Source organism: Desulfosporosinus metallidurans (genome assembly GCF_001936615.1).
Classification (GTDB): Bacteria; Bacillota; Desulfitobacteriia; order Desulfitobacteriales; family Desulfitobacteriaceae; genus Desulfosporosinus; species Desulfosporosinus metallidurans.
Window position 1 is genome coordinate 1 of sequence record NZ_MLBF01000029.1, and the last position, 56224, is coordinate 56224.

The following is a 56224-nucleotide window of genomic DNA, read 5'->3' on the forward strand; positions in this document are numbered from 1 at the left end:
CTTCTTCCATCTTAACGGGCATTGATACCTTCTTTTCACTCATGGTTTAGAACCCCCTCTCGAGAATACTACAGGTAATGTAAGTCCCCGTCCCAGCATGGCTGTGAATCAAACCTCGTTTGGCGTTTTTGATTTGCAGAGTATCATCCCCGCCGAAATGTTCTCCGATGGTCCCCTGCAACTGCCAGAGGGCAAAGACGGATTGCATCAAGCCCGTTGCTCCCACCGGATGACCACAGGCTAATAGTCCGCCTGAAGGATTCACCGGCATCTTTCCGTTGACATTGGCTGCTCCCGATTCTACGAATTTTCCACCGTCTCCATATTTGCACAAACCTAAATCTTCATAGGTTTGAATTTCCGAAGAGGTAAAAGCGTCATGAAGCTCCACGAAATCAAGCTGCTCCAGCGGGTTTTCGATCCCAGCCATTTTATAAGCTTCTTTCGCTGCAACTCGGCCACCCCTGAAGGAATGGACCCCTGGGTATTTCAGGTCTTTATAATCCTCTGCACGTTCGTGGTTAAGAAGGATGACTTCACGCGAGGGCCGATCCGACAAACGCATAGCATCTGTTCCCGTGCCCACGCCGCTGATCAGAATGGGTTTATCCGTTAACTTAAAAGCCATTTCTTCTGAAGCTAAGATGGCCGTAGCCGCCCCATCCGACATGACACATATATCTAACCGTTTCAAGGGATCGGCTACCATTTCGGAGTTGAGGACATCTTCGATCGTTAGTTCCGCTGGGAACTGGGCATAGGGATTATGCAGTGCGTTGCCATGATTCTTAACTGAGACCGCCGCAAGTTGCCGCTCCGTGGTACCGAATTCATGCATATGCCGTTTGACCATCATTGCGTAATAGCCCGTGTAAAACCCACCGACGGGGTAATCAAAGTTGACATCTGACGCTAGGGCGATAAACTCATTTCCCTTCCAGGTATTCACATGGGACATGGTTTCAAAGCCAACCGCGGCACAGACGTTCATCCGTCCACTGGCAATAGCCTCCCAGGCTGTTTGAAAGCACATTCCTCCCGTAGCTCCTCCAGACTCGACTCGTTTGGAAGGCTTTGGGGTAAGTCCCAAATAATCTTGGACCATAATCCCTGCCATCAATTGACGGGTAAAGTGATCCGAAAAATAAGCGACGACTGAGCCGTCAATCTGTTCTAGGTTCAAGTTTGGTATATCGTCCATAGCCTGATCAAACGACTCTTTGGCCATATAACGGAAGTCCTTTTTTGGTGTGGACTTGGCGAATTTTGTGATGCCGCCGGACACCATATACACTGGTCTCATAGTTCTCCTCCTCATACCTATTGGATTTGTGAGTTCAATTAAGCCTTTGCTTTATTTAGTTTTCAACCACCATCTAAAACAGGTTCATCAGGCCCTTGCTCTTGAAGAAGCTGAGTTTACCTTCGAGATGTCAAAGATGACATGAAATAACACCAGAATAAAAATATGGCACCCCCTTCCTGCTTCTAAGGGTTATATAGAGCAAGAGTTGTGCCACATTAATGAATATTCTGAAATGTTGTCTGAGCCTACAAGTATCAGGTCGGAGACTAATTGCTATCGCATTTCGGCTGAGGACCTAGGCAATTTAGCCCAGGCAAAGTTACCTATTCAGCGCATTTCTGCCGACGCTGCAGCCCGCGTAATCCCCAGCTTTTTGCATTTGCGCAGAAGGGTTGAGATGTCGATACTGAGAGCTTGAGCGGCCGAACCAAGGTTAATATTTTGCTGGAGAGCGCGCTCAATCGATTGCCGTTCAGTTGCTGCCACCGCCGCTTTCAGCGGGATTATTTTCCGTTCTTTACGACGTATAAGATCGATTTCCGGCAGAACAACAGCCTGATTTGCCCGCCGGATCTTCTCAGGCAAATCTGCTTTCTCAATTAAACCGGTCTGACTAAGTACGACTAATCGTTCCACGACATTTTCCAGTTCTCGCACATTGCCAGGCCAAGAGTATTCGTATAGGCTGTCCATCGCTTCCGGGACAAAACTCAGACTACGATGATACTTTTGACAAAACTTATCCAAAAAAGACAACGTAAGCATAAAAATATCCTCTTTTCGTTCCCGCAGAGGCGGAATAACGACAGGTATCACATTAAGCCTGTAAAAGAGATCCTTACGAAAAGTCCCCTCATCCACCATCTTCTCTAGGTCTCGGTTGGTTGCACACACGAACCGAATGTCCATCGATAGAGGCGTGTTTCCTCCGACGCGCAGTATTTTATGGTCCTGTAAAACACTCAGCAGTTTTACCTGGAGAAACAGGGGTAACTCGCCGATCTCGTCCAAGAAGGCTGTACCGTGGTTGGCTTTATCCAACAACCCTGCCTTGCCCTCTCGTCTTGCCCCTGTGAATGCCCCCCCCTCATAGCCGAATAATTCAGATTCGATCAATGATGAAGGAATGGCACTGCAGTCCACCTTTATGAACTTTCCTTTAATACTACGGTTACTATGCTCGTGAAGCAGTGAGGCAATTAAGCCTTTTCCAACCCCAGACTCACCATGAATTAGCACTGTTGCGTCAGAATCCCCGATCCTGGGCAGCTCATCCAAGATGCTTCGCATTTTGGGGTCGCGAGTGGTTATTTTCTGGGAGGAATTGACTGAAGTAGGATCATAGTTTTTTAGGATCTCTCGGTATTGCTTGTTAAGCTGGTTAGAATATTTTAATTCATCCTTCAAGGTACTCAGCTCGCTTAAGTCACGCACCTCGCACACCACGTTGATCAAATTGCCCTCTTCATCGAAAGACGGATTACCGGTTACCAAGGCCTCGCAACCACTAGGATAAGAAATTACTTTAGACACACGCTGTCCACTGCGTATAACTTCAAGAGTTGCGGAATCCGATATCAAGTTATCGTCTATGAGCGTTTTTACGTGCCGCCCCACGACATCTATAGGGATACCCGTGATACGCAGGAAAGCGTCATTATGAGCAATACAGTATCCTTGGGAATTGCATATATAGATGCCATCGCTAATTGAGTTTATCATAACCCGAAACGTTATCCCCATATTTCCGCTCATCTCTTTATACCCCCTACTCCATCAAACCTGCAGTGCCAAAATCGTTTTATTTGAATCTGAACTCTTAAATTTTGATGGTATTGACTCACTTTGCTTCACTTCATAATTCTATATATGTTCATACTATCTTATTATTTACTTAATTGGAAGAATATTCTGATCTTTTTGGCCATTATGCTCTTCCTCCAAGCAAAGTCTTGCTGAACACCCTTTTTTTCCGTCAATATATCCACGAAATAACTTATTAAATGATTATAGGCATAAGAAAAGCCCATACCATTTTATAGTACAGGCATAATATCTAAAATCAAACAACTTTTGATTGAAATCAGTTAACTAGGGATGATCCTTGATTTAAGCCATAGCTTCAATAATGGCAGTCGCCATCTCCTGGGTTCCAGCCTCCCCGCCTAAATCCGGAGTAATATAATCCCTTTGCCTCAAAACATGTTCGATCCCTTTTTCAACTCTCTTGGCTTCTTCCACAAAGCCGAGATATTTAAGCATTTCCACACCAGAAAGAATCATGGCAAGTGGATTAGCTAGATTCTTGCCTGCTATCTGAGGTGCACTACCATGAACAGCCTCAAAAACCGCTCCTATTTCCCCGATATTCGCCCCCGGAGCTACACCAAGCCCGCCAACTAATCCGGCGACGAGATCTGAAACAATATCCCCATAAAGATTAGGTAGGACTAAAACATCAAACTGCTCGGGTATTTGCACTAGATTCATACACATGGCATCGACAATCTTGTCATCACACTCGATCTCCGGGTAATCCCGAGCCACAGATCTCACACTTTCAAGAAAAAGACCATCACTTAATTTCATGATATTAGCTTTATGGACAATCGTCACTCGTTTACGCTCTTCCCTACGGGCTAATTCAAAGGCATATCGCCCGATGCGCTCTGTCGCTTCACGGGTGATAATTTTGATACTTTCGGCGGCATTCCGGCCAACCATGTGCTCTATCCCTGCGTAGAGATCCTCAGTATTTTCCCGAACAACTACAATATCAACATCAAGGTACCGAGAAGGAACATTCGGCAAGTTTCTCAAGTGACGTACATTGGCATATAGTTGTAATTGTTGTCGCAGGGCAACATTAACACTGCGAAAGCCTTTCCCCACAGGAGTTGTGATGGGTCCTTTTAGAGCTACCTTGTTGCGTCGAATGGTTTCAAGAACATACTCCGGCAAGGGAGTGCCATACTCGGCAATACACGCTTCTCCTGCTTCTACGACTTCCCAATCAATCGGAGCGCGACTAGCGGTGATCACATTCTGTGCAGCGGTACTGACTTCTGGGCCAATCCCGTCTCCCGGGATCAAGGTTACTTTAATAGGCATTAACTGTACTCCCCTTCGTTAACAAAAAGACGGCTCTTGCCGCCTTTTTAGTTACTTAACTATTTCTCCACTAACTAACCCCGCTGCTTCAACATGTCGCCATAAATGTAAACGAGTTCCTTGTCAAAGAGCGAGCGCTTCATGTCCACGGCTAACGCTCTGACCCGTGCCAACATTTCTTCAGCATCTTCATCCGACATTTCTTTACCATACTCAAGTAGAAATTTAGCCTTAATAGATGCTGTTCCTGAGTGTTTTCCAATCACAATTTGCCGTTCGAGTCCTACATCTTCTGGGCTAAATGCTTCATACGTTTTAGGATTTTTTAATGCTCCATCAGCATGGATCCCAGATTCATGCGCAAACATATTACTTCCAACAATTGATTTCCAAGGGGGTAGCATCCGACCCGAAGCCCGGGCGACATATTCAGAAACTTCTACAAAGCGTTCCGTCGCAAAGCTTAAATCTGTATCTAATAAGTGTTTTAAGGCCATTACGACTTCCTCTAAAGCTGCATTACCGGCCCGTTCACCCAATCCATTCACGGTTACCCCTACATGTGTCGCTCCGGCCTTCACTCCCGCTAGAGCATTAGCTGTTGCCATGCCAAAATCATCATGAGTATGCATTTCGACATCTATTCCCGCTTTTTCAATCAGAGTTTTAATACGATCATACGTTGTGAAGGGGTCCAAAATCCCCACGGTATCACAATAACGTATCCGACTGGCGCCCGCTATTTTAGCTTCTTTGGCAAATTGCACGAGAAAATCCATATCGGATCGAGAAGCATCTTCCGCATTAACCGAAATATACATTCCTTCTCGTTTTGCAAAGGTCGTTGCCTTAATCATCCGTTCTAGAACATCATCACGAGTGGTCATGAGTTTATGCTCAATATGAATATCTGAGGTGGAAATAGAAATTGCCACCGCATCCACACCACAAGCCAAGGATGATTCAATATCCGATATTACCGCGCGATTCCAGCCCATAATACTCGCTTTTAAACCTAATTTAACAATATCGCTAATGGCTTGCTTTTCATCTCCGCCCATGACCGGAACCCCAGCTTCAATCTGTTGGACGCCAAGTTCATCGAGCAAACGAGCGATGCGCAATTTTTCTTGATTGGAAAAGACAACACCGGCCGTTTGTTCCCCATCACGCAACGTAGTATCTACAATCGTTAAATGTCTCAATCAGACACACCCCTCTTCTTTCAAAAAATTACTCTACAATATGAAGTAACATTTACTATCTATAGTAGCACAATCCTCCTCAGGTTTGAAGGATGTCCGTTTGCTTATACTGTATACTTCTAATAGTTCAGTATAATTATGCATTACTTTTACTGCGTCACAGACTTCGCGATCTAACCGAACATAACCAAGTTACTATATCCACTTCTTCTAGCTGGCACTCTGGATGGGTGCTGGAATAACTATAAAATGGCCTAACCTTCGGCAGAATTAACCCAAAGGTTAGGCCATCTTTACGCTTCTCAATGTATTACGTTAATTTCTGTTTTAACAACTGATTGACGAGACCCGGATTAGCCTGTCCCTTGGTGGCTTTCATGATCTGGCCAACAAGAAACCCGATCGCTCGATCTTTTCCTGCTCGGTAGTCCTCCACGGATTGTGGATTAGCGGCAATCACGCCGTCAATAATCCCCAGCAATGCTCCTTCATCACTAATCTGAGCAAGCCCTTTTTCCTTCACAATAGTGCCTGCATCCTTACCCGTGCTATACATTTCTTCCAGCACGCCTTTAGCGATCTTGCCGCTGAGAGTACCTTTGTCCATGAGTCCAAGGAGGTCTGCCAATTGTTTGGCCGAAATTGGAGAATCGGCCACACTACATTGATTTGTGTTAAGCAGGCGCGTGACATCTCCCATAACCCAATTTGCCAACGTCTTGGCATCTCCGTAGTAAGACAAGGCTTCATCAAAGAAGTTCGCCATGGCTTTACCTTGCGTGATGACGGCAGCATCATAGGCCGAGAGCCCCAACCCCTGCAACCGAGCTCGGCGGGCGATCGGAAGCTCGGGGAGAGTTTTACGGATTTTTTCCACCCATTCACGATCAATAACTAGGGAAGCCAGGTCGGGTTCTGGAAAATACCGATAATCATGCGCTTCCTCTTTGGAGCGTAGGGTTAAGGTCATCCCCCTACCCTCATCCCAAGTACGTGTTTCCTGAACCACGGCTTCTCCCGCATCTAAAACTCGGGCTTGGCGAGCCACTTCATACTCCATGCACCGCCGGACGGAGCTAAAGGAATTTAGATTTTTCGTCTCAGTTCGAGTTCCCAAGGTCGTCGCTCCGATCGGCCGAAGTGAAACATTGACATCAAAGCGTACTGAACCTTGTTCCAACCGACAATCTGATACTTCCGTATAGTCCAGAATCTGAACTAATTGTTCGAGATAAGCAAGGACTTCCGGAATCGAGCGCAGATCAGGTTCTGAAACGATCTCCAAAAGCGGCACCCCAGCTCGGTTATAGTCTACTGAAGACTCTATCGAGGTTGAGATGGTATCTCCGCTATGCACGAGCTTACCGGCATCTTCTTCCATATGCGCCCGAGTGATCCCGATCCACTTCTTCTCCCCGTCGACTTCAATCTCCAACCCGCCCTTGCCACAGATCGGCAAATCAAATTGGGATGTCTGATAATTCTTCGACAAATCTGGGTAAAAGTAGTTTTTACGATCGAATTTCGAAAACTCCGCGATTTCACAGTTCAACGCTAGACCCGCTTTAATCGCGTAGTTGACCACTTCGCGGTTAACAACTGGGAGCGCACCGGGCATTCCAAGGCACACAGGGCAAACATGCGTGTTTTGTTCTCCCCCAAACTCGGTTGTACAACCACAGAAAATCTTCGTCTTGGTTTGGAGTTCAACATGAACCTCTAGACCACAGACCATTTCGTATTTATCAGCGACTACCACGCGCAAGCACCTCCCCGGAAAGATTCGGTTTTAACGTGTGATAATTTGTAGTTTGCTCAAAGGTATAAGCTGCTCGATACAACGTCCCTTCATCAAACGCTTTGCCCATTAGCTGCATACCAATCGGCAAACCCTTGACAAATCCTGCTGGAATGGAAATGGCGGGAATACCTGCTAGGTTAATTGGAACAGTCGTAATATCCGATAAATACATCGCTAAAGGATTCGCTGATTTTTCTCCAAACTTAAAGGCCGGAGTCGGAGCCGTCGGGGAGAGCAAAATATCAAACTTTTCAAACGCTTGATCAAAATCCTGTTTAATCAAAGTTCGGACCTTCTGAGCTTTCAAATAATAAGCATCATAGTACCCTGAACTTAGAGCATAAGTTCCGAGCATAATCCTTCGTTTCACTTCCGGCCCAAATCCTTCAGCTCGGGTAGTTTTAAACATACCCAATACATCAGCCGCTTCCGCCCGATAGCCATAGCGCACGCCATCATAACGAGCCAGATTGGAGCTTGCTTCGGCCGTGGCAATCAGATAATACGCAGGTATGGCGTACTCCGTATGAGGTAATGAGCATTCAGCCACTTCTGCGCCAAGATCAATAAGGGTTCGAATCCCTGACTGAATCCCTTTCGCAACGTCTGGATCTATGCCTTCACCATAATATTCACGGGGAATCCCGATCTTCAAGCCTTTGATGTCATTGACGAGGAACTTTGTATAATCCGGTTTTTCGTAGGGAACAGACGTTGAATCCCTGGGATCATATCCGGCTATGGCATTCATCACCAAGGCATTGTCACGTACGGTTTTAGTCAACGGACCAATCTGATCGAGTGAGGACGCATACGCAATGAGACCATACCGTGAGACTGCTCCGTAGGTTGGTTTCATTCCGACCACACCACAGAACGCAGCCGGTTGGCGGATGGAACCCCCTGTATCTGACCCCAAGGCAAAAGCAGCCTCGTCCGCCGCAACAGCTACTGCAGCTCCCCCAGATGATCCTCCAGGAACATACTCCATATCCCAGGGATTCCGTGTCTTTGCAAAATAAGAATTCTCAGTTGACGAACCCATGGCAAACTCATCCATATTTAGCTTACCGAGTAGAATCGTTCCGGCAGCCCGCAAGCGGTCTGTTACGGTGGCATTATAGGGAGGAATAAAATTTTCCAACATCTTTGAAGCGCAGCTTGTGCGAACGCCCTCCGTGCACATGTTATCTTTCATGGCCATTGGAATTCCCTCTAATGAACTGAGAACTTCGCCCTGAGCAATCTTGCTATCAACCTCTGCTGCTTGGGCTAACGCCTGATCTTCTAAAACCGTCAAATACGCTTGTAAGTCTGGATCAACATTATGAATGCGATCTATGTAGGCATTCGTCAACTCAGTGGAGCTGACATCTTTATGAACGAGAAGCTCGTGTAGTTCGCTGATTGATTTTTCTATATCCCTTGTTGCCATTTCTGCAACCTCCTTTCTAGGCTAGACTATTTTAGGTACCCTAAAGAAACCCTCTTCCCCATCTGGGGCATTTCTTAAAGCTTTTTCATGATTAATCGAGGGTCTCACTTGATCCTGGCGCAATACATTGTGCAAAGGAACAGCATGAGCCGTAGGCACCACATTATCCGTGTCTAAGCGCTCTAACATGGCCGCATAATCTAAAATGGAGTTAAGTTGTTCTGTATATTCTTGAGTTTCCTGTTCAGTCAACTCTAGGCGTGCCAATGCTGCTACGTATTCAACGTCTTCACGTGAAATTGTCAACTTATTCACCTTCCTTTGGGTAGTTTGTTGCTTTACCTTCTATCATAGCAAATATGGGAGATCGGGGCAATAGATGCAAGTCCACGCGTAAAAATGCTCAACCGCCAAGTATCCTGACTGTTGAGCATTACACATGATTAGAGGAAGCACGAGAACCGTCCCTCTGCTTCCTTAAAGCAACTGTTCAAATTCCTCTTCGGTCAAAATCGGTATTCCCAGACCTTGTGCTTTCACGAGCTTTGATCCGGCTTTCTCTCCCGCAACGACGAAAGCCGTTTTTTTACTGACGCTGCTGGCCGCTTTGCCCCCGCACTCTTCGATGAGCGTTTCAATCTCCCGCCGCTCCCAGTGCTCTAAAGACCCAGTGACAACAATGCTTTTCCCAGCAAAAATTTGAGGCTTAGACGATTCTGCAGCTGTCATGTTCACGCCAGCTTCACGCAATTTAGCCAGAAAACGCGCCGTACTTTCCAGACCAAAAAACTGCATCAGACTTGCCGCCATGGTCGGTCCGACGTCCGGAATCGCTTGCAGTTCTTCCAACGTCGCCATTAACAGTTGATCCATCGAGCCAAATGTCTGGGCTAAGACCTTCCCTGCCTTTTCCCCGACGTGATGGATACCCAAGGAAAAGATTAACGGAGCCAACCCACGTTCTTTGCTCTCTTGGATCGCTTTAAGTAGATTCTCCGCGGATTTTTTCCCCATCCGCTCTATAGGAGTAAGCTCTTCAAACGTTAAAGAGTATAAATCCGCAGCATCCTTAATCAACCCGGCATCAAGGAGTTGTTGAATGACAGCAGGACCTAACCCGTCGATGGCCATGGCATCTCGCGAGACAAAGTGTATAATCCCCTCTCGTTGTCGTGCTGGACAGGTGATACTCTGACAGCGATACGCAACTTCCCCTTCTTCCTGATTAACTGGACTCTGACATTCCGGGCAAAGGTTAGGCATTTCAAAAACCTTTTCCTCTCCGGTGCGTTTCTCAGGCAGCACTCGGACAACCTCCGGAATCACATCCCCAGCCTTATGTAAGAGCACATGATCTCCGATGTGGATATCCTTTTCCCGGATGTTATCCAGATTATGTAGTGTCGCACGGCTCACAGTGGAACCTGCCACTAACACAGGTTGTAGGACGGCAGTAGGCGTCAAGACACCTGTACGTCCCACCCGAATGATGATGTCCTCGACGACTGTTTCAACCTGTTCCGCTGGAAATTTATAAGAAATCGCCCAACGAGGACTCTTCGCTGTAAAACCTAATTCCTCTTGAAGAGCGAACTCATTCACTTTAATTACCAGACCGTCAATATCATACGAAAAACGGTGACGCTCTGAAGCCATTCCTTCACAATAAGCGATGATTTCTTCAATATCACTAAAAACCTTATACTCAGGATTTACGACAAATCCCTGCTGTTTCAAATATGTGAGAACCTCTGTTTGATTATGTAGGCCCAGTTCTTTTGCTGCCAACACTTGGTAGGCGAAATATTCCAACTTCCGTTCGGCCGTGATGCGGGAGTTCAATTGACGCAAAGAACCAGCCGCTGCATTACGAGGATTGGCAAACGTAGGCATCCCATCTTCTTCCCTTTCTCGATTCAAACGAGCAAACGAGGCTTTGGGCATATACCCTTCTCCCCGGACACTTAACTTCGGAACCGTATGGTTTAAGCGCAAAGGAATAGAGCCCACCGTTTTGACATTAGCGGTGATATCTTCTCCTACAGAACCATCTCCCCGAGTTGCCCCACGTACCATAAGTCCCTCTTCATAGGTTAAGGCGACCGTCAAGCCGTCGATTTTGAGTTCGACGACATAATCAACCGAGGCGGCCACCTGGCGTACGCGTCGGTCAAACTCTCGTAAATCACCTGGGGAAAACGCATTATCCAAACTAAGGAGAGGTTCCAAATGCCGTACTTTAGTGTACTCTTTGGCCACCTCTCCCCCAACCCGTTGAGTCGGAGAATCCGGAGTAACCCAGCTTGGATGCTTGGCTTCCAAGTCCAGAAGCTCACGCATGAAAGCATCGTATTCCGCATCCGTGATGCGTGGCTGGTCAAGTACATAATACTGCTTATTAGCGTCTTCTAGTTCCTTACGAAGCGTTGCTATGCGCTCGAATTCATCCTGCACTGAAATCCCTCCGTTCCCCGTCTTTTCCCTGGCTCATGAGCCTTATCAAATTTAATCATCAATACTATGATTCCCATGATACTACTTATTAAATCGTTTGTTCATTACTAGGTACGAAATTAACCTTGGAAATATGTCGTCATTTGTGGTACGACTTGCTTTTTACGGGAAAGAACGCCCGGCAGATCAACGCTTCCATTGACAATTTCTTTGCCAAAGGCCTTAGCTACTTCTTCTGGGTTATCCCCTTTTACGATCAGCTCTGTGGTGTCTGTTAAAATGTCCGTTATCATCAAGCAGAGATAACGCATATCTTGAGCAACTCGATGTGCCTCAATTGCTGCTGTTAAGTTTGCCCGAACGTCTTCAAATCCATCCATACCCATCAAACTTACTTGTCCAACACCGATTTTGTGAGGACCCATGGTGAAGGCCTTAAGATCTTCTTCAATCATGCTTTGTGGGGTACGCTCTGCAATGTTGGAAGATGCTTTGAACATGTCGATACCGAAGGTTTTCGGCTCAACTCCAGCAATAGCGGCGAGTTCAGCAGCGATCGTCTTATCCAACTCAGTGCAAGTTGGAGATTTAAAGATGACAGTATCGGAGAGAATAGCTGCGAGTAAAATTCCCGCGATTGGTTTTTCAGGAACTAAGCCGGCTTCCTTGTATGCTTGCGCCACGATGGTACATGTAGAACCAACAGGCTCAATACGAACATATAGGGGTTCTGCAGTTTGAAATCCACCCACTTTGTGATGGTCAACAATTTGCACGAGTTGAGCTTGATCTGCGCCAGCAACCGCTTGTCCATACTCATTGTGGTCGACGAGAATCAATTTTTGTTTAGCCTCTACAGACGCCAATACCTCAGGAATAGCAACTCCATAATAATTGAGCACATATTCAGTCTCTTTATTGAGCTTCCCTGCTGAGCATGGAACAACATTGGCAGTCCCCGTAAGTTCTTTTAAACGAGCCAATGCAATCGCTGAGCAAACTGAATCTGTATCTGGGCTTTTGTGACCAACAACATAAATTTTATCTGACATAATTACACCTAAACCTTTCTTTTCCTAAATTTCAAAATGCACCATGGATAAAAAATGTCACAGTTTCGTTAACTTGGCATACTCCGCAATTAATTTCTTGATTCCACCGTCAAAAACAATTGTCAGTTCCGCTTGATTTCCCTCTCCCTTAATGGAGACAATAATCCCTCGACCAAACGTCGCGTGTTCCACTTTTTCTCCTATATGATGCGCCTCACCCCCTTTAATGACCAGAGTACTCCCAAAATCTTTTTCCCACGACCCTGAACCCAACGGAATCGTGCGGTCAGAAGACGCGTTCCGTTGTCGGGCTGGCTTGAGTGAAGTATTTGGCCGACGTTTTGGTGGATCAAGAGGGTCAATCTCCGTCATTAACTCTGACGGAATTTCCTCTAAAAAGCGCGAGGGTTGATTATACTGCGTCTTACCATAAAGCATTCGCATTTCTGCATTACACAGGTAGAGTTTCTCCCTCGCCCGAGTGATAGCAACATAACAAAGTCGGCGTTCTTCCTCTAAAACGGTCGGCTCCATGAGTGAACGGCTACTGGGAAAAATCCCATCTTCCATCCCAACCACAAAAACGACCGGGAATTCTAAACCCTTCGCACTATGCATCGTCATCAAAGCCACGGCTTCCTCCGCTTGGTCTAATTCATCAATATCGGCAACCAAAGAAACCTGTTCTAAGAATCCGCTCAAGCCCGGAACAAACTCTTCCTCTTCAGACCCATCGTTTAAGGCATTTTGCGCGGCTTGAGCTGCTTTAGCATCATACTCAGCGGTTACGGATAGGAACTCCAACAGGTTTTCCAGACGCGTCTCCGCTTCCGGTGTGTTTTCCGCCCCAAGGATCGCTTTGTACCCCGTCTTGTTCAGAATCTCTTCCACCAGGTCTGAAACACTTGCCTCTCGTGCAAAGTTTACCAAGCCATGCATCGTTTGGGCAAAGCCTATTAACGGTTTCTTAGCTCGTGTCGACAATTCAGGAATATACTCAGCCTCCAGAATGGCGTCTAGTACAGGCATTCCTTGTTCATCGGCATATTCTAAAATCTTTTGCAGGGTGCTGTCCCCTAGGCCGCGTTTCGGCACATTAAGCACACGGGCAAAACTCACTTGATCCGCTGGATTATACAAGACTCTTAAATAGGCTAGGATGTCTTTGATTTCCAAGCGCTGGTAGAACTTCAATCCTGAGAAAACACGATACGGCGTAGCAGCCTTCATAAGACGCTCCTCAAGAGCCCGCGACTGAGCATTCGTCCGATAAAGAATGGCAAAATCATTAAAGGGGCGTCCTTCCAGCTCGTGCAACCGTTGAATTCGTTCGACGACATAGCCAGCCTCATCTCGCTCATCAGACCCTACATAACACACGACAGACTGTCCCTCCGAGTTTTCAGTCCAGAGCGACTTCTCTTTACGTGATTCGTTATTCCTGACCACTGCATTAGCCGCATTGAGGATCTTTTGTGTCGAACGATAATTTTGTTCGAGTTTGATGACTTTCGCTTCCGGATAATCCCGCTCAAAATCAAGAATATTTTGGATATCAGCCCCGCGCCATCCATAGACCGATTGATCATCATCGCCAACCACGCAGAGATTCCGATATTCACTTGCTAAAAGTTTAATCAGCATATACTGCGCATGGTTCGTATCTTGGTACTCATCCACCATAATATAGCGGAATTTATCCTGATAATATCGATAGACATGGTCGCTTTGCTGAAAGAGCTGAACCGTGAGCATGATAATATCATCAAAATCAAGAGCATTATTGCTCTTGAGTCGTTTCTGGTAAGAACGATAAATATCCACAATCTTTTGTTCAAAATAACTAGAAGCCTTATAGGAAAATTCTTCAGGATCTTGAAGTTTGTTTTTGGCATCACTAATGACGGCCGCCACACTGCGCACTGGGAATTTCTTTTCATCATAATTGTATTCTTTTAAACACGCTTTGAGTAACGACTGTTGATCCCCAGTATCATAAATGACGAAATTCTTAGTATACCCTGGTAAATTATCAATTTCACGTCTCAGAATACGGACACATGCCGAGTGAAAAGTAGTGACCCAGAGTCCATACCCCTCACTGCCCAGCAAGGTGGCCACTCGCTCCCGCATCTCTTTCGCCGCTTTATTCGTAAAGGTAATCGCTAATATCTCACTGGGTTCTATTCCCTGAGCAATTAAATGGGCAATTCTATAGGTGAGAACCCGTGTCTTTCCAGATCCTGCACCGGCAAGAATTAGAAGCGGCCCTTCTTTATGCTCAGCAGCCTCCCGCTGTACTGGATTCAAATCGTCCAACCGATACATTAAACCACTCCACCTCACTTCTTGTACATATTATAACATACACTACGCCCTACTGTTGCTCGATTTGCAAGCGCCCCCCTTAGCTTCGAGGGGTCACAATAATGATTAACTATACCTAATAGCGACGGTTACTATAGTGTAACCCCTATTATACGGTCATTTTACCGATTTCTTCAACAATAACTCAAGCTGCATTGGAAAGAAACCTATTTATTCCTGTCTTCAGGAGAAAAAGCGGGGAGATATACCCAAAAGGGGATGAATTCAGCCGAAGTTGGATCAAATATAGCAAGATCACTCTCAGAAATATTATCGAAGTAATATAAATAAGGTTAATGGAGACATTCCCTTCTCCATTAACCTTATTTGTTTGTTTCAGCCGTTCATCCAGACCTCATATGACTATAACTAAGTCTGATACCATGCAAAATTTAAGTTTAACTTAGTTGTCCCCCTTAAAATCCAGTCCTTTAATAAATTCTTGCTGAAATTCATTCCTATTAGAAAGTTCAATGTGCTCCGCCATCTTAGCTAGAATGTCTGCCCTTGCTCTCTCTTCCATCGACAGTAAGGCCATTTTCGCCCCATCTCCGGCGGCGTTGCCAATCGTGTGAATCCGTTCCAGCGGTAGAGCCGGTAATAAACCAATAACAACGGCACTTTCCTTCTTAATATAATTGCCAAAGGCCCCTGCTAAGAGTACCCTGTCAATCTCCTGGGGAACGATTCCCATTTCCTGTACGAGAATCATAATCCCTGCCATGATGGCTCCTTTAGCCAGTTGCATCTCCCGGATATCCTTTTGCGAGAGTACAATGTCCTCGCCTGTCGCCGAATTTTCAGCCCATACCAGCACAAACTCGTTTGCCCGCTCGGTTTTTCGCACTCTATCGCGCACCAGGGGAGGTAGCTTTTCTAATTGATTCGGTTCAAAAGCGTACCGACCAGAAGGACTAATAACTCCGACCTTGAACATTTCTGCGATTGCATCGATGAGACCCGAGCCACAAATCCCCCGTGCCTTGCCCCCTCCGATGACCTCCAATTCGACGTCCGTGGTTATACGCACTCCTTCAATAGCACCTTCTGCAGCCCGCATGCCATATTTGATCTCAGCACCCTCAAAGGCCGGCCCAGCTGCTGTCGAACAAGTGAGAAGGCGATCCTTGCCCGTCAAAATCATCTCGCCGTTCGTTCCAATATCAACAATGAGACTAACCCCTGGTAAGCGATCCGCTTCCGTTGCTAACATGACCCCAACCGTGTCTGAACCGACATAACCCGCCACATTGGGAAGCACTACTACCATTCCAATTCCGAGAATATTCAGTCCCAACTCTCTAGCCTCAACTCCAACTGCTTGTCGAAAAACCGGAATGAACGGCGCTGGAGCCAAATAAGTAGGATCAATTCCCAAAAATAAGTGAGCCATTGTCGTGTTACCTACTACCACAGCTTGATAGATTTCCTCAGTCCTTATCCCTCTTTCTTGGCACAATTGAGAGATAATTCCATTGAGGCCACCGATCACTTTCTCTTGCAACTCTCTCAATTTATCAGAACCGCTCGACGCATGAGTGATCCGAGAAATTACGTCAGCACCAAAGGCCTGCTGAGGATTTGTCACCGCACCACTAGTGACGACCGTACCTTTATTCAGGTCCATAAGATAGACAACCACAGTCGTCGTTCCGATATCGATGGCCACACCAAAACAACGCCCCACTGTATCGCCGGGTTCCACTGCCAACAGTCTGTTCCCATCCAAGACCGCCGTTAGCTGAAATTCTCCCTGTCGTAACACCTTTGGTAACGTTGCCGCCACAGAGCGGCTAAAGCCAATAGCCTGCGGAGCTGGTAAAGAGGAAACCAACCGATCCCAATCTGGAGTCTGATCCTCTACCGTTGGTCGAGTTAGTGTTACGAAATACTTTCGTACACTGGGAGCTAAAGCCGTATGAACCACCCCAGCAAAATCAGTCTTCCGTTGATGAACATCCTTCTGTTCCTGAAGTCTAATTGTCATGTCTTGAGTCAAGGTGTGTTGACAAGTCAAAACCCAGCCAGCCTCTAATTCGGAAGCATTCAGAAACTTCTTTTCAGTTGGTGAAGTCAAGTATGGAATTTCTGTCATAACTTGTGCTTTACATTTACCACAGGTTCCTTTGCCACCACAAGTACTTTCAACTTGCACTCCAGCCGATATAGCGGCTTGCAAGATAGTAGTCCCAACCTCAAGCTGGACAACCTTATTGGAGGGTAAAAAGGTAATATCAACCATCTCTGTCACTCCTTTACTTTGAAACTAGTTTGTAAAGCCCTTAACGTTGACTGACCGAAGTAGCCTCTCCAAAGCCGAGGTGTATGGGTACGCCCGCCGGAACTTTTAGGAAGTCCTCGTCCCACTCCTCTTGCAATGCCTTGGTGATTAATCTTAAAGTGCCAGGCACAATAGCTTGCTCAAGGTTTAAATTCAAAGCTAAGTCGGCGGTTCTTTTCATGACAGGCGTCAAATCATAACTCCCAGTGTCAATGAAATTGAGCGTAGAGTAATGCGCGAACATGGCTTTAAAAATACGCAGGGCTCTAGCCTCACCATATTTTTTAAGACACTGTTCGTACTCCCAATAAATATTGCTCTCGTAGCGAAGCCAGCCATCCGTCAAATAAAAGGCAGGAACCTCGCGGCTGAGATCACGACGAATCTGATTCCCCCCCAAAAGCAAGGATATACAGTCTTCCACCTTGGGCACCACCAACTGAGCCTGGAGTGTCACGAGACCTTCAATGCTATTACCACAGTATCCATACAGGAGAAGGATGTTCTCTACCCCACTACTAACTTTGTCAATCTCCTGTTGAATTCTTTCCTTAAGCTTTGCAGGGAAATTATGCAGGCCGGATTCCACCCAAACGATGGGGAGCGGGTCAGACAAAGTCCTGGAGACCACATTGATTTCATCTTCTATAGTACGACAGGCTATGGCAACAGTTTTCATGTGAGCAACCCCTTCCACTCGTTCAGTTGCTGATAAATGTTAAAGTATCATTGGACAATCATGAGTAAGCACTTATTATTCGCAAGAGACTTTCTGAACAAACGATTTTTTGGAGATCAGACTCCAAAGCCCTAAACTTGCCAAGGCAAGAACCATATACATTAGCCCCATGACCCTAATTCGGTTTGCCCAATTCAAGGAAATTATGATCATCCCTATGCTACCAAAGACAGTAAATGTGCAAGACATGAGGGACACAGCAGCTCCCGTGTCTCCCTTCTGCTGCTCTAGCATCAGATTAGCACTTGGGGGACGAGTTATACTACCGGCCAGTGTGGCGGGCAATAAAGACAGGGCGAAAATCCAGGGACTGTGATTTCCAATAGTACTGATCAGAAGCCCGCTTATACAGGAGATAACATAGCTGGCACTTATGATCGAATTTGCCTTAAAATATTGGGATAGTTTCATATAAAGCATCGGACCTATCACCATAAAAAACGCATTGGCCGCAAAAAAATAACTGTATACCTGTTCACTTAAACCAAATTGACTCACATAAATATAGGATGATGATGAAATATACGACATCATCGGAATCCCCATTAATGAAAATGTAAACAATAGGGTGACAAATCCCGGGTTTTTAGCCACGATTCCTAATCGCCCAATCGATTGGATAATAGTCCCTTCATAACGTTCATCAATAGTTTCTTCCATGGCGATACCCGCTATTGTAATCAAAAGACCGACAACCGTTAACACCATGAATACCCCTCGCCATGAGGTAAATCTTAGTATCAAGGCGCCTACTACTGGAGCAACGATCGGAGAAATCATAGCCATTGATGAAACCAGTGCCAAAACCGATACTCGTTTGCGACCGAAATAGCTGTCCTTCACCACCGCTTGGGCCACAGATGTAGCTGCGCCACTAGCAATGGCCTGTATAACACGAAAAATGATAAGTTGGTAGACGTTACCCGAAAAGGCACACAGGGGCACTTGCTACCGTGTAAAGTACAAGTCCTATCACCAAGATGCGTTTGCGCCCATATTTATCACTAAGAGGCCCCCAAACAAGAGTACCAGCAGCGTAAAAAAGAAAGAACAATATTAAGGTAAGATTTATTAAACTTGGAGCGGCCTTAAAATTCTCAGCCATCCGGGGTAATGCGGGAAGATATAGATCAGTTGATAAAGGGATAAAAGCACTTAGAAAGGCTATTAAGACGATGAGTCCTTTTTCTCCTAAGTATCTTTGGGGTTTTCGAATTCCATCTCTTAAATTAGTTTTGGTTGTCATTGTTTCTATAAGACTCCATTCTATAGCCTTTGCCCCCGAAAGTGCTAATGTTAAACGTATTGATTAGGAGGCACCTACACTTAAGGCGCCTCCTAATTTTTTAGACGGATTGTGCAGAGGTTTTCCCAACCTGTGCCCGTGCTTTAGATCCAAGTTCAGGTAGGAATAAGGACACAACGCCTAGCAATAAGAAGAATAAGCTGCTTAGGCCGAATAACATGCTGAAGTTCGAGCCAGCCAACGGGGTGATAATAAAGGCAGGGATGATGAAAGCACCGAGTAGTTGAAGGGTAGCGATCATTCCACCAGCAGTACCAGCATAGGCGGGGCCTATTTCCGGCAGTAGCATTGGGAAGGTCATTAACAACGGTGAACTGATTCCCATGAAGATTCCTAGAACGAAGAGGGTCACCCACATGACCGCCCCAGTCGGTACAATCCAAGCCGCATACATGGTGAGAGCTCCCAGAATGCATATAGGGGCCAAGAAAGGCTTGATTCTACCAACACGGTCTGACATGGCTGGGCCAACAATGGCGCCTAGCATGGTCCCAATCGTCACGATCGAAGCCATCAATCCGGCAGTGACTGGGTCCACCCCACGTACAGCGTTCAGGGCATTGGGGAGAAATCCGCTGAAGGCCATATTAGCGCCCATGAAAAACATCATTCCCAAACCGACGAGCCAAACGTTTTTGCTCTGGGCAACAACACCAATGTATTTCGTCACAGGCATCACCGGCATTTCAGGTGCACCTTTGGGCTTGGCCTTAATCAAGGCCATCCAGGCAATCCAGACGATGAGCATGAAAACACCTGCTGCAATGTAGGCACTTTTAATGGTTGGAAACATCGCGGACGTTGCTAAAGCGACTGTTATGCCAGTGGCAGCGGACGAGAAGTAGAGACCCATAGCTGTCCCCATCTTCTCCATGGGGAACCACGCTCCTAACAGCTTTGCAGCATTAGCATTGAGCAAGGCTGAGCTGAGCCCAGCTAAAACCATCATGATAAAGAGTGTCGTGAAGTCAGTGGCAACATAGCGGAAGTACACTCCCACTACAGAAAAGGCAAATCCCACTGTGACAACGGTTTTCACGCCGAACCGATCTGCCAGTGAACCTGCTACGAGACTAAGGAGCACTGCAGGCAACATGGGCGCGGACATGATCAGCGCAAACTGAGACGATGTGAGATGTAAATCAGGGATAATCTTAAAGGCCAGAGCTGCAACTTGAAATTGAGCAAGGCAGCCGATAAACGTTGCCAACCACATGACCAGAAGAATCACCCAACGATACGACGAAGGCTTTGAATTATCTTGCGCGATATTCATGATTATAGTCTCTCCCCTCTTTTATAGCAAGCTATAATTACTCAAGAGTAGAGGCTCGAGAGGCCTGAAAGGCCTCTCTAAACCATTCGTTAGATCTAAGCGATTTCCAGCCGCCAACTAGAGAGTCCTCTTACGCAACGCTAAAAATCTCATCCGCGATCTTAACTCCATCAGTAGCTGCCTGAGCACTGTAATCCGCACCCACATAGTCCTTGACAACATCGTCGATATAGTTACCGCCTATCAAAACCTTAGTATCCAAGCCAGCCGCTCGAATGGCTTCAATTGTTTCTTTCATGGATTCCTGGCAGCCAGTAAGGAGAACACTCATACCCACAAGAGGTGCCTTTGATTCCTGAATGGCCTCAATAAACTTTTCTTTCGGGACATCCACTCCTAGGTCTATGACATTATAGCCCGACCCTTTAAGAAGCATAACGACGATGTTCTTCCCTAAATCATGGATATCTCCCTTCACTGTGCCCATGACAATATTTCCTTTGTATTCAGCATTACTTCCGCTCAAGAGTGGTTCTAAAACCACCATGGAATCTTGCATAATTTCCCCACACATAATCAGTTCGCCTAAGAAATATTCACCTGATTCAAATCGACCACCAGCCTCTGCCATACCTTGTTGCAACGAATTTACAATTTCTAAGGGAGTTACTCCGTTGTCTAAGCGCTCCTTGACCAACTCCGCCACTTGCTGTTCTTCTAATTCCGCAATTGCCTTAGATAAAGAATCTGTTAGCATAATTATTCCACTCCTTCTGAATTAACTTCAAACGTCTCAGTCTCGGTTTGCTAGCGCTGCGCCCAAAACCAAATAAAATTATAAGCAAAGTCATCTAACTTTTCCCATTCTTTTTTAACAATTTCCTCATTCCCCGGAAAATTTTCAAATTCCTCCAGTTTGACTTCCCACGGCACACAAACACCAGGATTAGGATTTAAAAGTTTTTCTTTTTCAGACATTGATTTTCCCTCCTATCCTTCTAATAAGCACCGAATTCTCGGCCTGCCTCGATCATGGCAATAACATTCTCCTGTTTTGCATCCCCCATGACGACTCCACCAGAATCCAAGATAAACCCACCATCACCGGCCAATTCATCAATGGATCTCTTAACCTGCTCTCTGACCTTTTCCGGTGTACCGTAAGTTAACAGTGTCGTCGGCACACCACCTTGAAGACAGAACCTACCACCCAGAATTTCTTTAGCCTTTTTAGGATCAGTGGTATCAATTTGAAAGATAATACTTTTATCAGGTAATTCAGCAATTTTCTCAAGATACGGAGTCCAGTCTCCTTCAGCATAAAATAACATTCGTTTCCCTTTAGCCCACAGACCTTCGATCGTCGCTTTTAATGAGGGCCAGTAGAAGGTATCCCATTGATGAGGATTGAGGAAAGGATAGGCTCCGCGGTGAAGGGGGGCAAAACAAGGGAAGCGCGTATCTGCTCCGGCCCCAGCCACACCACAATTGATATTATGAGGGGTAATGGCGTCACAAGCGGCTAAAACTTTCTCCGGTCGTCGACGAAGATCCAAGAGAACCCCTTTCATTCCCCGCAGAGCATCACCTAAAGTATCAAACGGTGCTTTGGTAAACCCTGTTCCTTGCCCAACTATCCCATGATCCACGGTCCATTTTCCCCATGCCGCTCCCATCATACCACCAGAGATGGCAAAGGCTGCTGCCCCTTTGATCAGGGCCACAGTTGCTCTATACGATCCAGGATTGGCCAATTCACTGCTGATATTGGGTAAATAGTGATTAACGAGCCACTCGGTCGGGCTGGCAATGAACTCGTCGTAGTCGTCCGCTTTCATATATTCTTGTTCATTGAATTGAAACGTTGAGTTTTCGTCCACCCCAATACCTGGGAACTTATATAGTTTTGACCCCATCGCATCAAACATCGGCGGCCACCATAATGAAGGACCACCCTTGAAAAGATCGAAATCCAAACCCGGTAACATTTCACTTACAATACTGTTACTTTTATCGAGATCATAATAGATCTCTTGGAGAGTAGTACCTGTATACTTAACTACCCATTCCCCGATTCCGAAAGCAACGGGAACCATATCCGGTTTTCCACAATCCATGGCAGTAGTGTAGCGTTCTAATCTCTTCTGATAAAGCATTTCCTTTTCATTCATACTTGCTTTCCCCTTCCTACCTTCTCAAATATCAAATTTTAAACACTGAGCTAAAAAATAAAACTCTTAGTCTTCTAACGCATCGCTGCGATAGGCTTTTAAAAACTTCTTGCCAAAGCGATCCTTGCCCATCAGGAAATCATTCGTGATGACTGAGGTCATAATTTTTCGATCTAGAGGATCAAGAATTGCAGCGTCCATCTCAAACGCCATGCAAATAGTCAAAAAGTGACGATTTACGATTTTCCGTTTAGGAGAATTAAAGGATATATTGCTTAATCCTGAGACTGTCTTGACATTAAATAGGCGCTTGATATCCGTAAGGCACTTGAAAAACATCGTTGCATTGGTGTGGCTGACAGCCTGCGGAAGGACCAGTGGGTCTATATATAGACGGGTTAAATCATAATTGTTCTTCGTTAATATCTCGACAAGTCGTTCAGAAAGTACAATTCTTTCTTCAGCCGTTTTCGGAATGCCATTGTCATCCAAAGTTAGACCAATTACCGAGCATTGGTATTCAAGCACCAGTGGCAGTACTTCTTCAATACGATTTCTTTCCAACGATATGGAGTTAACTAAAACCCTACTCTTATCCCCTTTAACCGTTTCTAAGCCTTTTTTAATGGCCACAGCCGAAGTGCTGTCAATGCATAATGGAACATCGGTTACCTCTTGAACTGTTTGCACAAGCCACTCCATGTTAGGCACTTCGTCCCCTTGTGCTGTATTCAGATCTAAGTAGTCGGCACCAGCAGCCGCTTGTCTGAGCGCCAGATCCTGAATAGCAGCGGTGTCTTTGTCATTAATGAACTGGCGAACACTAGGTATCGAGCTATTAAGCTTTTCGCCTATAATCAACATCTTTTGTACCCTCCTTGAGCCAAAATTTTGGTTTATGCAATCAATCCAAACTTGTTATACCTCGCCCGCCATCACCTCCCTTTCTGAAGATGCTTATATTGTTCATTCAACGGCATTGAACAATATAAGCCCTACATACGAAACTGTATTTTTACCATTGTAATAGGGTATTCCGCTGCTTTTCTCAAGGGCCATCACGTCAATTCCACTCGCTTCTACAGAAGACAAAGCTTTTTCAGGAAACCTGCAAGGCTCATTGTCAAGAAATGTACACCTTGAACAAAAAGTGCAGGGACCTACATTTAATGGCAAGATTTCCAAGGAACCATATATCGAACTTGTCCAGAATAGTTCTAAAGATCTCCGTATGCTTATGACCTGACGCCATCATACCTTTCCAGTCAAAGGAACTTTTTAGCTCATGCACAGTCTGAATTAGTAAACCCTGTTTAAATCCCAACACTTTTTCTTTCAATTCAGCGATTTGCCCCACCGCTGGTGGGCACATCCAGTTTTTATTATAAGTACCGCATGCATTTTGTTCACATTGGGTTCTGAAATCCTCATTGAATTTTATATCTGCAACTGTTGCTATTGCTGCATGGGTTACACCTAAGGCCAATGCATCCCTAACTAGATCGTCTATATCTACGTTCATTTCATAAGCCTCCATAGAAGTTGATCAGCTTGTGATTTATTTTATATGTATAGATGTATATACAAATCTTGAAGTAAAAAAATTAAATTCCTTTACATTCTTATTTGCAAATTTTAAAATTGACTCTTATATGAATGTATAGACAATTTAATTTATCTAAATATTATCACTACTTATCCGCGCAGTCAATAGCGTACTACAATTATATTCTGGGACGCTAAGAGGGTTCAGTCTCACCTCTCTGAGACTGAACCCCCTGCTACTTCTAAAATATCGCGATAGATTTTCAATGCTTCCGTCACATCGTTAGCATAAAAATCGGCACCCGTGAATTCTTTGACCTCCTGATTGACTGGATACCCGCCCACCACAACTTTGACCTTATCTCTCAAACCGGCATCAATTAGAAGATCAACGACTTTCTTGATTGAGCCGACGCAGAAGGAGAGTAAAACACTAATCCCTAAGATCGGGGCATTCGTTTCGTTCACAGCCTGCACAAATCTCTCTGGCGTCACATCGACACCCAAGTCATGAACTTGAAAACCTGATGAACGCAACAGATAAATTATAATATTTTTGCCGAGATCGTGAATGTCTCCTTCAATCGTACCCATAACGATGGGTGGTGGTACAAAGCCATTATTCGATCCATTAACCGGTATATGCGGTTCTAGAATTCGCATAACCTCTTTTAGAATCTCTTCTGACATAATAAGGTCTGACAGAAAGTAATCACTGTCACTGTATTTTACACCAACGATTTCCACACCCCGCCGACAACTTTCGATGATATCCATAGAGGTGCTACCCGCTAGAATTCTTTCTTCTACCAGCCTTAGGGTTTTTTCTTCGTCAAGGTCTGCCATCGCTATTTGTAGTTCGTCTTCCAACTTAAGAACCCCCAATTAGCTTAATCTTTTTTATACCAACCATCATAACTGGTCAACTTATACCGATCCCCTCTGTACACAGCTTTGCTCCACCCCACTGGCCTAAGTTCCGTATCAAATATTGTCTGCTCAATGAGGAAAACAGGGGCTTGAGGAGCGATCCCGAGAATCAATGCTTCTTCTTCGGTGCATGCTGCAACCTGTAAAACCTTTTTAGAACTCACAGGCACGTATTCCGTGTGAGCTGCTATCAGACCGGGCAAACTTGGGTCTTTTAGTTCTGATTCAAGGATCGGTTTACTCTTACTATAGATTGTATATTTCACTTCGTAGGAAAGTCGCTCACTTTCAGCAGATAGCACCGTTCGAAAAAATAAGAATCTCTTGTGTTCTTCAGTGATTTGAAACTTAGCTCTCAAGTTCTCGTCAGCTCTAATAATCTTAGCTTCTAGTAAAGTTGTCTTATAATTTAGTCCTCTCTTTTTGATTTCTTCATTAAAATCGTTGAGTTCAAAGACAATATTATCCAATTTTGGGGTTGCGACAAAAGTACCTCTGCCCTGCTGTGCATAAACCATCCCTGCTGACACCAGTTCGGAAATAGCTCTTCGTACTGTCATTCGGCTGATTTCATAGCGCGTCGCAATATCATTCTCCGTCGGTAAGGATTCCCCTGGTTTTAGATCTCCCCGCCGTATTTGTTCTTCGAACGACTTAAATAGCTGATAGTAGATGGGAATAACTGAACTCTTATCAATGGGCATTTCTTCATGAATCACCAAAAACACCTATTCCTAATTATAATTGTCTATACATTCAAACTATTGCTCATTCTAGCATGCCAAAATTAGGGTGTCAACTCGAACAGTTTCTAAGTGAATAGTTTCTTGAATCCCCAATGCTCATAAATAGCCTGCATCGGGACACCATAATCATTGTGCAATAAACTAAGACAGATGTACCTAAATAGTACATCTGTCTTGAAAGTCATGTAACGCGAACAGCTCTTAAAATTCACAAGTGTTAGCTGTTCTCGGAAAGGAGATTACATCCCGGATATTTGACATCCCCGTCAAATACATGATAACGCGCTCAAAACCAAGCCCATACCCGGCATGTTTCACGCCGCCATACTTCCGCAGGTCAAGATACCAGCCGTAATCCTCTGCGTTAAGCCCAAATTCCTCCATACGACTTTGCAATACCTCAAGTCGTTCTTCCCGTTGGCTCCCCCCGATAATCTCTCCAACTCCGGGAACGAGTAGATCCATGGCGGCCACTGTCTTGTTATCTTCATTGAGACGCATATAGAACGCCTTAATATCCTTGGGATAATCGGATACGAAGACCGGTTTTTTGAAGATCTTTTCTGTCAGGTAGCGTTCATGCTCGGTTTGAAGATCTATACCCCAATGAACCGGATACTCAAAATTGGCATTTTCTTTCTCCAGCAGTCCTACAGCTTCAGTATACGTAATATGTCCAAATTCGGAACTCAAGATATTTTCCAAGCGATTAAACAAGGTCTTATCGACGAAGTTGTTAAAGAATGCCATTTCCTCGGGTGCATTATCCAAAGCATACTGAATAATAAATTTCATCATCTCTTCAGCTAAGTTCATGTTGTCGTGAAGATCGGCAAAGGCAATCTCCGGTTCGATCATCCAAAACTCGGCGGCATGTCTCGCCGTATTCGAATTTTCCGCTCGGAACGTGGGACCAAACGTATATACGTTGCGGAAAGCCATGCAATATGTTTCAACATTAAGCTGGCCGCTCACTGTCAGGCTTGTTTCTCGGCCAAAGAAGTCTTTTGAAAAATCAAGGTTGCCCGCTTCATCCTTGGGAGGCTTCGCCATATCAAGGGCCGTCACTCTAAACATTTCTCCTGCGCCTTCAGCATCACTACCGGTTATAATCGGGGTATGAACATAGACATACCCTTTTTCCTGAAAGAACTTGTGAATCGCATAAGCTACTACAGAACGCACTCGAAAAACCGCTGCAAACGTATTCGTTCTGGGACGCAAATGCGCAATCGTTCTCAAATACTCAAACGTATGCCGTTTCTTTTGGAGAGGGTAGTCTACTGCCGAGAGCGCTAGTACCTCGATGCTTTCCGCTTTCAATTCAAACGGCTGTTTCGCTCCAGGTGAAGGGACAAGCGTTCCTTGGATACGCAGGGCGGAACTAATCGTAAGCTTCCCAATCTCTGCGAAGTTTGCCAAGCTCTCTTCAAACACCACTTGAAGGTTCTCAAAAAAACTCCCATCATTAATTTCAATAAAACCAAACGCCTTTGACGAACGCACTGTGCGAACCCAGCCGGAAAGTTCCACTTTCTGATTGAGAAACCGATCCGTTTCTCTATAAATATCCTTAATGGTTACCAATTGCATAGTTTTCCTCCTCAAAACCCATTAAAGGTCTAAGAGTCTCTTAATTTACTCAATGAAGTAAATTTCCTTCATAATTATATCCGATTAGAATCCCAACTTCAAATCACAAATCGCGTACTCTGGTCCTTCAGTTCCTCCATCAATACTATCAACTGTCTCGCACTATCGCGAATTGTACTGATCGTTGCGCTCATTTCTTCCGTCGAGGCGGCAATTTCCTCTGCGGCTGCCGCATCTTCTTGGCACATGGCCGCAACCTCATAAACTGACCTAGTGACAGCCTCCTCCATCTGGACAACCTGACGGACTTCTTCCTCCATCTCCGCCAGCAGTTGAGCGACGGATTGAGTTCCCTGGGAGATCTCTGTAAATTGGTTCAGTGCCCGATCCCCAATTCCTGATTGTTCCTCGATCAAATCGACTGCTTCTTCTGCCGCACGGGCTGAATTCTCGACATTAAGAGTCACTTCGTCGATCAAGCTCGCAATCTGGGAAGCACTTTGCTTAGATCCTTCAGCCAGTTTACGAACTTCTTCGGCTACTACAGCAAACCCACGCCCGGCTTCCCCTGCGCGAGCCGCCTCGATCGCTGCATTAAGGGCAAGAAGATTTGTTTGTTCGGAAATCCCAGTAATGATCTGAGTAATCCCGCGGATTTGTCCCGTCTGCTCTTTAAGAAGATAACTTCCGGTCTGGATTTCCTCCGCTTTAGCCGCAAAGATTTGCATCTTCTGCGCTAAATCCCTCATGATTTCTTCCCCGCGCAGTGTACGTGTCGTGACATCAGCGGTACTGACCATAACACGCTCCATATGTCCAGCCAAAGTTTGGACGCTTTGATTAATCCCCTTACTTTGTACACCTATCTCACTTGTACTTTCTGCAATTTTTTGAGATCCATTGGCTACCTGACTGACACTCGCAGCCACTTGGTCTGCTCCATTCGATGTCTGATCTGTCGCAACTGAAATTTCCCTCGTCGAATCCTCGACCTGCCTAACCGCTTGATTGATCGAGACGCATATTTCCTTTGTATTATGAAGCATCTTTTTCATAGCGAGAGCCAGGGTTTCTAACTCTCCATACCAACTCGTTTTAATTGTTATGTTCAAATTGCCTGTGGCTAGGACCTCAGCATTTTCTGTTAATTGAATCAGCGGTCGGGTAAAGGTTAAGGAAACAAAATAGCCTGAAACAACACCAAAGACAAGAACCAGTAACCCAACCATGAAAACCCAAATTCTCAAGGTGTTTAGCTCTTGTACTACTCCTTGTCGAGAGAGCACGGCCTTGATATACCCTTTTACTTCCCCTTGATAGTTTTTAAAAGGAATGAGCAAAACATTAGACTGGCCATCCCCGCTCGTCGTAAATTGAGTTTGTCCATTGACAAGAGATTTCACCAAGCTTTCCGCTACTGGAAAATTATCGTTGCCAGTACCAACCAGCAGCCCCCCATTTTCCTTAACATTTTTGACCATAGAAGTAGAGGGATCAAGAAGATAGATGAAGTAATCTCCAGGGTTCTTCTTCTGCAAAGCAGCTAAAAAGTCTTTGCCAAAATCCATTCCGTATTCTGCACTACCAACCCACTGATCTTGATACTTAACGGGTACCACTACTCGGAAGCCGTATCCTTCGACACCCTCCTCCAGTCCTTCCACTGTCTTATGCTCTTTGTTGGCCGTCACGACCGTAGGCCGAATTTTAGAAAGGTCATCCCCAAATTTGTTGGGCGAATGCGCTCGATAGAACGAAATGGCAGGCGCAAGATGAAACTGAAGTTGGCTAAAGCCATCTTTCTTGATTACTTCGAAAACAGGCTGAACTAAACGAGCGAGTGTAGCCCGGTCTCGTTCTGCTAAAGCCTTAGTCACATCCGGGTTCATGGTCATCGTTAGCACCGAAGACTTTGCACGCTCTAAGCGATTAACGAATTCATCTTGGATTCCCTGATCCACAAGTTTTTCCGTTTGAAGCTCACTCGTTTTGAGGAGCTTCTGGGCATTCCAAAGGCTTGCTCCGGATAAAGCTGCCACCACAACAATAATCACCAAACCTGCCATAAGGGTAATACGGGTTTTAATTGACATAGAACGTTTAATCTGCTCAGACATTTTAAATTCTCCCCCAGCTCTCAATTATATTAAAATTTGTGACTATTTTCTCACATTATTTACTAAATAAAAAGTTCACTAATTAGGCTGGATTAAGGCTATGTAATGTTAAAATTGTCGATGTCCTTGCGTGAAACTATTAGCAGGACAAAGTAGCCTCGAAGAGAAACAAATCTCTTCGAGGCTAATATTCAGTCATTCCGCAAACGTCTAAACTTTAATACCACCCCTAAGAAACGAATTTGAAGCGTTCTTATCGGACGTTTTGACACTTTTTTATCATAACTAGTTTACATCCCATGTAACAAAATAAATGTCAGGTATCTGACACAGCGTATGGCGACTTCTACTTCTACTTCTACTTCTACTTCTTCTTTTTCTTTGACTTGGGGCCAGCCGAAGGTGCTCTCATTGCGATCGCTCCATGAGGGCACATTTTTAAACACACCCCACAAGAAACGCATTTTTCAGGGTCAACAACAGCCACACCTCGCCTTAATATACCGAGTTTTTCTTGGCTTATCGCTTTTTCAGGACAAGACCTTCGCGCCGGGCACATGGGTGAGCTGTCACATTTTTCAGGGTCAATATATGCTTTATTCATGGTTTCGCTCCTTACCGCTTTCATAATAAAATCCGGAAATGGCTTTTCATACCATACGGGGGTATTGTACTATGAGAGAATACCATTAATTCGTTGGAATTACAATAGAAAAGACAAGTGGCGCCTTTAGGATATATCCCCCAAAGCCGCCGCTACTTAATATGAGTAATGCACATCAAAAGACTAAAAAGACCTCAGCTAATGGAATAAAAAACTCCGGAAATAATTGAACTGGAACGTCATCAGGAGCTTTATAGATCGTGGGCGTTCCATAAGTTCCTTCTTTCAAGGAAAAGACCAGAATCGTTTGATCATTGGGATGAACCAGCCAATACTCTGAAACCCCGACACTTTCATAAAGACGTAGTTTAACGCCAAAATCTTTTTTCGTTTGTGGAGGGGGAAAGTATTTCAATGATCAGGTCAGGCGCTCCTTTACAGCCACGCTCATCGATTTTGGTTCGGTCACAAATAACGGATAGGTCGGGCTGAACAACTGACAAAACACCCTCATCTTTGTCATCTCCTTGCGGAAGTCGAACGTCAACGGGTGAAAGATAGGCTTTGCATGGCTTACAAAATAAGTATTGAGAGAATAAACGATGCAATTCTCCCAAGATCTCTTGATGCCGAGTTGAAGGTGCTGGGGTCATATCATAGGGTACCCCGCCAATAAGTTCCCAACGCTCTTCTTCAGGCCAAGATAAGTAATCAGCATAAGTGTACAAGTATCCTGTTTTCATCGTCCGTCATCGCACTGCACTGTATTTTTGAAGCAAAGCATGAGTATTCGTCTTACCGTCATACTTGGTATTCAGCCCGAGCAAACACGCGCTTACAATAATCATAGTGATACCGCCTTCTCTCTGGTTAACATACCCCCAAATTTTTAACATTCCGATTCGTTCACCTACAACATTTCGTCAACATCAATACCTGCCATTTTAATCAAATACATGGCATTGCGCGTGGTTGAAATCCCCCGCCGAAGCTTATAGTCAAAATGAATTTCATCATTTGTATAGTATTCGCGGAAATGATAGTTGCGGATTTTCCGGTCACTTTCGCGTTCCAAGTCTCCCAATTCCAAATCATGAGTTGATACCATACCAATGGCCCCGGCCTTGCTTAATTGTCGAATCAGAACCTTAGCCCCAGCATGTCGATCTTGCGAATTAGTCCCTTTGAAAATCTCATCTAATAGGAAGAAAATTTTTCTTTCTGTCTTCGCTGAGCTTACGATCTGTTTAATGCGCAGTAATTCTGCATAAAACGAAGAGATACTTTCCCCTAGATTATCGCTCACCCGCATACAGGTATAAATCTGAAACATCGAACAGCTAAACTGCTGGGCAAACACGGGGGCTCCAGCATAGGCCAAAACAAGATTGATGCCCACTGTCCGCAGCAAGGTGCTCTTGCCAGACATGTTTGAACCCGTAATTAACAAAATCCCGGAGTTCTTCTCCATGGTTAAATCATTACAAACCGCTCCTCTTACGAGCGGATGCCCCATATTAACCGCGGTAATTACCGAATTTCCCGAGGTTATCTCTGGTACTCCCCATTCCGGGTGATCCATTGCAATAATCGCCAGACTGTTTAGTGTTTCCAGTTCGGCAATGGTATCTACCCAGCGGCCAAGAGAACGACCCGACTTCTCCTTCCATGATTCCAAGGAGATCATACACTGGATATCCCAAAGAGTGAGAATATTGATGATCAGAAACATCGCGTTTCCCCGGTTGGCTATGAGATCAGCCAAACTTGAAAGCTTCCGGATTTGTTCAAAGGCCGGCTTGCCGTCCCGGTCACGTAAACCTTTTTTCAGGGTTTGGAGGTGTTCCGCTTGAAAATTTCTCTTTTCAAACCGTTCGAGCATTTTTTCGTAAATTTTTATACTGTCTTTATATGTGTAAACTGCATTAAGCGTTTTGTCCCGTTCTCTTCCTAGAAAGAGAATAATCGTCTGAATCGCAAGACCTACAAGTGGATACCATACAGAAACGCTTGAGGTCAGAAGATACATAAGCAAAAACGTGATCGTAATTATGGGGAGGGCACGAGCTAAAATAACCACCCCAAGTCGCAGATAGGATGCATCATATGACTTCGCCCACTCAATGATTGTTTCTGGAGAATTCAGCGGACGTTTCGTCATTCTAGCCTCCGCTAAAAACCGCTGTCGCCAAGCAAGATTTCTTGCAAGTTCCTGAATTGCTTCTTGCTTTTTTCGAATGATTTCAACCTCTCCTGGTGGCTGGGTCAAAACTTCTTTTAGGGTTTCCCTTCCCCTAAAGGTTTTTGCTGTAGTAATCCATTGAAAGAGTGATCCAAGACCAAAAATATCCAGATCTTCCGAATAAGAATGAGTGGGATCTTTAAAATCCTCTCCCGTATCGGAGAAGTTTCTCCACTCTCCGCCTAGACGGCTTAAAGCTTGATCATAGTTTTCATAAAGTACCTGGATATAGTTTTGGCGTGTTTTTAAATTTTGATGCCACAGGACCAGCGCGGCAAAAGAAGCGACAGTGAAAATAACCATTCCAAGACCCAAAGATGATCTTTGGGTCATATAAAAAAATACAGCCAGCCCACAGCCCACTAGGAAAGTAAGGAGTCTTACATTGCTTAATCGATTAATCGTTCGTGTTAGTTTCTCTAACCTCCGCCTATAATACGTCTTTCGTTTCTCGTACTGTTCTTTTGGCTCTTTCAATTGCTTGATCCCCTAAAAACATTGGCCAATGAAATTGTAAAATCATCAAATATCCCTAACTTTATTGTTTCATCTATCTGATAGACTTCAGGCCTAGCAAATTTACCATTTTGTATAAGCTTATAAACCATAACAATTTTGTCTATGGGGTGAATAATCCAATATTCACGCACAGAATACTTTTCGTATAGGTATAATTTTTTAATGTAATCCATGGAAATACTTGATGGAGAAATAATTTCCATAACTAAATCCGGATTGCCTTTACACCCTTTATCATCTAATTTTTCCTGATCACAAATAATAGAGATATCTGGCTGAACCACATTGTTAATTTCTTCATCTGCTTCATTGATATCTGTCAGTCTAACATCAAAAGGGGCTGCATATACTTCGCACGTTTTCCCATGAAGATAGGTAGAAATTTGACGAACTAATTCTACACTTATCTTTTGATGGATTCTAGAAGGAGCGGGCGTCATAGCGTAGGGTACTCCGTCAATTAACTCCATAGGCTTGTCTTCTGGCCATGTCACGTAGTCAGTATAGGTATATTTTTGTAAAAAGGCTCCAATAGATTCACTCATACTATCGTCTCCCCATTCTTCTTAAGCCAGCGAACTTCTTTTCGTGATTTAACAGCATTATACACTAACCAACTAACTATTACCACATTTTGGGCACGCAATACCCCTCCTTGAGTACTGTCCGTTAATTTCCTTGATGTTAATGGAAAAATGATTTCACGAATGCTATACTTGTCTATTAATTAGATCTATTAAGTAGAGAACAATTACTGGAGGAAAAATCATGAGACAAAGCAAACTGACCACTACTTTATTGGCACTGGATTCTCTTTCAATTTACAGGGGACTTTTAGAGGATAAAGTCTTAAGTAAACTAAGAGCCCTGCTCATCGACTTAGATAAAGCGAACGTTCAACTTAGAGAAATGATCAATTTATATAATGATTTTTACTTTGAGCTGGCCAAAAGCAATTCGCTTTCATTAACTGACTATATCATAGATAAGATAATCTTTGATGAGAATCCCTTTACCTTGAAGATACAAGCTTTGCTGAACGGCAGCTCTGACGACGCCCTCGAAAAAACCGTTGCCAATGATTTAAGAGGCCTTCAGCAAGTAGCAAAGCTTGATTCAACGCTGCTCAAAGCTGAAATAACCGAGTTGTTTAAGAACCAATGCTTTAATCCTATACTAGAAGGACTTCCTGATTGGACATTAGAAAGTCTCATTCTCAGCAGTCCGAATCACATAAACCATTTACAAGAAAAATTCCTCACAAGCAACCGCTGGGATGAGTGTCTGGAAGATCTTAAGAATTTCCACAAACGATACGGTTGCGGCATATATGCGCGCTACTCTGCCTTTGTTTGGGAGAGGGCTGATGGGCATGGCTACCTTAAGGGAATCGATAACCCTGATCCAATCACTTTAGACGAACTAGTAGATTACCAAAACGAACGTTCAAGGGTGATCGAAAATACTCTTCAATTTTTAAACGGCTTTCCAGCCAATAATGTGCTTCTTTATGGAGATCGGGGCACTGGTAAATCATCCACCGTGAAGGCCATACTCAACGAATATCATACGCAAGGACTGCGCATGCTGGAGGTTCCTAAAGCCCATCTCGCTGATTTTCCTCTGATTATTAGGCAATTGAAAAATAGGGCGCAAAAGTTTATTATCTTTGTCGATGATCTGGTCTTTGGAGATAACGAAGAAAACTATACTTCCCTTAAAGCGGTACTGGAGGGTGGCTTAGAAAGCAAGACACCCAACATCCTAATTTATGCCACCTCCAATCGTAGGCATTTAGTCAAGGAGTATTTTGGCGAGAGAGCCGGCTTGCAGTCGGGCAACCATAGTGAAGAAGTGCATGCGAGGGACAGCATGCAAGAAAAGCTTTCCCTCGCGGATCGATTTGGGATAAATGTTGTTTTTTCTTCACCCGACCAAAATCAGTATCTGAAAATAGTTGCTGGAATTGCAGCCCGAAGAAATCTAAAAATCGACAAAGACAGACTACAAAGAGAGGCCCTGCAATGGGCACTCTGGTATAATGGTCGTTCTGCCAGAACAGCAAGACAGTTTATTGATTGGATCGAGGGGCATGATGCCATGAATTAGAACGCTTCTCTCATTCCTGAGGAACTGTCGTTTTTTGGGGGCCTAGGCCTGGAATGGTAATATTAATTCTTTGATGACACTCCATTCTCTCAGTTTCTCTTCAAATCTCTTGGTATTCGCCGGGCTCGAGGAAGTAAGTCTCAGAAACGTTAAATTTGGCACATCATTGAATCCGATCCACTTTTTATAGGTCTCGTACGCTTTTCCCCCATTAAAAATAACTGTTTCTATGTTGGGATAGGCCTGAAAAAGACCAGAAAAATCATTGACTTGTTCATCCCGAATATTTGAATCCAGACTTCCTTCCCTTTGACAATTTTGGATGACATCCCACAAGGCAATTTTCTTACTCATAACAAAGGACACCTTTTCTTCATAGGTCGGACTGGTTTCCGCCTCGAAGAGATTATAAATTATTTTCCAGAAATGGTTCCTGGGATTCGCATAATAATGTTGTAATCTAAGGGATTCTACCCCCGGCATGGAGCCAAGAATCAAAACACGCGCACCTTCATCAATGATGGGCGGAAACGAACTAACCTGACTCAAAATCTGCCCCTCTTCCCCATTAAGATCGTTACCATTCCTAATCAACCCCCACCATTTCGCTTCTACGTTCAACCAGAAGTGTGTCAGGCCAAGTTCCGTTCATTTTGCCAACTTTCTTACGAAAACCGATTTCGCGAAAACCGCATTTTTTATGTACGACCAAACTTGCCAGGTCCGATATCATTTACGATGAAATCGAGTAATATTTTCGCTCCTAAATTACTAAGTTCTTCGTTCCTCTCGTTCCAAAAATATCTCTTCAAATTCTCAACGAGAACCTCTCTGACTTCTTTTTTCAGTTCTATTTCTATTTTTGGCAACGTTTTATCCCCCTTATGATCTTCATTATAATATTTTGCGTTTTGAATTTGGACTAAGGGCAAAAAATGATCCTGTTAATATGAATAATAATTTATAGTCTGGAGAGGATATGTTAAAAACTGTAAAAGGAAGCGATTTGAATGGATGATTATTTCGATAATTTAGACAGCACAGAAATTAACTTGAAATATTTTACTGAACACCACGAGACTATTTATAGTGCCTATGAAAAATACGGTCGGTTAGTCCATGAAGAGGGTGGTCCTTTAGATGAAAAGACATGTTGGTTAATTAAGGTATCTCTATCTACTGAGTGCCAATACTCAAGAGCCTTAAGAACGCATATTCTAAAAGCTCTGAGTAGCGGATGCACTAAAGAAGAAATTGAACACGCCATTCTCTTGGTGGCTCCCAGCGCAGGATTTCCTAAAACTATGTCCGGTATTTTGATCCTGAGAAGTATCTTGGGAGAAGCAGACGTCGATCCGATTCACTAATTTTCTAAATCTAAGACAATTCATCTTAATGATCAACAACTATGCGAAAGCCCTCAGCCTTTCGATTAGGTATGGGGGCACTTTAATGCCCATAATACTTAAGATAAGGTTATTGTTGCAATTCTACCCCTTCTCCCTCCATTTATCTATATCTTCTCGCAATAAAATGATATAGTATATTCTAAGGAAAAATCAAATTCAATATAAAGGAACGATAAAAAAAATGATTAGTACCAGTGGGATAACCTTACGATTCGGCAAAAGGGCATTATTTGAAGATGTCAATGTAAAATTCCTTCCCGGAAACTGTTACGGCTTGATTGGGGCCAATGGCGCTGGAAAATCCACATTTCTAAAAATTCTTTCTGGTGAAATTGACTCTTCTAGTGGTGATGTCATCCTTACGCCTGGTGAGCGAATAGGCGTTTTGAAACAAGATCACTTTGAATTTGAAGATTCCGAAGTGCTTAAGACTGTAATTATGGGTCACGCCAGACTATATGAGATTATGGAAGCTAAAGATGCTCTCTATTCAAAACAGGATTTTTCAGAGGAAGATGGAATTAAAGCTTCCGAACTGGAGGGCGAGTTTGCTGAACTCAATGGTTGGCAAGCTGAGGCTGAAGCCTCAGAATTATTAATGGGGTTAGGTATTGGTAAGGAACTTCAGGGTGCTTTGATGCGTGACCTCAGCGGAAATGAAAAAGTTCGCGTGTTACTCGCCCAGGCTCTATTTGGCAATCCCAACATCTTGTTATTGGATGAACCTACCAACCATTTGGACCTACAATCGATCGCCTGGTTGGAAAACTTCTTATACAATTATGAAAATACCGTTATTGTCGTCTCTCATGACCGCCATTTCTTAAATAAAGTGTGTACGCACATTGCTGATATCGATTTTGGCAAGATCCAACTTTACGTCGGCAATTATGATTTTTGGTATGAATCCAGTCAATTAGCTTTGAGGTTGATGAGAGAAGCTAATAAGAAAAAAGAAGATAAAATCGAGGAACTGCAGAGGTTTATCCAAAGATTTAGCTCCAACGCCTCCAAAGCCAAACAGGCAACCTCCCGTAAGAAACAACTTGATAAGTTGACACTTGATGATATTAAGCCATCCTCCCGCAAATATCCTTATATCGCTTTCACACCAGACCGAGAGGCGGGTAACAATATCTTGACTGTTAAGAACTTAACAGTCAGCATTGCAGGCGAAAAGGTACTAGACAACCTCTCGTTTATTGTAAATAAAGGGGATAAAATTGCTTTCGTTGGGCCCAACGGCAATGCTAAGACGACCTTGTTTAAGGTTTTGATGGGTGAAATTCTCCCCGATGATGGAGAATTCAGTTGGGGAATTACAACAACACAAGCTTATCTTCCGCAAGATAACTCTTCCTACTTTGATACAGACTTGAGCCTAGTGGATTGGCTCAGACAATTTTCTAAAGACCCTGATGAATCCTTTGTCAGAGGATTTCTAGGAAGAATGCTTTTTTCAGGGGACGAATCTCTGAAGTCGGCCCGTGTTCTTTCCGGGGGGGAAAAGGTACGGTGCATGCTTTCTAGAATGATGCTCAGCGGTGCGAATGTACAGTTGTTGGATGAACCAACCAACCACTTGGATATGGAGTCGATCACTGCTCTCAATAATTCATTGACGAACCTTGATGGAAATATACTATTCGTCTCACAAGACCACCAGTTTGTCCAAACGATTGCTAACCGAATCATTGAAATCACGCCCAAAGGGCTTTTGGATCGTCAAATGACATTTGATGAATATTTAGAAAATGAAGATGTAAAAGCATTATTAGAGACCATGTACAGTTAAGCGACATAGATACATGTCAAATAGGAGAAACTTTATTTATTATTTGACATATATCTATTTTTTAGATATACTGATGAAAGCTCGTTAATACTAATGGATTTATGCAAACCTTCTCTATTGCCAAAAGCTCTGGGAAGAGGCTGATGAACTTACCATGTAGCGGGTAATATAATAGTGGAGGTTTTTTTTAAATGTTTAATGACAAAGTGTTAAGTTGCAAAGACTGTGGTCGGGACTTCGATTTTACAGCGTCTGAACAAGAGTTCTATGCTGAAAAAGGGTTTACCAATGAACCTGGTCGTTGCCCAGAGTGCCGTGCAGCTAAAAAAGCACAAACCAGAAACAATGGCGGCGGTGGATATGCTCGTCAACAACGCGAAATGTTCCCAGCAATTTGCGCTACTTGCGGCAAAGAAACTACTGTTCCTTTCCAACCTTCTGGTGACAAACCAGTTTACTGCCGTGAGTGCTATCAACCACGCACACGCAGCAATTGGTAAATCGTTAATAGTAGAAACCCTCCTAGCTTCAAAGGCTTAGGAGGGTTTTTTCTTTACCTAATAATTTACTAAGTAGACCCCTTCCCTTTCCTAATGAATATCATATCGCCGCATTTTTTCATAGAGCCAGGAACGTGAAATCCCCAAGAGCCGAGCAACCTCCGACTTGTTGCCCTTCATCTTCAGTAAAGCCTTTTCCAATGTTTCTTTATCCAAGTGCTCATGAGCATTTTCTAGGTTCCAAACCTTCGCCGACGGTAAGGAGACTTCTAATTTTTGTTCCCTGAGGTAAAAAGGCAAATCCTCAAGTTCTAGCATTTCTCCGGAGGCAAAATTGACCGCCCTCTCAATCACATTTTTTAATTCCCGTACATTCCCCGGCCAACGATGACCGACGAGAATTTTGAGCACGTCCGGGGAAATGCCAGTAATCTGTTTGCCGAAATCTTGATTTAGGCGTTCCAAGAAAACATGAACGAGGGGAATGACGTCTTCCAAACGATCGCACATAGGGATAATATGAAAATGGATCACATTGAGACGGTAGTAAAGGTCACTACGGAAATCGCCGCACTCCACCTTCCGGATGAGGTCCTTGTTGGTAGCTGCTATGATCCGCACATCCACTTTTATCGATTCATTACTCCCTACCGGCTCAAAACTCTTGTCCTCCAGCACCCGCAAAAGCTTGCTCTGCAAATTGAATGACATATCCCCGATCTCATCCAGAAAAAGCGTCCCTCCGTTAGCTATGGCAAATTTACCTGCTTTGCCCCCTCTTTGTGCCCCAGTGAATGCCCCGCTTGCATACCCAAAAAATTCTGACTCCAGAAGATTTTCCGGAACTGCGGCGCAATTGACCTTGACATAGGGTCCTTTACGGCGGGGACTTGCCTGATGAATGGCCTCCGCAAAGAGTTCCTTGCCTGTGCCACTTTCCCCTGTCAGCATAATCGTGGAATTTCCCCGTGCAGCCATCTCCGCCCCTTGCTTTAAGCAGCGCATATCCTGGCTTACTGTGACGATTTGGTTAAAAGTTACAGCTAGTCTAGCAGCGCCCGCCTTTTCCTTGTAAAATTTCAGCTCATGATCCATCTGAGCTAGCCTCTCAGCAACATCTTTCACTTCTTCCAGCTTCTGAAAGACGATTTTGCCTACCGCTCCGATGATCTTGCCCTGGCGCACGATCGGTAGGCGAGAGACAATGTAGACCCGACCGTTAATGACCTGGATTTCATTGGTTTCCGCCATTCCAGTCTTTAATGTCCGGAGAATGCGGGTATTTTCGATCACTTGATCTACAGGCCGCTGCAAAAGCTCTTTTTCTCTCTTACCAAAAAAGCGGCAGGCTGCCTCATTGACCAACGTGATTTTTCCCTGGTCGTCCACGACAAAGATCGCTTCGTAGGCAATGTTGGTTACAGTGAGCAAAGTCTCGTACAATCGCTTGGTCGCATCTAATTCTTGTGCAACTTGATCGAAATCAGTCAAAGCCTGAAAAACGATCACTGCCCCCGCCACCTCGCCCACCGGGCTAATATTGCAAAGAACAGTTACCTTATTCATTTGAGTTTGCACTCCTACCAGATGTTGCGACTGTTTGAGTACCCCGCTCAGATCCAAACTTGGAAAGACGCTGCCGAACAGACATCCTTTGATTGCCTCCTGCTTCAAGTCGAGGATTTTCTCCCCTGAGAGATTCATCTGCTGAATGCGGTTATTTCGATCCACGACGATGATTCCGTTGGGCATGGCCTGGTACACTGTATTGAGTTCGACGGCCAATTGTTCCGCTTCTTGGAAAAGCGCCATAATCATATCCACCTTGGTAAAAATCCCAAGCGCTTTTCCCTCTTTATCTACCACTACACCCGTGCCCACCGAGCTCTGTTTCACCCGTTGCTCTACCTCCCAATATGGAGTGTTAGCTTCTACTGTCACTACTTGGCGGTTAAAATGCTGCTGAATTGCTTCCGACGATTCTGCCCCAGCCAGAAAGGCATCCAGCACATTGGCTTTGGTAAAGATCCCGATCAACAAACCATCTTCATCCACCACTGGTAAGGCATCCAGCTTAGTCCAGCGTAAAAGTGCTACCCCCTGCCCTAGATTATCCTTGGGATGGAGAAGCGGAACATCCCGAGTCATCATATCGCTCATTAGCAAACTAGCTCACCTCACCATTATCCTAGGGAAGATACATCCATCTTCACGAACCTTTTCAAGGGTCCCTTTCGTTTTATTTCTCCCCTCCCACCAGCGATTCCTTTAATTTTCAGAACTTTCATGTTTTAGATAATTAGGGCCCCTCGTCAAATCCGAGGGGCCCTAATTCATTATCCATTTAAATTGACTCTTTATTCAGGGCGTTGACATGTTCTAAGCGCTCAATCTCCTCCTCGGTGAACCCCACCTCTCGCAAAACCTCACGCGTCTGTTCTCCAAACCAAGGAGGGGCCTGATCGGGGAATTCCCTTTCCTCCGGAAATTTAAGAGGATTTCCCACACTCTCTACGGTTTCACCTTGAGGATGACTGAGGGAAATAAAAAGACGCCGCGCCTTAATCTGCGGGTGCTCCCGAACTTTCGACGGCTCCAAGATCGGTTCACAGCAAACATCTTTATCTCTGAAGAAGCTTGCCCAGTCCTTCTGTGTTCTACTTTTAAAGACCCTTTCCACCTCCGCCAAAACGTCCGGGTCGCGATCAAACTGCTTGCCCATGAGCTCGGGACGCTCTACAGCCTGGCAGAAAGCTTGCCAAAATTTAGGTTCTAAGGCTCCCAGACTCATATATAGACCGTCCATGGTCTCATAAACGCCGTAGCAGACTTCTCCACCGTTCAAGATCCCTTCCCCGCGATTCATCGTGGAATCGGTGGCTGCCTGCTGGGCATAGAGCATAGCCATCCAGGACACCACCCCATCCAGCATAGAGACGTCAATATATTGTCCCCGGCCCGTCCGCAAGCGGGCGATGTAGGCGCTCAAAATCCCAGTCACTGCCATAAGTGCACCGCCGCCGATGTCTGCCACCTGTACAGCCGGAGGAACCGGCGCTCCCCCGGCTTGCCCTGTGAGACCCAGAGCCCCGCTCACGGCCATGTAATTGATATCATGACCTGAACGTCGGCTATACGGCCCGGTCTGGCCATAGCCGGATATGGAACAGAGAATGACGGCAGGGTTTATTTTTGACAAATCCTTATAACCGAGGCCCAAGCTATCCATCACTCCGGGCCGAAACCCTTCCAGAACGATGTCATACTTAACAAGAAGGCGGAGAAGAGCTTCTCGACCTTCGGTGCTTTTTAAGTTCAACTTGAGGCTCTTTTTATTCCGGTTCAGTGACCAGTAAAGGGCACTTTCCTTCGTACCGGGCAAGTAAGGTTTCATCCAGCGCAGATAGTCCCCTTGCCCTGGTTCTTCCACTTTCAACACTTCTGCTCCTAGGTCAGCTAGTAACTGACTGGCATACCCTCCAGGAAGAAGCCGAGTTAAATCTAGGATTCGCACCCCGTTTAAGAGCTGATACATCCATCCCATTCCTCCCTAATCAAAGCCCTAACTTGCGAGCAATGATGAGCTTCATAATTTCCGATGTTCCCGCAAAGATGGTATGCACCCGCACATCACGGTACTGCCGGGCAATGGAATACTCCTCCATATATCCATACCCACCGTAAAGCTGGAGGCAGTTGTAGGCTACCCGATTGGCCATCTCACCGATCCAGTATTTGGCCATGGAAACCTTGGCTACAATCTCCTGGCCTGCCATATGGTCAGCGATCAGGTTATCCACGAATACCCGCCCAATCTCGACCTCTGTGGCCATTTCAGCAATCTTAAAGGCGTTATGTTGAAACTTACCGATAGGCTGGCCAAAAGCCTCCCTCGTCTTGACATAAGTGATCGTATCGGCAAGCATCCGCTCCGCCAAACCCTGGGAACCTAGGACCGAGATCAGGCGCTCCTGCTGGAGCTTCTCCATCAGATAAGAAAACCCCTTGCCTTCTTCGCCCAGGCGATTTGACACTGGCACCCTGCAATTATCGAAAAAGAGTTCCGCTGTATCCTGACTGTGCATCCCCAGTTTGCTCATTTTTTTGCCCTTAGAGAAGCCGGGTGTCCCGTCTTCCACCACTATTAGACTGATTGACTTACTGCCCGACATCGTCCCCGAGTCGGTCTTGACCGCCACGATAATCAAGTCGGCAAAAATCCCATTACTGATAAAGGTCTTCGACCCGTTGATAATGTACTCGTCACCATCCCGGACAGCGGTAGCCTTCATTCCCTGAAGATCGGAGCCCGCCTGGGGCTCTGTCATGGCGATGGCCAGAATTTTCTCCCCCCGGGCGCAGGCGGGAAGCCAATCAATCTTCTGTTTTTCTGTACCATAGGCCTGTATATAGGGAGCGATAATGTCACTATGCAGCCCAAGCCCGATTCCAACTCCAGCTTTAGCTAGTTCCTCGCTTATGATGGCAGAGAATCCGAAATCTGCCCCCGAACCACCGTATTTCTCTTCCAGCCAAGGACAGAGGTAACCCTGCTCGCCCATACGCCGCCATACCCAACGGGGAATCTCCCTCTGTTCTTCCCACTCTTCAACATGGGGAGAGAGTTCCTTTTCCACAAACTTTACGAAGGCTCGACGAAACATTTTGTGTTCTTCCGAATAAATGTCCATCTTCCATCTCTCCCTTCTTTCTTTACCTAGGTTGCATTCGGATGGCCCCATCTAGACGGATAGTACTGCCATTGAGCATCGGGTTTTCTATAATGCTTTTGACCAAAAGGGCATATTCTTCCGGGAAGCCGAGTCGGCACGGGAAGGGGGTCATTGCGCCCAGCGACTTGCGGGCCTCCTCTGGCAAGGAATCAAACATCGGTGTTTCAAAGAGACCCGGTGCGATTGTCATCACACGGATGCAGTGGACCGCCATCTCCCGGGCGATAGGCAGAGTCATACCTACAATCCCCCCTTTAGACGCGCTGTAGGCAGCCTGCCCAATTTGTCCTTCAAAGGCAGCCACAGAGGCGGTACTGATAATCACGCCTCGCTCCCCCCCTGCATTGGGCTCATTGTCCACCATTTTTGCTGCCGCTAAGCGAATAACATTAAAACTGCCAATAAGATTCACCTGTAAAGTCTTCGAAAAACTTTCCAGAGCATGAGGTCCTTTCTTGCCCAGCACCTTTTCCGCAACCCCAATCCCGGCGCAATTCACAACAACATCCACACGGCCAAATCCCTCAATTGTCTTTTCCAGTGCCGCCTGTACGCTCTCTGCGCTGCTAACGTCCGTCTTCTGAAACAAGGCACTGCCCCCTAATTCGACAGCCAACTTCTCGCCTCTCTCCACCGCTAGATCGAGAATCATCACCTTTCCCCCGTCATTTACTATCCTTCGCACGGTCGCTTCGCCTAAACCTGAGGCCCCTCCGGTGACAAACGCTACTACCTGCTTCATATCCATCGCACGTTGCTCCTTTCTTTATCTTTATCTTTATTTAGTCTAGCCGCTCGATGATCGTGGCATTGGCCATTCCATGTCCCTCGCACATAGTTTGAAGTCCATAACGGCCGCCGGTTCGTTCCAGTTCGTGCATCATAGTCGTCATCAGCCGAGCTCCACTGGCACCTAGTGGATGGCCGAGGGCAATGGCTCCGCCGTTGGGATTAAGTTTCCTTGGATCAGCTCCCGTTTCCATCAGCCAAGCCAGAGGGACTGCAGCGAAAGCTTCATTCACCTCGAAGACATCAATGTCCGCAAGGGTGAGGCCAGCTTTAGCCAACACCTTGGCGGTGGCCGGGATGGGTCCAGTAAGCATCAGCGTCGGATCCGAACCTATGACGCTCCGGGCTATTATGCGGAAGCGAGGCTTAAGTCCCAGTTCTTCCGCCTTCTCCCGGGACATGACGAGCACAGCTGCCGCTCCATCCGAAATCTGACTGGCATTACCAGCTGTGACCAGACCGTTTTCCTGGAAGGGGGACTTCAAATTGGCTAGCTTTTCCAGACTGGTATCCCGCCGTGGGCCCTCATCCATTTTAACAATCGCCTGGCTACCATCGGGAAGGATCACGCTTACCGGCATAATCTCCCGTTCGAAACGCCCTTCCTCCTGGGATTTAAGTGCCTTCTCGTGGCTTTCTAGGGAGAATTCGTCCATCTGTTGCCGGCTGAGGCCCCATTTCTCCGCGATCCGCTCCGCCGAGAGACCCTGATTGATAATCTCATAACGTGTTATTAACTCGTTTGATAATTCCGTCCCTTTAACGTTTGAACCCATAGGAACTCTTGACATGTTCTCTACGCCCGCAGCCACGACGACATCCATGTCCCCGGCCAGAATTGCCTGGGCGGCGAAATGGACGGCCTGCTGGCTGGAGCCGCACTGACGATCAATCGTCAAACCAGGGACGTGTTGCGGATAATCCGCAATCAGGGCTGCCTGCCGTCCGATACAGGACGCCTGCTCCCCCACTTGCGAGACGCAGCCCATTAACACATCCTCGACCAAGGCTGAGTCCACTCCCACCCGCTTCGCTACCTCTCTCAGAACAAGTCCCGCCAAATCCTCGGAACGAAGACCGCTCAAGAATCCATTTCTCCGTCCTACAGGAGTTCTTACCGCTTGTACAATTACTGCTTCTCTCATCCGATTAACCACCCTTTCTCATTGCCTCGATTCTAAACTCTTTCCTTCAAGCGTTCCCTCAGTGGTGCCTTTAGGATCTTCCCGGTTGGATTACGAGGGATGGCGTCTATAAGTTCCATCCGCTCCGGCCACTTGTAGATTGCTACTCCCAGATCGTGCATAAAAGCTCTAACTTCTGTCAAATCCAGCGTTTCTCCCGGTTGAGCCACCACGAAAACACACGTCCGCTCACCAAAAATATCATCTGGCATTCCAACGGCCGCCACATCCGTAATTTTAGTGTGACTCATCAGGATATTCTCTACTTCCTGAGCGCTGATGTTTTGGCCCCCACGAATGATGATATCCTTTTTTCTGTCAAAGAAACTGATGCAATTCCCCTCGCGGATTTGAAACAAATCTCCAGTATAAAAAAAACCGTCTTGATCAAATGATTTAGCCGTTAAATCCGGGCGCTTATAATATCCTGGAAAAACATTCGGCCCCTTATAGGCCAATTCCCCCACTGCCCCTGCTTCCGTGAGTTCCTGACCGGTCGTCAGATCCACAATCTTAGTCTCTATCCCCTCTACAGCAGATATCCACGTTGATCCCACTTTGCCAAACTGCGGCAAGTGATCCACCCTTTCCTCCATATTCGGAACATCCCCAGGACCGGAAACGATCCCGGTTCCCTCATTTTGTCCCCATATATTCCCAATGTCAATATTCCATCTTTGTTTGAACTCCGTCATGGCAAACAAAGATAATGGTGCAGAACCTAGGGTAATGGACCGTACGGAACTGAAGTCAAACTGATTAGCATTCGGATGCTTGGCAAGCATGTTGGCCACCGCCGGAACCAGCAGCGTGTAGTTAACCTTTTCCTGAATCATCTGCTTAACAAAAACCTGAGCATTGAAGGGATGGTGGAGGACGTAAGTCCCTCCCAGCATCAGCCACGGAACGAAGGTGGTACCCAAAGATGCCATATTGACCAAGGGTCCGGCGGTAAACTGCACATCTCCTTTGTGAATGTCGGCAGCCTGAATCGACATGTTGCACTGAAAAATCCAGTTGTTATGACTCATCGGGCATCCCTTTGGGTCGGCCTCTGTTCCAGAAGTCCAGCAGAGGGTGAAAATATCATTTGCCTCCACCTTTTTCTGCTCTGATACTCGCTCATCGACTCGAACACTGTCCCCCTTCGCCCAATCCCTGACGGTTTGCAAGCTGATACAATGCTCGAGTCCGGGTAATGCCTGCTGTAGCTCTCGCCCCATCTCCCCGTGCAAGGTGTCCCGAAATTCCTCGATTGTGATAAAAGCCTTTGCTTCCGTGAGCCTGGCTACATAGCCTAACTCCTTGAGACGCCACTGCATCGGTATCGGGGAAATTAGTGCGCCCGTTCGGGCAATCGCCAGATAAAGCATGGCTAGTTCCCAGGTATTGGGAAGCTGAACGAACAGGATATCATCTTTTTGGATTCCCAAAGCGACGAGGGCCCCAGCCACCTTCTGCACGACATCATCTAACTCCCTGTAGCTTAAGCGTTCCGGGGGAGTACCTGTCAGTTCCTCTCGATTGGGCGGATCCACCAAGGCAGTATGTCCCGGCATGTTCACCACATGCTCCTGAAAATAATCAAGGATTGTCTTAGTCCCCCACCATCCTTTGCGGTTGTACTCTTCAATCTGCTTGGTCTGCGTCAGAATCATTCCCAATCGCTCCTCTTATCCGAATCTTCTGAATGTATCCTTTATTACGTCAAATGCAAATTCTATGCCACAAGGCCCTAGGTCTCTTCCTCTGGCGGTCTCCAATACAAAAACTGAAAAACTCCCCTTCCCTTTGTTTTGCCCGTAATTGTCCTCAATGACGGACAATTGGCAACACAATGGACACTTTCCCCTTCCGTTTACACGCAAGAGGAGTGAGGAAAAAGGCATTTTTGGCTGGCATAGATATTGCAAGAATATTATGAGTATTCTGTATAAGTAACTTATTATAAACGATAAGGAGCGATTGCACTATGATGGCCTATGATCTCACCTTACGAGCAGTCCTGGAGCGAGCTGCCAAGCTCTTTTCTAAGAAGGAAATTATCACCCGGGATTATTCAGGGACCTTCCGCTATACGTACAGTGACTTCTACAAGAGAACCCAGCGCCTAGCGAATGTGCTCAAGAATTTGGGCATTAAGAAGGGAGACCGGGTGGCCACGCTAGCCTGGAACCACCACCGCCACCTAGAGCTGTATTTAGCTGTACCAGTGAGCGGCGCGGTTCTTCACACCTTGAACTTGCGCCTCGCGCCAGAGCAACTAATTTATATCATCAACCACGCCGCAGATAAGGTCATCTTCGTGGACAAAGATTTAGTCCCCCTACTGGAAAGTATTCAAGATCAACTCCCAACCCTGGAGTGTGTCGTCGTGATGTCCGACACGAATGAGATCCCACCAAGCACCCTAAAAAATCCGCTTTCATATGAAACACTTTTGACCGAAGCTAGTGAATACTTCGAGTTTCCCGACTTAAGCGAATGGGATCCAGCGGCCATGTGTTATACCACTGCCACTACTGGCAAACCGAAAGGCGTCGTTTACACCCATCGGGCCCTCGTTCTCCACAGCTTTGCCGCTTCTCTCCCAGATTCTCTAAACCTTCAGGAATCAGACGTAGTAATGCCCTTTGTACCCATGTTTCACGCGAATGCCTGGGGGCTTCCCTTTGTTTGTACGTGGCTTGGGGCTACTCAGGTCTTTCCAGGAGCCCGCCCCCAAGCCGCGGATGTCTGTCAACTTATCCAAGATCACAAAGTGACTCTAGCAGCAGGTGTCCCTACCATCTGGATGGCTACTTACCCGTTGTGGGAGAGTGGAGAATACGACCCTTCCAGCCTACGTGAGATTGTGAATGGTGGTTCCGCCGCGCCCATGTCCATGATTAAAAATTACCAGGAGAAGCTGAGCGTTTCCATTCTCCATGCCTACGGCATGACGGAAACCACGCCAGTCGTTCTCGTATCCCGACCTAAGAGCAACATGGGGGGCATGACCGCCGCAGAAAAATACCAACTATCCGCTAGACAAGGTCTGCTCGTTCCCGGACTGGAAATGAAAGTCGTCGGAGAGGATGATGAGGAAATCCCTTGGAACGGTAAAACGATGGGAGAACTCTTACTCCGCGGACCATGGATAGCCAAAGAGTATTATAAAGACCCTATTCGCACCCAAGAAGCCTTTTCCAACGGATGGTTACGTACTGGGGACATCGTCACCGTCAATTCAGAAGGATATGTCTCCGTTGCCGACCGCAGCAAGGACTTAATCAAAAGCGGTGGGGAATGGATTTCATCCCTGGATCTGGAGAATACGATAATGGACCATCCTGCAGTCTTAGAAGCAGCGGTGATAGCCATTCCTCATCCTAAGTGGGTTGAGCGGCCCTTGGCCTGCGTCGTCCTTAAACAAGAATATGAAGGACAGGTCAATGTCCAAGACATCCTTGATTTTCTCAAAGGAAAAACCCCCAAGATTTGGGTACCGGACCGAGTGGAGTTTATAGATGCCATTCCCCGAACAAGCGTCGGGAAATTCTATAAGGCAGCCCTGAGAACACGTTTTACCGAAATCGCGAGTACCAAAGAAGGGTCTGATCCAATTGTTGGGTGATACCTTACTTGTTTTGCATATACTGCACCACTCCTGATGGTTCAGTTGAAGGTATCAGAGCCCTTCAACTGAACCAATGTCTTTTTGAAAACTAGTCTGTATATGACCTAATCAGCCTTACCCTTACAACCCTTACAACCCGTACGACAAAGTGCTAAAAACTGTTCTCTGCCGAGAATATGAGAATATATCGTCAAAAACTAATTGAAATGCATAAGCGAAAACCTTTAAAAACCACAAATCCGTCCCCTTACTCTTGTTCACATAATTGTCCTGAATGACGGACAATTGACAACACAATGGACAAGTTACCTTCCTTATGCACCCACGAACACTAAAAAAGAGCCCTCGTGGATTGGCATTAAAATTGCAGATGTTCTAGTCAGACAACCTTAAAAAAAGAGGAGAATACTCCCAATGTCCTAGAAACCCGTGTTCCCTAAATAAAACGATTCTAGAAAACGGGGGATTAATAACCCCCCATGTCTAAAAGGAGGATTTATCTTGAATTTTGAATTGACAGAAGAACAGAAAGCTTTTCAGAACCTCGCTTACAAATTTGCGCTCAAAGAATTTGAGCCCATCGCCAAAGAGTGCGATCGAGAGGAAAAGTATCCGCGTGAAATATGGCAAAAAGCCTGCGAATCAGGCCTTGTCGGGGTAGCAATTCCAGAGGAATACGGGGGACCTGGTGCGGGCTTAATGGAAACAGCCTTGATTACAGAGCAACTGTCCCGTGTGGATTTAGGGCTCAGCTTGGCCGTTATGGCGGCTACCTTTGGCTCAGAAAACATCCTTAACTATGGCAGTGAAGAACAAAAGAAAGCGTATCTCCCCTTGCTTCCCGCGGGCAAGGCGATCTTCGCCGGGGCATACACCGAACCCAATGCAGGCAGTGATGTTGCTGGAACCACTACCCGTGCCGTTAAAGACGGTTCTGACTATATGATTAATGGCAGTAAAACATTCATTACCAACGGAACAATCTGTGACTATATGGTCGCTTTATGCGTCACTAACCCGGATGTCCCCCAAAAAACAGGGAGACATAGCCTAATTTTAATAGAAGCAACCCGTCCAGGAATTACCCGTTATAAAATTACAGGAAAAATGGGCATCCGTGCCTCTGATACTGGGTCGATTAGCTTTGAGGACGTGAGAGTGCCCCAAGAAAATCTGATCGGTCGGGAAGGCAAGGGTTTCCCTCAGTTAATGCACTTCTTCGACATGACACGAATAATGGTAGCATCGCAAGGAGTTGGCCTTGCTCAAGGTGCCTTAGATTTGGCGCTTAAGTATGTACAAGAACGGAAAACCTTTGGCCTTCCTCTAGCTGCGAACCAAGGCATCCAGTTTCAACTGGCAGAGATGGCCACCCGAGTTGAATTGGCCCGCAACATAACTTACAAAGCGGCTTGGAAAGCAGACAACGGACAATTAGATCCGTCCCTCAACGCCATGGCCAAATTTTATGCTGGAGAGACTGCGGTCTGGGTGACCGACAAAGCGCTGCAAATGCACGGCGGCTACGGCTATATTGACGAATACGATATTCAGCGTTTCTATCGAGACGCCAAGATTCTGGAGATCTACGAAGGAGCTAAGGAAATAGAGAAACTGACCATTGCCAAGCGGCTCTTTTGAAAGAGATTGAGTTAAATTTAAAGAAAACAAGGCTATTGTGGGAAGATCACATTAGCCTTGTTTTCTTTAATTTCAATGTGGATTAAGTGTTTTTTATGTATCATCACCTTCGGGTTATCTCTTGCTCATCGGTTACCTCATCATTAAGCTTATGCAACGTATTCTTAATCTTATCCATATTTATCTTGGTGAGGTCATAGGTAATGACTGTGTATCCTGATGTTTCAACCGTCATGCCTTTTATACCGTCCAAACTGGACAGTGCCTCTTTCGCAGAGAGTAAGGGATTCGTTCAAGTAAATCCGGTGATTCTAAAGGTTTTGGTCACTAACTGATTCATAATGATCGACGTGTCCGTTGTACCTATGCCCGTCTTTTCAAGACCACAGCCCACTCCAAAGACCATCAGCGATAAAACCGCCGTCATCATGACTTCCTTTTTCATGAATTACCTCCTCGCTTGTAGACGCAATATTCTATAAGCTAAAGTATACCATAGAATCCGATCGTCTTGCTGCAGTTTACGTCTAACCTTCCCTACCATCCTACCAAGCCTGTCTGAACTGGCAAATCGTCGGAAAGGTAATTGTCCAAACACTTTGAACATTCTACTCGACAACAACCTGTAATTATGTTACGTTTAAAAACAAGGAGTGATGCATATGGACTCTTTATTCCTTGCCGATCTAATGGATCGAAACGTTAAAGTCCTTACTTATAGGCCAAGTTTTGCCGAAGCTTCCGAATTACTAAGTACATATCATTTAGTATTAATCCAACATAATCAACCAATAGAAGTCCTCGCGAGAGATCAAAAAAACCTGTTCCTCGATTCTACCCATACCCATGTGTCGCCGACACTGTTGCCTTGGGAATTGCCGATATTGGCCCAATCAGATACTAAGGCAATTCCTTTTTATGAAACCACCTTGGTGATTTACATCCCGTAGTTGTCCTTGACGGCTCAGATAATGTAAAAGGAATCATTTCCCCTACCCTCTTGGTACATAATCTCTTGAAACACTGTGATAGTTTAAACTCTTTTTTAGAAACCCTGCTCGATACCGTCAACGAAGCAATCACTGTGGTAACCAAAGAAGGAACCGTAAGCCATTGGAATTCAGTGGCTCAAGACACTTATTCAATCTCTCAACAAAACATCATCGGAAAACACATTGCAAACTTTTTCGAACAAGAAGCCTTAGCAACCCTAAAAATTTTGGATGAAGGACGGCCAGTTCGCCAATCGCACCATAGTCCCCGCCCTGGAACTCATGTCCTCATGAACGCCTCGCCTGTCATCTATATGAGGTAGGGGAATTACCGCTGGGCCTCCAAGTAAAACTTCTGCGTGTTCTACAGGATCGGTGCTTTTATCGGTTGGGAGGAACCGTACCGATTACAGTTAGTACCCGAATAATTGCTGCCACGAACCGTGATTTGGAAAAAATGATTAAGACAAGTGAGTTTCGTGAAGACCTTTACTATCGATTAAATGTCATTACCTTGGAAGTTCCGACTCTCAGGGAACGGACTGAGGATATACCCGAATTAGTACAAACTTTTTTGCATGAATTCGCTCTTAAGCACGATAAACCCATACCTTCCCTGTCTCCTGAAGTGATTGTTGCATTTCTAAACTATCACTGGCCCGGTAACGTGAGAGAACTACACAATGTGACTGAAAGGTTAACCGTCCTAGCGGATGAGGGAACACTTGAAACCAAATACCTTCCACCAGCTCTGCAGCGAACTATATCGAAGTCTGTTCCCAATTCAGTATCTTTAACGTCACGGATTATTGATCGACCTTACCGGCGCAATAGTTCTGAGGAACTAGAACGGATTTATAACGCCATTGAAAAAACAATGTGCAGGCTTTTGCAAGGCTTTTTTACACATTTTGGCAGGAGGAGATATGAATGTTTTTAGGACAATGTTATTCAAGGACCCATGTATTTCCGCTAAGTGCATAGGTCATGGAAAATATACACTAAGACATTTTATGGAAGAATAAAGCCGGTTTTCCCTGCTCTATGGCAAACCGGCTTCTTATTATCCAAAAGTAAATACAAGAATAACTATAATCAGGGACAATACGCAGATAGATGATTATGGAGTTTTAATTTTGCGGGCCGTACTTTTAAATTAACAGTTCTTTAGAAAAAAATAGGCTTAAGGTTACCATATATTAGCTTAACGTGAGTTTTAGGTCATTTAGTTGGCTCTACCCCTTAACCTAGTAAAGATCTAAACAACGGTTTATCTTGTCAAATAGGATCTCTTACTAGTGAGATAAGCATCCTTAACAACGAGATAACCACCCTCAAAAAAGTAAACTTGCAATTAGTAACCGGATTCGCAGAGTTAGAAGCCAGACTCAATAAGAATAGTAGTAACAGCAGTAAGCCGCCTTCTTCGGACGGGTATAAGAAGAAAACGATAAAAAACAATCGAGAGAAAACCGGAAAATAATAGGGCGGGCAACCGGTCACGAAGGCCATACTTTGTCAAAGTCGAACCTCCCGATTTCGTTGTGAATGTTCCTATCGAGGAACACTGTGATTGCGGGTGTGATTTGAAAAGCGCGAAGGACAAAACAAGGACACGACAGGTCGTTGATTTGCCTGAAAGATTGAAGTGACCGAATACGTCACCCATGAAAAAGTCTGTCTTCAGTGCGGAAAAGTACATAAAACCGATTTTCCAGTCAAAGTGACACAACCGACGCAATACGGAGAGAAAATGTTAGCCTTAATGAACTATCTTACCGATTTTCAGCTTTTGCCGTTAGAAAGAGCCGCGGAAACCATCCGAGAGCTTACGAAGCAGACGGTCAGCGAGGGAACTCTGGTCAATGACAGCAAAAAGCTCTACGTGGCTTTAGAAGAAGCCGAAAAAGTTATCAAACAACAACTTACAGATTTCGCTGTTGTTTATTTTGACGAAACGGGAATGAGATCTGAAAAAAAATGCAAAAGCTTTATGTTGCTTCGACCGAAAAATTGACGTATTATGCGTTCCATGAGAAAAGGGGCGTCCAGGCGGACAAGGAAATCGGGATACTTCCGGAATTTAACGGAACGGCCATGCATGACCACTGGAAGCCCTATTATACGTTCAAAGACTGTACTCATGCAGAATGTAACGCGCACAATCTGAAATATTTCGTGATATTCACGACAATTATGGTCAAGTTTGGGCGGAAAATATGGTCCTACTCTCAGAAAATATGTGGTGAATACACAGGGAACTAGGAGCCAAGTGGGATGAAAGCGCGTTATCTTATTTGCGGAGACCTGGCAGATACGTCACAGATTTGCTAGGTTTGCAATTATACCGGTACACAAAAAGTGGGCGTGGCTTAGATCATCCTAGGCTACGCCCATCAAAAATATCAAGTGAGTTCTACTCTAACACCTTTCGACCTTAATCTTTTCAATTCCCTGCCGCCAAATCCGCATTCCAATTGTTTCTAAAAGTTCTTCTTGTTCCATTCTTATTCTTCCAATAATGTTCACCCTAATCAACCCATTATGGTAGCTCAACAACTCTGGGCCATAATAAATGGCCATGGCTTCTTCCCCCGGCGCTTCCTCTAAAGGCTTGTTACTTTCCCAATCCCGCCAGTATGCAATATCAAATTTACTTACCATTGTAGAAGTGTTTTCTTGAGGTGGCATTGTTTTTGTACTTATTCCAAAACTTATTTCTCGACCGCACCACCTTGTGTGTATAACTGTAGTTTCAAGTGGTAGTATTTCTAATATCCTCTTAACAGTTTCGGGAGCACGGTCATTTAGGTCGGCAATTAATTCCCCACCTCTTTGGAAAACAAGTTTAATTTGATTCATGTACTTTCCCCCTAGTGTGACTAAAGTAGTTTTTTGACTTAGCTCTGTTAAATCTTTATTGGTAATTTACGTACTTTTTCGGTTTCCTCGTAGTCTATAGTTCCAAAGTCAGTAATGACCACACCATATTCTACCCTAGCGTGCTCCCTGGTGATATAACCCTGATCGCAGTCTCTTAACACTCTTTCCGGCTCACGTTCAAAAGGATTTCCGTAGCCACCGCCTCCCCCTGTTAAGCAGGTTACCTTGGAACCCTTCTTAATCCTATAAGCACTGGTCTTAAGAAGTTCCGCTTGTTTGTCACCCGTATCAATAATTACATTAGGTGCTTTTCCTGGTTTGCCCCCAACAACACCCCAGGCGGTCGTTTTTGAACGCTCAAACCAGAGGTAAACATAAACCTCATCAATCATTGATTCATATTCACGGATGCATCCGTCGCCGCCGCGGTTCTTTCCAGGACCAGCTGAATCAGGCCTGATTGCATACTTGGTAATTTTCATAGGGTAATTAGTCTCAAAAACTTCTACAGGCAGATTCTTAAAATCCCCATTAACCGAATTGATTAAAGCATCCTGCCCATCATTAGCCTTGAATCCTCCCCAACCACCTACTGTAGCCTCCACATCTAAAAAGGGGACTCCTGTTCGTGGATTGGTTCCTGCAAAATAAATAACCATGGAATCACCGTAGTGTGCCCCGGCAACCTTGTCAGGCATTGCTTCTTCCAATGCTTTAACACACAAGTCTATCAGTAGCCCCAAAGAAGTAAAATACCATGAACACGCGGCGGGCTCTTCAGCGGTAAAGATTGAGCCTTGAGGCGCAGTGACCATTAACGGCTTAAAGCATCCACCTGTCACGGGAGCCTCCGGATGAATAAGCTGTTTATAAGCCACACGACATGCTGAAATGGTCTGTGCTATTCCGCAGTTGGTTGAACCTTTTACCTGGCTGCTCGATCCTGAAAGATCAATATTTAGTTTACCATCTTTGACTGTTAATTTAAGCTTTACCATTACCGATTCATCGGAACGCCCGTCATTGTCAATACAACCTTCTGCATAGTACACGCCATTGGGTATACTAGCAACCGCTTCTCTTTCCATTAACTCGGATTGGAGAAAAATATCATGAATACTTCTCTCGACTGTTTCAAAACCAAATTTCTTAATGATTTCCGCAAACCGTCTTTCACCCGTTTTGCACGCTGCAATTTGCGCATGCAAATCCCCCATAGCTGCACGATAAAACCGGCTATTTTTGCACAAAAGATTGGCAACGTCATCACGCAAAATACCACGATCCATTAGCTTTAACGGAGGAATTCTCACACCTTCTTGGTATATTTCCGTCGCATCCATGGGATAACCCGGATCCTTGGCACCCACGTCAAGCCAGTGCGCCCTCGTGGCTGTAAATCCTACCAGTTTCCCCTCGTAAAAAATCGGGGAAAAAACGGTAATATCATTTAAATGGGTACCTGTCAAATATGAATCATTGAGGATATAGACATCGCCTTCATGATAACAATCAATACCCCCAAAGAATTCGGTAGTAATATTAATTGCAACTTCTAGATTCCCCAAAAAAATAGGAAGACCCGCCGACTGCCCAAGCAATTCTGCTTTTTCGTTAAAGATTCCAACACTGCAGTCCTTCATTTCATAAATAATTGGCGTAAAAGCGCTACGGAAAAGGCTTTCATTCATTTCTTTAGCAGCTGAAGACAAAGCATTCCGGATAATCTCGGTTGTCACTGGATTTTCTAAGAAGACATCATTCTTCATT

General features: G+C 45.2%; 51 protein-coding genes and 2 pseudogenes. 12 read left to right on the forward strand and 41 right to left on the reverse strand.

The genetic code is table 11. The features are described 5' to 3' along the window. Positions 1-46: 46 nt before the first annotated feature. The 29 genes and pseudogenes from DSOL_RS16000 to DSOL_RS16125 form a co-directional block, all read right to left on the reverse strand. Positions 47-1303, reverse strand: coding sequence for a thiolase C-terminal domain-containing protein (locus DSOL_RS16000; RefSeq protein WP_075365835.1), 1257 nt, complete (start codon positions 1301-1303; stop codon positions 47-49). Positions 1304-1633: 330 nt separating this feature from the next. Then, on the reverse strand, positions 1634-3061 hold the full coding sequence (locus DSOL_RS16005) for a sigma-54 interaction domain-containing protein (RefSeq protein WP_075365836.1): 1428 nt from the start codon (positions 3059-3061) through the stop codon (positions 1634-1636). A gap of 354 nt (positions 3062-3415) precedes the next feature. Beyond that, entirely contained in the window at positions 3416-4417 is a 1002-nt protein-coding gene (locus DSOL_RS16010; protein ID WP_075365837.1) for an isocitrate/isopropylmalate dehydrogenase family protein, read from the reverse strand. Positions 4418-4491: 74 nt separating this feature from the next. Then, a complete protein-coding gene (nifV, locus tag DSOL_RS16015) occupies positions 4492-5622 on the reverse strand; it encodes a homocitrate synthase (protein WP_075365838.1) in 1131 nt (376 codons plus the stop codon). A 310-nt stretch (positions 5623-5932) separates the two neighbouring features. After that, on the reverse strand, positions 5933-7381 hold the full coding sequence (gatB, locus tag DSOL_RS16020) for an Asp-tRNA(Asn)/Glu-tRNA(Gln) amidotransferase subunit GatB (RefSeq protein WP_075365839.1): 1449 nt from the start codon (positions 7379-7381) through the stop codon (positions 5933-5935). Next, positions 7368-8858 (reverse strand): Asp-tRNA(Asn)/Glu-tRNA(Gln) amidotransferase subunit GatA, encoded by a 1491-nt coding sequence (gatA, locus tag DSOL_RS16025; protein WP_075365840.1) that lies wholly within the window; start codon positions 8856-8858, stop codon positions 7368-7370. Before gatA ends, gatB begins: the two co-directional genes overlap by 14 nt. Before the next feature lie 21 nt (positions 8859-8879). Then, positions 8880-9164 (reverse strand): Asp-tRNA(Asn)/Glu-tRNA(Gln) amidotransferase subunit GatC, encoded by a 285-nt coding sequence (gene gatC / locus DSOL_RS16030; protein WP_075365841.1) that lies wholly within the window; start codon positions 9162-9164, stop codon positions 8880-8882. Positions 9165-9335: 171 nt separating this feature from the next. Then, positions 9336-11312 (reverse strand): NAD-dependent DNA ligase LigA, encoded by a 1977-nt coding sequence (ligA, locus tag DSOL_RS16035; RefSeq protein ID WP_075365842.1) that lies wholly within the window; start codon positions 11310-11312, stop codon positions 9336-9338. Between the two features lie 119 nt (positions 11313-11431). Further along, positions 11432-12364, reverse strand: coding sequence for a manganese-dependent inorganic pyrophosphatase (locus tag DSOL_RS16040; protein WP_075365843.1), 933 nt, complete (start codon positions 12362-12364; stop codon positions 11432-11434). A 57-nt stretch (positions 12365-12421) separates the two neighbouring features. After that, a complete protein-coding gene (gene pcrA / locus DSOL_RS16045) occupies positions 12422-14692 on the reverse strand; it encodes a DNA helicase PcrA (protein ID WP_075365844.1) in 2271 nt (756 codons plus the stop codon). Positions 14693-15134: 442 nt separating this feature from the next. Further along, entirely contained in the window at positions 15135-16973 is a 1839-nt protein-coding gene (locus tag DSOL_RS16050) for an ASKHA domain-containing protein (RefSeq protein WP_075365845.1), read from the reverse strand. A 40-nt stretch (positions 16974-17013) separates the two neighbouring features. Then, positions 17014-17691, reverse strand: a complete 678-nt coding sequence (locus DSOL_RS16055) for a DUF1638 domain-containing protein (protein ID WP_075365846.1) — start codon at positions 17689-17691, stop codon at positions 17014-17016. 75 nt (positions 17692-17766) lie between these two features. Beyond that, positions 17767-18997, reverse strand: a pseudogene (locus DSOL_RS16060) (multidrug effflux MFS transporter). A 100-nt stretch (positions 18998-19097) separates the two neighbouring features. Next, positions 19098-20333 carry an MFS transporter gene (locus DSOL_RS16065; RefSeq protein ID WP_075365847.1) on the reverse strand — a complete coding sequence of 412 codons (1236 nt, stop codon included), beginning with the start codon at positions 20331-20333 and terminating at the stop codon, positions 19098-19100. A 130-nt stretch (positions 20334-20463) separates the two neighbouring features. After that, positions 20464-21090: a cobalamin B12-binding domain-containing protein gene (locus DSOL_RS16070; RefSeq protein ID WP_075365848.1), complete on the reverse strand. Its 627-nt coding sequence runs from the start codon at positions 21088-21090 to the stop codon at positions 20464-20466. A 50-nt stretch (positions 21091-21140) separates the two neighbouring features. Beyond that, a complete protein-coding gene (locus DSOL_RS28035; protein ID WP_170871533.1) occupies positions 21141-21311 on the reverse strand; it encodes a hypothetical protein in 171 nt (56 codons plus the stop codon). Between the two features lie 20 nt (positions 21312-21331). Then, positions 21332-22504, reverse strand: coding sequence for a uroporphyrinogen decarboxylase family protein (locus tag DSOL_RS16075; protein WP_075365849.1), 1173 nt, complete (start codon positions 22502-22504; stop codon positions 21332-21334). Positions 22505-22570: 66 nt separating this feature from the next. Next, the gene (locus DSOL_RS16080) at positions 22571-23368 is read right to left on the reverse strand and encodes a dihydropteroate synthase (RefSeq protein WP_075365850.1); all 798 of its coding nucleotides are present in this window, start codon (positions 23366-23368) and stop codon (positions 22571-22573) included. Positions 23369-23470: 102 nt separating this feature from the next. Then, complete coding sequence (locus DSOL_RS29570) at positions 23471-23689, reverse strand: DUF2284 domain-containing protein (RefSeq protein ID WP_345788392.1); 219 nt, start codon at positions 23687-23689, stop codon at positions 23471-23473. Then, entirely contained in the window at positions 23628-24026 is a 399-nt protein-coding gene (locus tag DSOL_RS16085) for a DUF2284 domain-containing protein (RefSeq protein WP_282433550.1), read from the reverse strand. The genes DSOL_RS29570 and DSOL_RS16085 overlap by 62 nt, the downstream gene beginning before the upstream one ends. 233 nt (positions 24027-24259) lie before the next feature. Continuing rightward, positions 24260-24919 carry a cobalamin B12-binding domain-containing protein gene (locus DSOL_RS16090; protein ID WP_075365851.1) on the reverse strand — a complete coding sequence of 220 codons (660 nt, stop codon included), beginning with the start codon at positions 24917-24919 and terminating at the stop codon, positions 24260-24262. A 20-nt stretch (positions 24920-24939) separates the two neighbouring features. Beyond that, positions 24940-25695 carry a GntR family transcriptional regulator gene (locus DSOL_RS16095; protein WP_345788393.1) on the reverse strand — a complete coding sequence of 252 codons (756 nt, stop codon included), beginning with the start codon at positions 25693-25695 and terminating at the stop codon, positions 24940-24942. 231 nt (positions 25696-25926) lie between these two features. Continuing rightward, on the reverse strand, positions 25927-27318 hold the full coding sequence (asnS, locus tag DSOL_RS16100; protein WP_075365852.1) for an asparagine--tRNA ligase: 1392 nt from the start codon (positions 27316-27318) through the stop codon (positions 25927-25929). A 98-nt stretch (positions 27319-27416) separates the two neighbouring features. Further along, positions 27417-29435, reverse strand: a complete 2019-nt coding sequence (locus DSOL_RS16105; protein ID WP_075365853.1) for a methyl-accepting chemotaxis protein — start codon at positions 29433-29435, stop codon at positions 27417-27419. 364 nt (positions 29436-29799) lie between these two features. Further along, positions 29800-30039, reverse strand: a complete 240-nt coding sequence (locus DSOL_RS16110) for an ATP-binding protein (RefSeq protein WP_075365854.1) — start codon at positions 30037-30039, stop codon at positions 29800-29802. Positions 30040-30214: 175 nt separating this feature from the next. Continuing rightward, a pseudogene (locus DSOL_RS16115) lies at positions 30215-30782 on the reverse strand (Uma2 family endonuclease). A gap of 6 nt (positions 30783-30788) precedes the next feature. Then, entirely contained in the window at positions 30789-30935 is a 147-nt protein-coding gene (locus DSOL_RS28925; protein WP_235838852.1) for a DUF523 domain-containing protein, read from the reverse strand. A 14-nt stretch (positions 30936-30949) separates the two neighbouring features. Further along, positions 30950-32758: a MutS family DNA mismatch repair protein gene (locus DSOL_RS16120; protein WP_075365855.1), complete on the reverse strand. Its 1809-nt coding sequence runs from the start codon at positions 32756-32758 to the stop codon at positions 30950-30952. Beyond that, positions 32755-33345, reverse strand: a complete 591-nt coding sequence (locus DSOL_RS16125; RefSeq protein WP_075365856.1) for a Uma2 family endonuclease — start codon at positions 33343-33345, stop codon at positions 32755-32757. The genes DSOL_RS16120 and DSOL_RS16125 overlap by 4 nt, the downstream gene beginning before the upstream one ends. 223 nt (positions 33346-33568) lie before the next feature. Between DSOL_RS16125 and DSOL_RS16130 the strand changes: the two genes are divergently transcribed. Continuing rightward, positions 33569-34909 (forward strand): ATP-binding protein, encoded by a 1341-nt coding sequence (locus DSOL_RS16130; protein WP_075365857.1) that lies wholly within the window; start codon positions 33569-33571, stop codon positions 34907-34909. Positions 34910-34951: 42 nt separating this feature from the next. On the opposite strand, the gene DSOL_RS16135 is transcribed toward DSOL_RS16130, so the two are convergent. Together DSOL_RS16135 and DSOL_RS16140 are read right to left on the reverse strand one after the other, a co-directional pair. Further along, entirely contained in the window at positions 34952-35458 is a 507-nt protein-coding gene (locus DSOL_RS16135; protein WP_075365858.1) for a DNA-deoxyinosine glycosylase, read from the reverse strand. A gap of 149 nt (positions 35459-35607) precedes the next feature. Next, positions 35608-35778, reverse strand: coding sequence for a DUF2164 family protein (locus DSOL_RS16140; RefSeq protein ID WP_083642648.1), 171 nt, complete (start codon positions 35776-35778; stop codon positions 35608-35610). A 141-nt stretch (positions 35779-35919) separates the two neighbouring features. Between DSOL_RS16140 and DSOL_RS16145 the strand changes: the two genes are divergently transcribed. From DSOL_RS16145 to DSOL_RS16155, 3 genes are all read left to right on the forward strand, one after another. Then, the gene (locus DSOL_RS16145) at positions 35920-36276 is read left to right on the forward strand and encodes a carboxymuconolactone decarboxylase family protein (RefSeq protein ID WP_075365859.1); all 357 of its coding nucleotides are present in this window, start codon (positions 35920-35922) and stop codon (positions 36274-36276) included. 223 nt (positions 36277-36499) lie between these two features. Beyond that, positions 36500-38113 (forward strand): ABC-F family ATP-binding cassette domain-containing protein, encoded by a 1614-nt coding sequence (locus tag DSOL_RS16150; protein ID WP_075365860.1) that lies wholly within the window; start codon positions 36500-36502, stop codon positions 38111-38113. A gap of 191 nt (positions 38114-38304) precedes the next feature. Next, the gene (locus tag DSOL_RS16155) at positions 38305-38613 is read left to right on the forward strand and encodes a zinc-ribbon domain containing protein (RefSeq protein ID WP_075365861.1); all 309 of its coding nucleotides are present in this window, start codon (positions 38305-38307) and stop codon (positions 38611-38613) included. 90 nt (positions 38614-38703) lie between these two features. Here the strand turns inward: DSOL_RS16155 and DSOL_RS16160 are convergent, their stop codons facing one another. From DSOL_RS16160 to DSOL_RS16185, 6 genes are all read right to left on the reverse strand, one after another. Beyond that, complete coding sequence (locus tag DSOL_RS16160; protein ID WP_235838853.1) at positions 38704-40773, reverse strand: sigma-54-dependent Fis family transcriptional regulator; 2070 nt, start codon at positions 40771-40773, stop codon at positions 38704-38706. Positions 40774-40957: 184 nt separating this feature from the next. Next, positions 40958-42148, reverse strand: coding sequence for a CaiB/BaiF CoA transferase family protein (locus tag DSOL_RS16165; protein ID WP_075365863.1), 1191 nt, complete (start codon positions 42146-42148; stop codon positions 40958-40960). A gap of 19 nt (positions 42149-42167) precedes the next feature. Then, a complete protein-coding gene (locus DSOL_RS16170) occupies positions 42168-43304 on the reverse strand; it encodes an acyl-CoA dehydrogenase family protein (RefSeq protein ID WP_075365864.1) in 1137 nt (378 codons plus the stop codon). A 22-nt stretch (positions 43305-43326) separates the two neighbouring features. Beyond that, complete coding sequence (locus DSOL_RS16175; RefSeq protein WP_075365865.1) at positions 43327-44094, reverse strand: 3-hydroxyacyl-CoA dehydrogenase; 768 nt, start codon at positions 44092-44094, stop codon at positions 43327-43329. A gap of 34 nt (positions 44095-44128) precedes the next feature. Next, on the reverse strand, positions 44129-45280 hold the full coding sequence (locus tag DSOL_RS16180; RefSeq protein WP_075365866.1) for a thiolase family protein: 1152 nt from the start codon (positions 45278-45280) through the stop codon (positions 44129-44131). Positions 45281-45312: 32 nt separating this feature from the next. Continuing rightward, the gene (locus DSOL_RS16185) at positions 45313-46977 is read right to left on the reverse strand and encodes a class I adenylate-forming enzyme family protein (protein ID WP_075365867.1); all 1665 of its coding nucleotides are present in this window, start codon (positions 46975-46977) and stop codon (positions 45313-45315) included. Positions 46978-47291: 314 nt separating this feature from the next. On the opposite strand from DSOL_RS16185, the gene DSOL_RS16190 reads away from it, so the two are divergent. Both DSOL_RS16190 and DSOL_RS16195 read left to right on the forward strand, forming a co-directional pair. Continuing rightward, positions 47292-48935 (forward strand): long-chain fatty acid--CoA ligase, encoded by a 1644-nt coding sequence (locus DSOL_RS16190; RefSeq protein ID WP_075365868.1) that lies wholly within the window; start codon positions 47292-47294, stop codon positions 48933-48935. Positions 48936-49439: 504 nt separating this feature from the next. Next, positions 49440-50579 (forward strand): acyl-CoA dehydrogenase family protein, encoded by a 1140-nt coding sequence (locus tag DSOL_RS16195; protein WP_075365869.1) that lies wholly within the window; start codon positions 49440-49442, stop codon positions 50577-50579. A gap of 103 nt (positions 50580-50682) precedes the next feature. Here DSOL_RS16195 and DSOL_RS28040 read toward each other — a convergent pair whose 3' ends face one another. Continuing rightward, the gene (locus DSOL_RS28040; protein ID WP_170871534.1) at positions 50683-50832 is read right to left on the reverse strand and encodes a hypothetical protein; all 150 of its coding nucleotides are present in this window, start codon (positions 50830-50832) and stop codon (positions 50683-50685) included. 39 nt (positions 50833-50871) lie between these two features. Beyond that, positions 50872-51024: a hypothetical protein gene (locus DSOL_RS28045; RefSeq protein WP_170871535.1), complete on the reverse strand. Its 153-nt coding sequence runs from the start codon at positions 51022-51024 to the stop codon at positions 50872-50874. A gap of 217 nt (positions 51025-51241) precedes the next feature. On the opposite strand from DSOL_RS28045, the gene DSOL_RS16200 reads away from it, so the two are divergent. From DSOL_RS16200 to DSOL_RS30075, 6 genes are all read left to right on the forward strand, one after another. Further along, positions 51242-51529 carry a hypothetical protein gene (locus tag DSOL_RS16200; RefSeq protein WP_075365870.1) on the forward strand — a complete coding sequence of 96 codons (288 nt, stop codon included), beginning with the start codon at positions 51242-51244 and terminating at the stop codon, positions 51527-51529. A gap of 65 nt (positions 51530-51594) precedes the next feature. Next, complete coding sequence (locus DSOL_RS16205; RefSeq protein ID WP_075365871.1) at positions 51595-51894, forward strand: PAS domain-containing protein; 300 nt, start codon at positions 51595-51597, stop codon at positions 51892-51894. Positions 51895-51926: 32 nt separating this feature from the next. Then, entirely contained in the window at positions 51927-52511 is a 585-nt protein-coding gene (locus tag DSOL_RS16210; RefSeq protein ID WP_235838854.1) for an AAA-type ATPase lid domain-containing protein, read from the forward strand. A gap of 369 nt (positions 52512-52880) precedes the next feature. Then, a complete protein-coding gene (locus tag DSOL_RS28930) occupies positions 52881-53054 on the forward strand; it encodes a DUF6444 domain-containing protein (protein ID WP_427854418.1) in 174 nt (57 codons plus the stop codon). Positions 53055-53219: 165 nt separating this feature from the next. Then, positions 53220-53588, forward strand: a complete 369-nt coding sequence (locus tag DSOL_RS16215) for an IS66 family transposase (RefSeq protein WP_075365873.1) — start codon at positions 53220-53222, stop codon at positions 53586-53588. Then, positions 53552-53836 (forward strand): IS66 family transposase, encoded by a 285-nt coding sequence (locus DSOL_RS30075; protein WP_075365874.1) that lies wholly within the window; start codon positions 53552-53554, stop codon positions 53834-53836. Before DSOL_RS16215 ends, DSOL_RS30075 begins: the two co-directional genes overlap by 37 nt. A gap of 156 nt (positions 53837-53992) precedes the next feature. Here DSOL_RS30075 and DSOL_RS16225 read toward each other — a convergent pair whose 3' ends face one another. Together DSOL_RS16225 and DSOL_RS16230 are read right to left on the reverse strand one after the other, a co-directional pair. Next, positions 53993-54433, reverse strand: a complete 441-nt coding sequence (locus DSOL_RS16225; protein ID WP_075365875.1) for a DUF3830 family protein — start codon at positions 54431-54433, stop codon at positions 53993-53995. A 47-nt stretch (positions 54434-54480) separates the two neighbouring features. Beyond that, positions 54481-56224 (reverse strand): hydantoinase B/oxoprolinase family protein (locus tag DSOL_RS16230; RefSeq protein WP_075365876.1); only part of this gene is annotated, 1744 nt, incomplete at its 5' end.

Excerpts from the sequence above, each read along its gene's own strand:
- DSOL_RS28925 (WP_235838852.1), bottom strand. The coding sequence starts at position 30,935 with ATGTTAAAAATTTGGGGGTATGTTAACCAGAGAGAAGGCGGTATCACT.
- DSOL_RS16130 (WP_075365857.1), top strand. The coding sequence starts at position 33,569 with ATGAGACAAAGCAAACTGACCACTACTTTATTGGCACTGGATTCTCTT.
- DSOL_RS16085 (WP_282433550.1), bottom strand. The coding sequence starts at position 24,026 with ATGAACGTAGATATAGACGATCTAGTTAGGGATGCATTGGCCTTAGGT.
- DSOL_RS16145 (WP_075365859.1), top strand. The coding sequence starts at position 35,920 with ATGGATGATTATTTCGATAATTTAGACAGCACAGAAATTAACTTGAAA.
- DSOL_RS16040 (WP_075365843.1), bottom strand. The coding sequence starts at position 12,364 with ATGTCAGATAAAATTTATGTTGTTGGTCACAAAAGCCCAGATACAGAT.
- DSOL_RS16070 (WP_075365848.1), bottom strand. The coding sequence starts at position 21,090 with ATGCTAACAGATTCTTTATCTAAGGCAATTGCGGAATTAGAAGAACAG.
- DSOL_RS16110 (WP_075365854.1), bottom strand. The coding sequence starts at position 30,039 with ATGAATAAAGCATATATTGACCCTGAAAAATGTGACAGCTCACCCATG.
- DSOL_RS16175 (WP_075365865.1), bottom strand. The coding sequence starts at position 44,094 with ATGGATATGAAGCAGGTAGTAGCGTTTGTCACCGGAGGGGCCTCAGGT.
- DSOL_RS16080 (WP_075365850.1), bottom strand. The coding sequence starts at position 23,368 with ATGTTGATTATAGGCGAAAAGCTTAATAGCTCGATACCTAGTGTTCGC.
- DSOL_RS16190 (WP_075365868.1), top strand. The coding sequence starts at position 47,292 with ATGATGGCCTATGATCTCACCTTACGAGCAGTCCTGGAGCGAGCTGCC.
- DSOL_RS16105 (WP_075365853.1), bottom strand. The coding sequence starts at position 29,435 with ATGTCTGAGCAGATTAAACGTTCTATGTCAATTAAAACCCGTATTACC.
- DSOL_RS16055 (WP_075365846.1), bottom strand. The coding sequence starts at position 17,691 with ATGAAAACTGTTGCCATAGCCTGTCGTACTATAGAAGATGAAATCAAT.
- DSOL_RS28035 (WP_170871533.1), bottom strand. The coding sequence starts at position 21,311 with ATGTCTGAAAAAGAAAAACTTTTAAATCCTAATCCTGGTGTTTGTGTG.
- DSOL_RS16155 (WP_075365861.1), top strand. The coding sequence starts at position 38,305 with ATGTTTAATGACAAAGTGTTAAGTTGCAAAGACTGTGGTCGGGACTTC.
- DSOL_RS16170 (WP_075365864.1), bottom strand. The coding sequence starts at position 43,304 with ATGGACATTTATTCGGAAGAACACAAAATGTTTCGTCGAGCCTTCGTA.
- DSOL_RS16000 (WP_075365835.1), bottom strand. The coding sequence starts at position 1,303 with ATGAGACCAGTGTATATGGTGTCCGGCGGCATCACAAAATTCGCCAAG.
- DSOL_RS16050 (WP_075365845.1), bottom strand. The coding sequence starts at position 16,973 with ATGGTTGATATTACCTTTTTACCCTCCAATAAGGTTGTCCAGCTTGAG.
- DSOL_RS16165 (WP_075365863.1), bottom strand. The coding sequence starts at position 42,148 with ATGTATCAGCTCTTAAACGGGGTGCGAATCCTAGATTTAACTCGGCTT.
- DSOL_RS16225 (WP_075365875.1), bottom strand. The coding sequence starts at position 54,433 with ATGAATCAAATTAAACTTGTTTTCCAAAGAGGTGGGGAATTAATTGCC.
- DSOL_RS16150 (WP_075365860.1), top strand. The coding sequence starts at position 36,500 with ATGATTAGTACCAGTGGGATAACCTTACGATTCGGCAAAAGGGCATTA.
- pcrA (WP_075365844.1), bottom strand. The coding sequence starts at position 14,692 with ATGTATCGGTTGGACGATTTGAATCCAGTACAGCGGGAGGCTGCTGAG.
- DSOL_RS16125 (WP_075365856.1), bottom strand. The coding sequence starts at position 33,345 with ATGAGTGAATCTATTGGAGCCTTTTTACAAAAATATACCTATACTGAC.
- DSOL_RS16160 (WP_235838853.1), bottom strand. The coding sequence starts at position 40,773 with ATGAGCGATATGATGACTCGGGATGTTCCGCTTCTCCATCCCAAGGAT.
- DSOL_RS16200 (WP_075365870.1), top strand. The coding sequence starts at position 51,242 with ATGGACTCTTTATTCCTTGCCGATCTAATGGATCGAAACGTTAAAGTC.
- asnS (WP_075365852.1), bottom strand. The coding sequence starts at position 27,318 with ATGCAATTGGTAACCATTAAGGATATTTATAGAGAAACGGATCGGTTT.
- DSOL_RS30075 (WP_075365874.1), top strand. The coding sequence starts at position 53,552 with ATGCAAAAGCTTTATGTTGCTTCGACCGAAAAATTGACGTATTATGCG.
- DSOL_RS16185 (WP_075365867.1), bottom strand. The coding sequence starts at position 46,977 with ATGATTCTGACGCAGACCAAGCAGATTGAAGAGTACAACCGCAAAGGA.
- gatA (WP_075365840.1), bottom strand. The coding sequence starts at position 8,858 with ATGGCAACAAGGGATATAGAAAAATCAATCAGCGAACTACACGAGCTT.
- DSOL_RS28045 (WP_170871535.1), bottom strand. The coding sequence starts at position 51,024 with ATGAAAAAGGAAGTCATGATGACGGCGGTTTTATCGCTGATGGTCTTT.
- DSOL_RS16180 (WP_075365866.1), bottom strand. The coding sequence starts at position 45,280 with ATGAGAGAAGCAGTAATTGTACAAGCGGTAAGAACTCCTGTAGGACGG.
- DSOL_RS16065 (WP_075365847.1), bottom strand. The coding sequence starts at position 20,333 with ATGAATATCGCGCAAGATAATTCAAAGCCTTCGTCGTATCGTTGGGTG.
- DSOL_RS16010 (WP_075365837.1), bottom strand. The coding sequence starts at position 4,417 with ATGCCTATTAAAGTAACCTTGATCCCGGGAGACGGGATTGGCCCAGAA.
- DSOL_RS16075 (WP_075365849.1), bottom strand. The coding sequence starts at position 22,504 with ATGAATGAAAAGGAAATGCTTTATCAGAAGAGATTAGAACGCTACACT.
- DSOL_RS16005 (WP_075365836.1), bottom strand. The coding sequence starts at position 3,061 with ATGAGCGGAAATATGGGGATAACGTTTCGGGTTATGATAAACTCAATT.